Genomic DNA, 56,679 nt, shown 5'->3' with positions numbered 1-56,679 from the left:
ATTCATTGTCTAGGTAAAATTCTACAAATGACTTTCCATGCCTAAGTGCTTCTCGAATAGGGGCTACCTTAAGGAGAGTTAGCGGTATCCAAGGACGTTCGTGATAGAGAGCATTTTCTAAAGCGGTTCCCTGAAAAGCTGGTTCTTCCAGCCAACTTGGTCCATTGGTAAAGCCACAACCAAAAACCTGCGGTTCGTCAATATAATCTTTGAAAAAGCTAACTATAGCGGAATCCTGAATTTCCAGATCCGAATCAACTAATAAAACTTTTTCTGCGGCAATATGATTAAAAAGCCAGTCTAAAGTTTGACCGTGAGGGCGTAAGGGAGCGGTTAAAATATCAAAATCATACCGCTTCATCAAAGCTAGAAAATGTTTTAAGCTACCATCAGTTGACTCGCAGTCGATTAACAGTACGGGCATTTTTGCATGACGAATAACAGATAGTAAAGCTAAGGTTGTAACTAGTTTTGTATTGAAATTAATAATAACTGCTCTTTCTGTTACAGCAGGTAGCTCGGATAAACTTTGAATTAGCACGATGATTGTCCTAAAATAATTCTTTTTGTGTCTTAGCGTGTAGCAAACAACATCAACAGCACGTGAAAAACGGATTTTTTGCTGTAGCTATTTATGGCATTAATTATGAAGCTTAAAATTAAGCAGAGCAATATGGAAAAATTCAGCAAAAAAGTTCAGGGTAAATACAGCAATCCTATTTATTTCATGAATATGAAGCAGGCTTCTAGCCTGCTTTACAAATCATTTAGAACTGCTATAGTTGGTAAAATTACAAGAAAAGCTAAGGACTGTAAACAGCAAAACCATTTTGGTTTTTCTCCTCCAGTTTCCTCAACTTTCTTTGTTTCTGCTCTCGGTTTTTCTCGTTCCTTAACTAGCCACTAGTTGTTTCTCCTGGCGTAGATAAGACTCAATAAAGGTATCGAGTTCGCCGTTCATTACGTCGGTAATTGCTGTTGTTTCTAGGTTTGTCCGCAAATCCTTCACCATCTGATATGGATGGAAAACGTAGTTGCGGATCTGAGTTCCCCAGGCTGCTTCTACCATATCACCGCGAATTTCAGCGATTTCTTGAGCGCGTTGTTCTTGGGCAATAATTAACAGCTTGGCTTTGAGGATCGCTAGGGCTTTCTCTTTATTTTGTAACTGCGATCGCTCTTGGGTACAGCGGACGGCAATTCCCGTAGGAATGTGGAGGATGCGCACGGCTGTTTCTACTTTGTTGACGTTTTGTCCTCCCTTACCACCAGAACGAGTGGTGGTAATTTCCAAATCTTTATCGGGAATTTCCAACTGTACGGAAGTATCGATTTGGGGCATCACTTCCACACCAGCAAAGCTAGTCTGTCGTTTACCGTTAGCGTTAAACGGAGAAATCCGCACCAAACGGTGAGTTCCTTTTTCGCCTTGTAAATAGCCGTAGGCATAGCGACCGGAAATTTCTAAGGTAGCGGATTTAATTCCCGCTTCATCTCCTTCCGAAATCTCATCGAGTTGGACTTTATAGCCGCGATCTTCCGCCCAACGAGTATACATCCGCAGTAGCATTTCCGCCCAGTCTTGAGCATCAGTTCCACCCGCCCCAGCGTTAATTGTCAAAATTGCGCCTTTGTCATCGTAGGGACCAGATAACAACTGTTGCAACTCCCATTGGTCGAGTTCGCGGTTGAGGCTGGTAACGTTTGTCTCAGCCTCTTGCAGCAGAGATTCGTCCGTTTCGAGTTCCAGTAGCTCTAGCACGGCTTTGGTATCTTCTAGGCTACCTTGCCAGCGATCGTATTGCTGGATATGAGTTTTCAGGTCGTTGAGTTCCTGAAGTGTTTGCTGTGCTTTGGTTTGGTCGTTCCAAAATTCCGGTTGGGCAGCAATTTGTTCTAAATCTTGTATTTTTGCCGTCAGTGCGGGGATGTCAAAGATAGTCCTGGGTTTTACCCAGGCGATCGGACAACTTTTCAACTTCGCGCTTGATTTCTAGTGCTTCCATATAGGTTTCGAGTAGCGATCGCTCACTGAGTGATAGGGTACATTAACAACGCACCCTACTTGTATTGATGATTTTAACTAGAGTTGATAGCGGTTTTCAATTGAGTAAAACACACGATCTGTAGGGGCGCACAGCCGTGCGCCCCTACAAATGTCATGCACGCAATCGAGAATTGCGATGAAAACCTTTGGGGCAACAACCAAAAAAACCGTGGCTTGTTTTGAAGCCACGGCAGATCGTTTGTAGAGACTTTACATGTAACGGTCTCTACAATTCATGTAACGTCTCCACTAGTCGCGGCTATTCAGGGCAATTAACAACCGCAAGATGAAAATAAACAGATTGATGTATGTCAGATACATCGATAGCGCCGCAGGGAGATATTGGTCGTTGCGGTAGGTACGAGGCAGAACGTAGAAATCTACGACTGCTGCACCAACGAATAGACACACGCCAATGCCTGAAATTGCAATTTCTAACCAAGTCGGCGTGTAGATGCCAAACAGAGCAAACAGAAATTGTGCCAAACAGACGACCACTAGGGCAATGACTCCCAGGCTGACTGTTTTCGTCAATGCCATGCCGTCCTGTTCTGACAAGTTAGAACCAATTTGACGTGCCGCAATAAAGGTGACACCGCAGCCGAGGGCAGCAAACCCCACACCTGCAATACCTACGCCTTGGGTTCTTAGTGCCATAAAGACGATGCCGCTAAGAGTATAGCCAGTTAGCAAGCTATATGTTGCTAGTAGAGGCAGGGCAACGCGATTATTACCTTTCTCGGCAACGTTCATCGCCACGAAGAACAGAATCAGTTCCAAAATGACCGCACCAATAAACGTAGGGAAGAATAACCCTGGATTGGCACGGATGACACTTAGACCACCGTAGGTTCCCAGTGCTGTTAGTACCAGCCCGCCACCTAGATAAGGCAGGGCGTTAGCAATAACGTTTGGACCTACTATGGCGCTAGTCTTAGCTTGACGAATTGCTTCGCGAAAATTGCTAGTGCTACTCATGGAATTTTTTCTTAATTTTTTAACGGGTTGTGTGAGAGCAACGATATGGTGACATATGCCTATTTTGGCTTAAACCTCTAACAGTTAACCAGGGTGAGACTAGCAGCAGAAATCTAAATCTAATCTTAAAATATTTAGCATTCTCAGCCAGTCAACTCAGCAGATCTACGGAGAAAATTCACCGCAATCTGCTAATCTCCTCATAAATTCAGTAAGAACGACATGGTTTGAGAAGCCTTCTCCACCGACAATAATTTTCAGCTTTGATTAAAGATTTTCCACCACCTGTTAATTCCCATTAGGGAAGCTTAGATCGCTGTTGAGGATTTTTATGTCGATAACTCATACTAGAGGCTGCTCTAATGGGATAGAGCTATTAATTGCTTATTATCAACATCCTTCGATTGCATTACGCAATAAACTTGTAAGTATGCACACTGGTTTGGTGCGAAAGATGGCGCATCAATTTAGCCGCCAATGTACCGAACCATATGAAGATTTAGAACAAATCGGTTACTTTGGTTTGATTCGTGCTATCGAGCGCTTCAACCCTTATCAAGGTTATGCTTTTAGTTCTTTTGCAATTCCTTATATTCGAGGTGAAATTTTACATTTCTTACGCGATCGCACGGGAGTTGTCAAAATTCCCCGCCGTTGGCAAGAACTTCACAATCAAGGACAGAAGGCTCGTAAAGATTTAACATTAACTCTCGGTCGCACTCCTACAGATATAGAAATTGCTGAAGAATTGAATGTTGCAATTCAAGAATGGTTAGAGAGTAAGCTCGCCTTCCAAAATCGAATTGTCTTAAGTTTGGATAGTACAGTTATTCAACATCTCGATTGCCAAATTAAATTAGCTGATGCTTTACCTGACCAGCGCTCTACTAGCTTACAACAACAGGAAGAAGATCGCCAACAATTGCAAGGAGCAATGAATCAGCTGGAAGAAAAAACTCGTAAAGCTGTAGAGTTTGTTTTCTTAAAAGAGTTTTCTCGTAAAGAGGCTGCTAAACGAATTGGTATTAGTCCAATGACTGTAACTCGATATCTTCAAAAGGGCAAAGAACAGTTATTTTCTTTGCTTCAACCTCAAATTGCTCAAACTAGAGCATGATAATTTGTAATTCGTAATTCGCAATTCGTAATTATGAATTGAATAAACATCCGATAAATTCAAACTGTAACACCAAAACCATAAAGCTTATGAACTCCATCGATTCAGCGTTGGTAGATCGTTTTCCTCAGCCGATGGAAACTGAAGGTATTAAGTTGGATGACCGAAAAGGTGTCAAGTTTAGTGGTAAATGGGTACAAGTTGAGAAATTACAGAAAAATGACTCAAAGCAACTCGATCGCGTTGTAAATTTCTCTTTAAAACACGAGGAAAAAGAAATTATTAATGAATTATCTAACGATCCATTATTAAATTTGCTTTGTCTATTAGTTGAAGCCGGTCGAGAAATTCCTGACGATCGCTGTCAGCTCTACCGCGAAGGACTAGAAATTTTATTGAATCAATGGGATGAAGCTTATCATATTCCAGGCGATCGCTTCTACAAAAATTTGTCCGTACAGCACAAACAAGACTTGTTAAGTAAAATTGCTTTGGCTACATTTGAAACTGGAGGTAAGTTTAGCAAACAGGATATTGAAAAATCTATTACCGAATATATATGTAACCTGCCAAAAGCACCTACTAGCCCGGAACTCTTGCAACTTACGACTGAGGCACTACTAAAGTCTATTCAATACCAACACCAGTTATTTGTTGAGTCTACTCCAGAGGTTTATTCTTTCTCCGATAGCAGATTTCACGAGTATTTTATAGCACGAGAAATAGCCGATCCTTCTCATCCTCAAAGAGCAGAACAAGCTTTAAGAAATTTAGCTGCTCGGATTTCAGAACCACGCTGGCACGAAGTTTTTGTCTTCGTTGTTGGCATGTTGCGAAATGCTGACTATTTTCTCAGTTTAATGAAGCAACAAGCTGACGCGATCGCCGGGGTCGATTCAGAATTATCGCGCTTTCTTTTCTGGCTGGAGCGCAAGTCACATCATCTGAGCAAACCTCAGTTTAAACCAGCTGCTTTCCGTGCCTTTTATTTAGAATTTATCCTCGATCTTAAATCAGATTCTCTCCAAGACGATTGCACCGATCGCCATCTTCATCTATCTGATATCGATGCTTCGAGTTACGAGCTGATAAATTTTCCTTTTACTTCCCAGCAAAAAGCTATTCTCAAACAATATTACGATGTCAATCAACTCATACTTGATTGCTTGCGCCAAGCACAATACATGACGCGGAGCTTACGTACAGAAATTGAAGAGACACTTTTAGTTCCTTCATATTTAAGCTGTCCGATCGAAACTGCGATCGCTTAATGTAAATACCCAACATAAATTTCTTGTAGGGGCGCACAGAGAAAGCGCCCCTACAATGTTGTCACGCTCTAGCAGGTTTATGGTAATGTAAAAACTGAAGATCGCACGGCAAAAATCGCTAGATGACTAGTGAAGCAGACTTGCTGCTCAGGCAAGGTATTTCTCAATACCAAACAGGTGAATTTGAGCTTGCGTTGCAGTCTTGGCAACAAGCATTAAATCTTTATCGCAGCAGCCAAAATTTCAAGCGCGAAGGCGCGGCTTTAGGGAATTTAGGTGCAGCTTATCAAGCTTTAGGAAACATACCCCAGGCGATCGTCTGCTTTCAACAACATTTGGAGATCGCCCAGAAAATTCAAGATGCAACTGGCGAAATGAATGCTCTTGCCAATATTGGTAATGCTTATTTGACATCAGCAGAATATGTTCGTGCAATCGAGTACTGGCAAAAACTATTGGCGATCGTACCAGCACAAGGCGATCGCCTACAGGAAGGACAGATCTTAAATAGCCTGCGACAAGCATACACTAGTTTAGGAGAATTGACCCAGGCGAGAAAATATCAACAGCAACAGTTGGCGATCGCGCGGGAATTACTAACCTCGGCGATCGCGACAGACTTTGTTTCTAGTCTAGAAGCGATCGGTTTAGATCCTACACAAGATTTAGTCGGAGCCGATCTCAGTCAATTCGATCTTCGTAATGCTAGCTTGAGTCGCGCTAATTTAGAAGGGGCAAATTTGAGTGGTGCTGACTTGACATTAGCCGATCTGAGTCGCGCTAATTTGAGTGGTGCTTGTCTTGTGCGTGCCAAACTCAGTAATGCCAATCTTCGCGATGCGAATCTCAGTCATGCCGATCTGAGCGATGCAGACTTACGCGCAATTCTACCCCGCGTGAATTTAAGCAGTGCGAATCTCAGCCGGACAAATTTATCGAGTGCCTATCTTCAGAATGCTAACTTACAGGGGGCAAATTTAAACGATACGTTATTGCAACAAGCAGATTTAAATGGCGTGAATTTCAGCCATGCAAATTTGAATGCAGCTAATCTCACCCGTGCAGAATTGAATCAGGTAAAAGTAGAAACAACACGCTTTGTCAATGTTGTTGGAATTTCAGCGCAGATGAAACTTGAGTTTCAGCAACAAGGCGCAATTTTTGAGGACTCTATGGGCGATCGCCAGCCAATCTCAACTTAGATTTAAACAGCGATCGCACCATCATATTTAATCTTAGATTTAAGGTGTAGGGGTTAAATCTTGCTCCGTTGAATTACTACCAGGTGCAGGCGCTAAATCTTGTTCCGTTGTCTGTGCTGCTGCTGGTTGCGGTTCGCGTACTTCCCAACGGCATTGTTTTTGTTCTGGCTGCTGATAGTTAACCGCCATTGTAAACGAGCGTGTAGCGGCGCGGTTCTTGTCGAAATTTATGTCAGCCCGCGTGTAGTTTTTTCCAGCGATCGCCGTCCACTGTAATATCTCGTTGGCATAAGCTCCATCGGGAACGAAGCGCATTTTGTATTTTACTTGGTCTGGAGAGTCTCCCGATCGCACGAATAGCAATCCCTGAGCGATGTCTGCCGAGCGTTCCAAGACATCAGCAGAGATAAAGCTACATCGATCGCCTTCGTCTCCCTCCACCAGCGCTAAGAAAGAACGGTCAGAGCTAGTTTCTACTTGTTGGGCTGGCGTTTCTTGGCTGGAAAAGACGACTAAGGCGATCGCTAAGATTGGTAAGATAGCTGCTTTCATAACTCCTCATCCCTCAAAGCACTCAGACGCAACTGATTTGTTCTATGGTACAGCGAATTTGCTCTGTGAGGCTGGGAATCTTTGAGCGAATCGAGAAAGAAGTTAGAAACTACAAGTCAAAAGCACGCTTCTGCATTTTCCATATTTTCTATCTCTTTTCATTGATTCTTAATAAATTAGCGCCTTTGCTCTTAACTTTATAGAGCTAAAACTATCTACAGCCATCATACATAAGATTGTGAATTACTAGTTAATCATGTGTTAATGCCGCAGTTTCTTCATTGCGCGCAATTTGCAGTGCCGATTACCTAGCATTTAATTAAGAGTGTATTAATAATATATAAATTGATAAAGTTATGTTTTCTAAAATTCCTCTTTGGCTGCTTAGTATCTCAATATTTATTATTTTGACAACTTTGTATTTAGGCTTTTCTTGGCTATCTTTACAAATTAGTTCGCCGCAAAAACCACAAGTTATCCCAATTTTAGCCAGAATTGAAGTTGCCAAGCAAAGAATTTACTTAGAAGTTCCTCAAAACCCAGGACAAGAAGCACAAGGCTTGATGTATCGTACTATAATTCCCAGAAATAGGGGAATTTTGTTTGAATTCGATCCGCCTCAAACGATCGAATTTTCCATGCAAAACATTCTTGTACCAGTCGATACAATTTTGCTGAGAAATACGGAAATTCAGCAAATTCAAATAGCTGTTCCTACCTGTAACGAAGTCAATTGCCCTACGTATAGCTCAAAGGTAAAAGTAGACCAAATGATCCAGTTACAGGCTCGAAGAACTATAGAGCTAGGTTTAAAAATAGGCGATCGCCTACCAATCGAGTTTCTCGACTTAGATACTAAAACTTTTCGCCGCTCTTAGCTTAATAAAACTTAACGCCCATTCTTTTGTTTTAGATAAAAGATTTAAGTAAGAGTTAATTTAAACTATTTACAAGAACGATTTTTGGTTAAGAAATTAGTCGATTTCTGGTTAAAAAGTCGAATAGCTTCGGTTAAGAAATCGTTAAAGCGAGGGCTTTATGTTAACTGCGACCCAGAAGAAGTACTGGAAGATTTCAGCTAATCATGCTTTTTGCATAGTTACATTAGTGAGCGGTCTGCTTTTACTAATAATTCAAGCTCAAATTGAAAAACAACCACAATCTCTACCTGTAAGTGCGAAAGCGCAAATTTCTGGACAAGAAATTGAGTTGGAAGTTGCTCAAACAGCGCAGCAACAATCTATGGGACTGATGTACCGTGGCGAACTTTCACAGACAAGAGGAATGCTGTATACTATCGATCCGCCTCGCCCAGTTAAGGTCTCGATGCAAAATATGCGCTTCCCTGTGGATGTCGTCTATTTACAAAACGGACAGATCGCAGCCATTCAAGTAGAGGCACAGCCTTGCGATGCAATTGCTTGCCCTACATATAGCTCCAAGGCAACGGTAGATCAAATGATTCAGTTACGAAGTGGCGCGACAGCAACATTAGGATTAGAGGTAGGCGATCGCGTCCCAATTCAGTTTCTCTAACGATGAACCCCCTAGAGTTTAGCTGATGCAGCCAACTAACTCGTTACCTGTCAAAATCACTTTGCTAGTTGTCAGTACGCTGACTGTGATGGCGGGTGCAACAATTGCACCTTCGCTACCAGCGATGAAACAGCACTTTAGCACCATACCGAATGCAGATTACTGGGTAAGGTTGATTTTGACAGCTCCAGCCCTATTTATTGCCTTGGCTGCGCCCTTTATTGGTGCGACGATCGATCGATTGGGACGCAAACCCGTGTTGATCGTTGCCTTACTCGTATACGGGCTAGCAGGTAGTTCGGGGCTGTGGTTGAATGCGATCGGCTTTATCCTGTTCGGACGAGCGCTATTAGGTTTGAGCGTGGCTGGGGTGATGGTAACGGCGACGGCGTTGATTGCAGATTACTACACGGGGAAAGAGAGAGGGCAGTTTTTGGGTATCCAAGCTGCTTTTATGGCATTAGGAGGAGTTATTTTCCTGACTTTAGGGGGCTTTCTTGCCGATATCAATTGGCGGATGCCCTTTTTTATCTACTTAATTGCCCTAGTTTTAGTCCCGTGCGTCGTGTTGTTGCTACCGGAACCGAATCGTACAGCTAAGGGTGCTGGGGCTAATGTTGCAGACGAACCAACCAGCTTGGCGACTGGTTTAGTGGTATTGACTTATGCGATCGCCCTAATCTCGCAAATTGTATTTTATCTAATTCCCGTCCAACTCCCCTTTTACTTACAGCAATTACTCCAGGCAAGCAGTTCTCAAAGCGGGTTAGCGATCGCCCTTGCAACTGGGTGTTCTGCGGTTAGCTCGTTATTGTATCAGCGCGTCAAAGCCCGCCTCAGCTTTATTAGCATTTATGGCATTGCTTTTTTAAACATGGCACTAGGATATGAATTGATAAGTTTTGGCGCAGGTTATGCGGTGATTCTACTAGGATTAGCGATCGCGGGTCTGGGTTTGGGTTTACTCATGCCAAATATGAACTTTTGCCTCACTTCAATCGCTCCTGGTGTAGCCCGTGGGAGAGTTTTAGGTGGGTTAACAACTAGCTTTTTTTTAGGACAATTTCTCTCACCCCTTGTCAGCCAGCCTTTGACTAACTTCGTAGGAATAGCTGTAACTTACAGAACTGCTGGAATCGTGATGGGGATAATGGCTATAGCTACCTTAGTATTTTTGATGCGGGCTAAAACAGCGGGAAATGCTAGCTAGGTATTGATTCTCACCACGCTGGATCGAAATAAAGATCGATCGTTAACTGTTCTTGTCCCGGAGGAACGGCAGTAATACAAGCGCATACTGTATTGTCCCCATCAATCTCGACTTCGCAAGCGTGACAGGAACCCATCATACAGCCAGTGGGGATGACAACCCCCGCTCGGTCTGCTACATCTAACAATGGTTCTCCGACTGTGGCTTCTACAGTGACATTATCAGGTAAAAAATTGACTCGCACAGTCATAATTCCTAACTTTAAGGCGACAAAACAGAGGATAAGTCTAGGTGCGTTTCTACCATACCTGCTAGGGAGTCGAGCATTGCTTCTCGCTGTTCGCGATAATTAGAGATACCTGTAGGCAGAGATTTGAGTCCCCTTTGTTGCCGCAGGCGATTTAACCAAGCCCTCCGCCAGGGTCCATTATCGAAAATTCCGTGCAGATATGTTCCCCAGATTGATTGACTACTATCTACCATGCCAAGCCCGGTATCGTCAAACATGGGCTGATAGTCGTTAGCTTGGGCGGGAGGTAATTCCACTAAACGCGATCGCCCTTGGTGAATTTCATACCCCGATACGGGCAATCCTGACTGCGGAAAATTCGATATGACTTGACGCTGGCGAGCAACTTTATGCATCGTGATTGCCGTTCTGATTGGCAGCAATCCTAAACCTGGATACCTACCAGCTTCGCCCTCTAGCCCTTCTGGATCGGCTAGCTGTTGCCCTAGAATTTGGAAGCCACCGCAGATACCTAAAACCGTTCCCCCAGCCGCCGCATAGTTTTGAATTGACTTTGCCATCCCGGTTTTATGCAAAACGAGTAAATCGGCGATTGTGGTTTTCGTCCCTGGGAGAATCACTGCATCTGGATGTCCTAATTCGTGTTTGGGGCTGAGATATCTCAAACCAATACAGGGTTCGGATTCTAACGGATCGAAGTCGGTAAAGTTAGAAATTCGCGGCAGGCGAATTACGACAATGTTGAGTTCGCCTTTAGCCCGAGAGGGCTTGCGTTCAAACAAATCGAGGGAATCTTCGGCGGGGAATGAATGATCCAGCCAGGGAATGACACCAATGACGGGGATTCCCGTCCGTTCTTCCAGCCACTTAATGCCCGGTTCTAAGATCGATCGCTGTCCGCGAAATTTATTGATGATAATCCCGCGCACTAAACTGCGTTCCTCTGGTTCGAGTAATTCTAGCGTGCCTACGACATGGGCAAAAGCACCACCGCGATCGATATCTACGACTAGTAACGTTGGCGCGTTTAAATACTTGGCGATCCGCATATTTGCTAAATCGCGATGCTTGAGATTAATTTCTGCCGGACTGCCTGCCCCCTCGCACACGATCATGTCAAATTCTGCTGACAGATGGCGCAGAGATTCTTCAATTGCCTGCCATCCTGGTTGAAAAAATTGCTCGTAGTAGTCTGCTGCGTTGACTCTGCCCACAGCCTTGCCTTTGAGGATCACCTGAGAAGACATATCTCCTTGGGGTTTGAGCAAGATTGGGTTCATCTCTACCATTGGAGCAACGCCAGCCGCCCACGCTTGCACCGCTTGGGCGTAGCCAATTTCGCCACCATTAACGGTAACGTAAGCATTCAGCGCCATATTTTGTCCTTTAAAGGGGGCTACGCGCCAGCCACGTTTGGCTAAAATGCGACAAATTGCAGCTGCGATTGTTGATTTTCCAGCATGGGATGTCGTTCCCACGATCATGATTGATTTCATATGCGGCTATCGGCTTGAGCAGGTAAAGGCAGAAATTTCAGACCGAGATGGGTTTCTGTGTTTATTTTTCCCCTTTTTTGCTGATTCTTAACTTTTCCGCTGACAAATTTAAGGCATTCACCTAAAAAGGCAGCCGCAGCCAGCGACTCAGGGTATTGTAAAGGCGATCGCGCCACGTTGGAGTATCCCACTTACCATGCTGAGCGTATCGCTCTACTAGCTGTCTGCCCAGAGGCGTGAGCCGAAAACTATCTGTGATTCCCTGTCCGTCTACCTCGCGCCGCAAAATGCCAACTTGGATCAGCCAAAAGAGTTCGTTGTCTACTGCAAGTTCTGTTAAAGGACGCTGAGTATAGCCTTTTTCCATGCCAGAACTGCCCGCGATCGCCATAACTGGTACGCTTTGAGCTATCATTGCCTGAAATAAGTGTAAGTTAAAGCTAGAACAAATCAGCGCCCGACGCGCCCGCTCTAAGGTACGGTTGGGATAGAAAAATGGTTTAGTGTTGCTAGTATTCGCATGAGTCATTTTGGTATTTGTACCTTACAGTCACTCTGCCTGAAAAACGATTTTTGAAACTTCTAAATATCTTAATTATTACAGGTATTGGTCATTTGTCATTGACAATGACCCATAAAATAAGGTGGGCAATGCCCACCCTACATCGAATTCTTAATTCCTCTCTATTGTCCGGCTTTTGCCATATCTCCTCGTTTAAAGCCCGCACCATTTGTAACTTTACCAGTGGCAAATCCCTGACCGACTTCTGTTAATTCAATCGTGCCAATTGGCGAAGTTAAGGCGCGCAGAGTCTTACCAGTTTCAGGATCTTTAATTTCTTTGGCTACTCGCTCGATTGAGATTTCCATCCCGGTTTTTAAACCCGCTTCTTGTCCTTTGTTAATTGTGACTAAATTATTGGTTACATCAGCTACTACAGCATTAACATTTGGTGTAAACGAAGCTGCTGTCGTAACTTTGGCAGCAGAGGCAACAATTTCTCGCGTAATTTCACTAACAGCAAGTTCTGTGGCTGCACTCAATAAAGTTTCAGGATCGGCATTTTTCGACTCGTGATAAACACCACCCACATTTAAAGCTTTGCTTTTTTTATCAACTTCCCCTTTACCTTGAGTTGCAGCGAGAATTTCTGCGGTCGTCGTGCTGACGAGCCTAGCATCAATTTGCACGATCGCCCGACTTTTTTGTTTCGCCGAACAAACTCCAAAAACGCAAAAGCCGTTACCAGAATTATTTTCTTCAATATTAAATTGAGTTACCGCACCAATTATGACAGCATCAACTCCCAAAACCCTACCAATTTGAGCAGCGGTTTCTGGATTTATCCGTCCCGAAGCACCTAAGTCTTGTTCTTGTAAAATAGCGTCAATTTTACTACGCTCGATAACACTATAAGAACCATCTTTAACTAATGCATTTGCGATCAAATTACTCACTCCTTGGGCTGGGCTAGCACCACCAAAGATATTTGCAAAATTAACACTGCCAGTATCGGCAAAATCAAAATCTAGGACAGCAACTCGCTGGCGTTGAGGTGCTTGGGTTTGGCTATTTTCAGTCAGAATAGGAGTTTGAGCATTAACTATAGGTGTCAGCAGAGATAAATTAGCCGTACTCAATAAACTAAAAAGACATAACAAATTCAGCGAACGAGTCGCTAATTTTACATGAGATTGCATATTTTTTCGATTAGCAATAAAACTGTGGCAAAAAATATCCTAGTTAACTGTAGAACCTACTATTTTGCAGATATCTTACAGATGGATAATCGCGATTATATCCAGGCGATCGCTGTTTTTCCCGTAGTATATCTACTTAAAGTTTAAGTATTCAAATCTATGAATAATGTATTAAGAGCAATTAGTATTGAATCTCTACTGTATAAATTTGTATTTCAGATACAGCCATGTGTCAGCAGATAAACGCAGACGAGTGCCATGTGGTTCGGGCTAACTCAGTCAAATTTTTGCAAAGCTAGAGCAAAGATACTGAAGTTTGTTGCTACAGTAAAATTAAATAGTTTGTCAGTAATCTCCGTCCAGGAAGCAGGCAATGAGTAAAGATATCCGCGTTGCTGCAACTTCAAAAATTTGGGCTTTCGCTACGGGAATGCTAGCAATTTGCATTCCACTTTCTAGCGTAACTAGGAGTGGTCCTATTTTACCGCTAGCCGCGATCGCCGGAGCTGCCACAGGTACGTACTTTGTCTGGCGCGATGACAAGAAGTCTCAATCGCTAGCAAATAGCGATCCAAAACAACTTGAGCAACGCATTGCAAATTTAGAAACAATTGTCAGCGATCGCGAGTTTGAATTAGAGCGGAAAATAAAACAATTAGAATCAAAGGATTAAGTCAAAAGTCAAAAGTCAAAAGTCAAAAGTCAAAAGTCAAATTCCATTCTTTGATAACTGATAACTGATAACTGACTATCCCCCTAGAGCAATATCTAAAAACATCATTACCACAAAACCTAACATGACACCGATAGTTCCTTCGGTTTCTAATCCTTTACGGTGCGATTCGGGGATAATATCGTCGCTGATTACGAATAGCATTGCTCCTGCTGCAAACGCCATTGCCCAAGGTAAAATGAACTGAGCTATACTTGCTACGCCAGCACCAACTAACCCGCCCAAAGGCTCTACTAAACCTGTAAGCAGAGAAATTCCTAAAGCATAGCTAGTAGAATATCTTTCTGAGATTAATGATAGAGCTACTACTAAACCTTCGGGCATATTTTGTAAGCCAATACCTAAAGCAACGGGTAGCCCTTGTTCGATATTTCCACTCCCAAAATTGACTCCTACAGCCAATCCTTCAGGAAAGTTATGAATTGTAATCGCGGTAATAAATAACCAAATTTGTTTAAGACTTTTACCTCGACAATTTTCTCGTCCTTTAAAAAAATGTTCGTGCGGTAAAGCATGGTGGGCAACTTGTAAGAACAATCCACCCAACAAAATTCCTACAACCATAATTAAAGCAGCGATCGCTCTGGAATAACCAATTTTTTCTGCTGCTTCTGTACCAGGAACGATCAGAGAAAAAGCTGTAGCTGCTAACATAACTCCACCACCAAACCCCAACATGATTCCCTGGATTCTCTGGGTCAAATTGATTGGTAGTAAGATTGGTAAAGCTCCAACAAAGGTTGCTAATCCAGCGAGTAAACTAGCAAGAAATCCGACAAGAACAACGTTCATAAATTGCGATCGCGGTAGTGATAGTAATGGTGAAATAACAACTTAAATACATGCTGCTTGGGTTTACATCTGTAATAAAGATATTTCCTGAAAATCAAGTATATCATACTCGTTATGAGTACGCATTATTAATGTGCGTACACTTTGAGGGCGCACGATTGTACGCCTTCTCAGAATGGATATGGTATGCTGCCCTGAATCACCAAAGAAAAGGAATCAAGCGGCTACTAGACTCTTGATACGCTGCATACTCGCTATACTTGCCAGACATGGTTTGTTCTCTTTGAGAGATGCGCTGGAGATAGAGGAGGGTAATAGTTCCTGGTACGAGATAAGCCCATAAAGAACCTGCGACAACGCTGAAACTGAGATAGCGTAGCAAGTCACCGAAGTAGTTAATATTGCGAGAGAATCTCCAAACTCCATCCTGCACTAAACCCGCCCCGTATTGCTTAGCAGTTAGTTTTTGTACGTCAGCAGTGGTATTAATTAGAGTCCCGAAGATGTAAAGTGGTATGGCGATCGCGATCGCGAGTGCAGAAATAGGTGCGGGGTTGGTAAATGCCAAATATCCAGGTAAGGTATAGAATACTCCGACAAATATCAAAGTGAAGCTAAAACCTCCTACTCCTATGGGTTCGTTAAATATCTGTCGTCGGTTAGGAAAGAACCACTGTTCTAGCAACCACCACAGACAATAGCTAACGTGCAAACAAAGATAAATAACTTGGCGTAAGTCGGATATTCCAAAAACGATTGCACAAATTGCCAAGCAAAAAACTGTCAGCACCTTAGCTGCATTAATTGCTGTTAGTTGAGTTATGGCACTCGCTCCCGCATCAGATGTATTCTGCATCATAACTGACAAACTTCTCTTAACATTTCTTAATTGTAGCTGGGAATTCTATTCTAAAATTTGTCTCGCGCAAAGACGCAGAGACGCTAAGCACCCTTTGCGCCTTTGCGTCTTTGCGTGACATTTTTCTCAAGATTTACTGCTACTGGCGAATGATGCGGCGCAATTGATTTGCTTCTTCCCAACTTCTTTCAACTCCACCTTGGGCAATATCTTTGACGTAATTAATTTTGACTTCTTCGAGTAAGTCTACAAATAATGACTTGAGTGCTTGCAAGTTGTGTTGTTTTTTGACTTCTGTTTCTAGGGCAATGCTAAAGTTTTGAATTAAGTGACTCGATTTTTCTATAACTACAGGATCTTCTAATAAATTGGTCAAAGTTGTGTAAGTAGATTGGGAAATATCGTTAGCCAATTTGGATGAAACTTGACGAGGTAGAGTGTCCATACCTGGTAAATGCTGTATTTGCTGGTACATTTGAGTTTTCTTAATGGCATTTTCAATACTGTAGTGGAGTAATGATTCAATCTCAGTTTGGACTTTGGGAATAACTTGATAAATTGTCATTCGCAGTAAGCGATTAGCAATTTCTTGCACTTCATTAGTGTTATTAATATTGATATAGGGTTGATAACGTCCCGTTCTTAATAACCACTCAGCTGCATCACCTCGTTCGATAGAGTCTTGCATTTGATCGATTAACCGCACGCCAACAATTTCTGTCATTTCTTCAGCGAAATTAGTGACAAAATCATATTTAATTTGCTTGCGAACAGGTTCGAGATTTAATAATTGTGCTTGATAAAGCTGTATCGTTACTGGAATTACCCTCAGCCAGCGCCAAAATGGTAAGAGGAGAAATAAATCGTACCAACGCCTTAGCAGTGCCTCTAGCCAATTTAAATCTGGTCTTTGACGGCTGATAATGAAAGTACGGATGAGAATTTCTAAGCCAAAAAAAGCGATAAAAGGTAAGTCAATTAACCAAAAGCGATCGATGAATTTACCTTGAGTATTAATTCCACGATAGTAGTTGGTTTCTATGAGTGGCTGAAGATTTGTTGTAAAGAAATCTAATTCTCGCTCCCAGCCTGCGCGATTGAGATAAGCCTGACTCCAAAAAGTATCGAAGGCTTGATGAGCTGAGTTAATATGAACGCGATCGCGGACTTGATTTTTGATATTTTCTAAATGTCCGGTTTTCTGGGCGATCGCAAAAGGATTATCTTCGATTAACTCATTGCTAAGTTGCCGCATTTGAGCTAATAGATTCTCGACTTCTGGTGACTGAATACGCGTCTGCTCAATTTCTTGTTTGATTTGTTGAAATTGAGCCAGATATCGGGTTGTTTCTCGATGGGGTTCGATACCTTTAATCGGATCGTACTGCTGAACAATTTGAGGAAGTTTTTCAAAATAAAAGTCGCGCCAAGGAATATATGATAAATCGAACAAGACAAGGAAGAAATTCAGTAAAACCACAAGAGCAACTAATCTTTCCAGCCAGAGAAAGCGCCGTACTGGACGAAATGCTATTTGAGTTTTTTGCACAGATGACATATTCATTTCAACCAAATTTTGCTCGCACCAAGAATGCGATCGCAGTTAAGGAGCGATAACAGCAAATAGTATCACCAATTGCTGTTAGTCAAAGCCGCGATCGCCTCTTCTTTTGCCTTAGCTTCAATTTCAATCCACGGTGCTTCTCGGTAGATACTGGGCATGACAGTAATAAATTCGCTATGCTGTCTATCACTGAAAGCTGCTTCACCGTTAGAAATGTGGACGAGTTGCCACTCTGGATTTTTCCACGTCGATCTAGCCGCATAAAACATCTCGGCTACGGAGGGATGATCGTAGCTTTCTAGTTTCTCATGACAGATGTGATGGTGAGCGTCAAAAACCATTGGGACTTTTGCCTGCTGACAAACAGCTAAGATTTCCTCAGCACTGTAGGCATATTCGTCATTTTCAAAAGTAAGGCGGCTTTTAATTGCTTCTGGAAGGCGATTGACAACTTGCACCAATTGCGCCGTTCTCTGAGCTTTGCCTCCGTGAATATTCATGCACGCCCAAGCCGAGCGCGGTAAACTGAGCAAGTCCATAATTTGGGCATGTTGTGTCAAAATTTTGATACTGTTTTCCACGACTTGTGGCGAGTCAGAACTCAATACCACAAATTGATCGGGATGGAGTACCATGCGGATGCCCAGTTGTTGCGATCGCCTTCCCACTGCTGCTAAATCAGCAGCCATTTCTGCTAAGATAGCTTGTCCGATGCCGTCTTCCATGTCACTTAGGGGAAATAAACCCGAGGGCATTCGATAGAGGAAGATTTGGTTCGTTTGACAAAAAGATATTGCCGCATCCAAGCGAGTTAAATTGCTCAAATAAAGCTCTCGCAATGCAGTTTCTCGTTCTGCTGCACTTAACTTGAGGTAGCGCGTCCGCGTCATGGTACGATAGCGAACTGCTTTAGAAACGGTGATACAAACTAAACCCAATTTAGAGCGATCGCCCGTGCGAGATAATACTTTTGTACTGCTTGGCTCGATAATCATAGATACATAAACAGTGGCTAATCGAACCGCGATCGCCACCACAGATAAACATGGGTAATCAACATAAATTTAATCTGCCAAATCTAAAATCACATCTATCGAGAGGTGAGAGGTAGTTGGTAGTGGGTAATGGGTAATGGGTAATTGGTAGTTGGTAATTGGGTGGTGCATGGTGCGTGGTGCGTGGTGAGAATTCAGAATTAATTTTGAATTTTGAATTTTGAATTTTGAATTTTGTCCCCGACTTATCTTTTCGTCAACGTCGAACCCGTGCGTCCTGTCAGCACCCACAGCAAGGCTCTACCTCCATCGCGAATGACTTTGTTGTACGGTTCTGGCGATCGCTTGGAGGGAACGGAAATCGGGGTAAAATCAATCCCACGACTACCTAAGACAATTTGACCGATTGTTTTGGCACGAGGCATATGATAATCAGACGTGATCAGGTAGATCTTCTTGATACCTCGGTTTTGAAACTCGCCGACTAAGGTAGTAAAGTTTGTGACCGTATCGACTGCCTGATAGTCTAAATGCAAACGACTGCGATCGACACCAGCTTGGGTAAATAAATTACGGGCGTATTCTTTCGGACTACCACCAGAAACCCAAATTGGTAAATCTGGCTTGTTTTGGGCAAATTCGATTGCGAACTTCTCTCGTTGGACTGAACCACCGAGGACGAGAATTGCTTGATATGGCTCCAACTGGCTTTTCACTTCTTTGTATCCCAGCCACAGCAAGGTAGGCAGTAGTAGCATCAGCCAACACCAACTCCTACGCCCAAATTTTCGCGGTTTGACCCGTCGATAACGTCGCTTGTTCAGAACTTTAGCAGAGCTTCAGCGCAACAACACGAATATCTAGGTTAGCAGGCAACTGAGCGGCATGGCTGAGGTCAAGATAAATTTAATGTTTTTGAAGAAAATTTCTTTCGGCAATCCGATGGGGTTAGATAACGATTTGCGCCATCAGCACCGAACTCGGCTTCAGGGTAGAAATTACAAGTTCTAAAATTACAAGTTCTAGATTACAATTTATAAAAATTCATGCTTTTCTCAAGCTACTTGAGTTGAACTGATAAAAGCTAGGGAAGTTAAGCACAATGAAAGCAGCAAAATTATCGTTGGCGGCTATCTTATCCACGACTGCGATCGCGGGTGGAGTTTTATTTTCTTCTGTCGATCCAGCTCAATCTTATCCTTGCAGCAGATATCGGAACAGCTACACGACGCAATCAATTGATTGGTGGCGTTCTCCTTGGGTAGCAGTTTTGACTATTCCTGGAATTGCTCTAGGAGTAACTCTTTATAGGCGCGGTCGTTCGTATCAGAATTAACGGTGCAATTTTCACGTATTTTAGTAGGGGCGCACACCTGTGCGCCCCTACAGGTATGCATTTCGCCTCTGAAAAGAGTGCCTCTCGCCTCTTTTTACTGTAGAGTTTAACTAATCAAATTTACAGAGAAACACTCGCTTTTGTGGCAATTGATACCACTTAGTATGAGCGTGCATCGTAAAAAAACAAAGAAGAGTAGGACAAATCTATTTATGTTCAAAAGGAGTGTACTGCTAGTGGGTGTTGCGCTGGTAGCAACTCCTTTAGCTGCTTGCAGCCAATTTTATTCTCAGTCACCACAGCCACAGGGAACCGCTCAAACAGGAAGTAGCCCAGCCGCAGGGGGAGGAGGGGGTACATTAGATGCAGCTAAGTCTCGCGGTAGGCTGGCGTGCGGTGTCAGTGGTACTTTACCAGGGTTTAGCTACGTAGACCAAGCAGGTAAGTATTCTGGACTCGATGTGGATATCTGTCGGGCGATCGCAGCGGCTTTATTTGACGATCCGAATGCTGTCGATTTCCGCAATTTGAACGCAAAAGAGAGATTCACTGCCCTGCAAGCGGGAGAAGTTGATATTCTCAGTCGCAATACGACTTGGACGATGAGTCGCGATACTTCGGTAGGGCTGGAGTTTCTTCCCGTGACGTTTTATGACGGTCAGGGCGTAATGGTGAAGAAATCTGCTGGGACAAAAGACTTGAAGGGTTTGCAAGGTAAAGCCGTTTGCATGGAGACGGGAACCACTACTGAGCAAAACTTTGCCGATCGAATGCGCAAAATTGGAGTGAAATACACGCCTCTAGTATTTGAAGATGCTAATGCCGTTTACGCAGCATACGAACAAGGTCGGTGTCAGGCTGTGAGTACCGATCGCTCTGGATTAGTATCCCGTCGAACAACGCTGAAAAATCCGCAAGATAATATTATTCTAGATGCGCTTTTATCCAAAGAACCGCTAACACCAGCCGTGAAAAACGGAGACTCCCGCTGGTTTGATGCGGTTAAGTGGACGATCTTTGGCTTAATTGAAGCCGAAGAACTGGGGATTAATTCTCAAAACATCGACCAATTCGCCAAAAGTCAAGACCCAGTTGTCAAAAGATTGCTAGGCACGGAAGGGAATTTAGGTCAAGGTGCAGGTTTACCGAATGATTTTGTTGCCCGTGCGGTGAGGAAAGTCGGCAACTACGGCGAGATTTACAACCGTAATCTCGGACCTGGCACGCCATTCAATTTACCACGCGGTCAGAACGATATCTGGGAGAAAGGTGGCTTACACTACGCTCCACCGTTCAGGTAACATTTGTCAGGGAGCAGGGAGCAGTCACTTTTGATTTCTGACTTCTGGCTTTTGGTTTTTGACTTGTAACTTTTGACTTTTGACTTACCAATTACCAATTACCACTACATGAAGGTGCAGAAACTATTACGAGACGAGCGCTTTTGGCAAATTGCCGGACAGGCGATCGCGGTTTTGTTGGTGGTAATTTTTGTTGCTCTGATTTGGGATAATCTCACTTATAATCTGCGGCAATTAGGCATTCAGTTAGGATTTGATTTTTTGGGAGTGCAAGCCTCCTTTGATATTGGCGAAAGCATCATTCCCTACGATCCGTCTAATAGCTATAGTCGGGCAATATTTGTTGGGTTGCTTAATTCATTGCGTGTGGTAGCAATCGGTTTGGTATTAGCTACTATTTTCGGATTAGTCTTCGGCATTGCCCAACTTTCAGATAACTGGTTGGTACGACGTATTGCTATTTCTTATGTAGAAATCTTCCGCAATGTACCTCTACTATTGCAACTATTTTTTTGGTACTTTGCCGTTTTTATAAATCTACCAGGTAGTGAAAATCCTATTACTCTTCTTGGTTCTACTTACCTGACAGGACAAGGCTTGTTTTTCCCGTGGCTGGAAATGGGCGCAGGGGGAGGCATTTGGTTGGTGTTACTGCTGGCGGGAATTGTTGGGGCGATCGCCTTGTGGCGCTGGCGGGGGCGCGTCATGGTAGAACGAGGACAGGCAGGACATCAAATTTGGTATGCTTTGGGTTCGATTTTAGGGGCTGTCGTTATCGCTTTTGTCTTGACCCGCAATATTCCCTTTCGGTTGAGTATTCCGCAAGTTACGCAGGGACAGATTGAGGCTGGATTGCGCTTGTCGCCAGAGTTTTGCGCCCTACTCGCTGGACTGGTGATTTATACGAGTAGTTATATTGCTGAAATTGTGCGGGCGGGGATTCTAGCCGTACCAAAAGGGCAGTGGGAAGCAGCTCGTGCTTTGGGACTGAAGCCAAATCGGATCATGCAAATGGTGATTTTACCGCAAGCATTGCGCGTGATTATACCACCCTTGACGAGTCACTACCTCAACTTAGCGAAAAACTCCAGTTTGGCGATCGCAGTCGGTTTTCCCGATGTTTATTTTGTTGCTTCCACCACGTTTAATCAGACGGGACGGGCTGTGGAAGTGATGTTGCTAATTATGATTACCTATCTAACTACAAGCTTAACCATCTCTCTCATCATGAATTTATACAACCGCACTGTGCAAATTAAGGAGAGATAGACCCTTGCAAATCCAATCGTCTGTGCCTCCTACCCCACCCACATCTCCCCTTAACTGGATACAGAAAAATTTGTTCAGTACTTGGTACAACAGTATCCTGACAATTGTTTGCTTAGCAGTCATTATTTGGGGACTGAGTAACTTTATTAGTTGGGCATTAACCGCAGCACAGTGGGGAGTCGTGGGTGCAAACTTGCGGCTCTTTTTTGTCGGTCGATTTCCTCCTGAATTGTATTGGCGGGTGTGGACGGCGCTGGGGCTGATTATCGGTTTAGCAGGGCTTTGTTGGGGTTATATTGTCAGAAACTCTCCCATATTTAGTCGGACAATTTTATTTGTTTTAGGGGTAATTATTGCAGCTATTGTACTGCTACCTTTAGAACTGAGTGCGCGTCTATGGATATTAGCGATCGCCATTATTGCCATAGTTGGCTACGCAGTTGGACGCAAATTACCTACTAGTATTAGCCCTTGGCTAACACCAGCTTGGGGATTAGTATTTATCATCGATATTTGGTTAATTGGAGGTGGTTTGGGTTTAACTTCAGTCCCAACAAATGTCTGGTCGGGGCTGTTACTAACCTTACTCACAGCAATTTGCGGGATCGTATTGTCATTTCCCTTTGGCGTGTTACTCGCCCTCGGTCGCCAAAGTCCATTACCTATAGTCCGGATCTTATCGATCCTCTACATTGAAGTCGTGCGCGGGTTGCCATTAATTGGCATTTTATTCTTAGCCCAGGTAATGTTACCGTTATTTCTCCCGCCTAACTTCCGCAATTTAGATCGCGTACTACGGGCGATCGCCGGACTAGTATTATTTAGTGCAGCGTATTTAGCAGAAAATATCCGTGGTGGATTACAAGCTATACCTAGAGGACAATACGAAGCCGCTAAAGCCTTGGGTTTAAGTTCGCCTTTAGTTGTGTTACTGATCGTATTACCCCAGGCACTTAAAGCCGTAATTCCCGCGATCGTCGGTCAATTTATTGGTTTATTTAAAGATACATCTCTACTCGCTCTATTTGGCTTACTAGAATTAACTGGAATCTCTCGCTCGATTTTGGCACAACCCCAATTCCTCGGACGTTATGCCGAAGTTTATTTATTTATTGGCTTACTCTACTGGCTCTTTTGCTACGGTATGTCTACAGCCAGTCGCTATTTAGAACGGAAATTAAATGTTAGTAACTAACAGGTAATGGGTAATGGGTAAAGTCAAAAGTCAAAAGCTAAAAGTCAAAAATTACCAACTACCAACTACCAATTACCAACTATCAATTACCAACTACCAATGACAAATGACAATTCACAACCAATGATTATTGCTGAGAACGTCCATAAGTGGTATAGCAGCAATAAATTTTACGTCCTGCGTGGGGTTAGCCTTACCGTGAATCGGGGAGAGGTGGTGGTGGTGATGGGTCCCTCTGGTTCGGGTAAATCTACGTTTATCCGCACCTTTAATGCTTTAGAAGATTACCAACAAGGGCGAATTGAAGTCGATGGAATTTCCCTAACTCACGATTTGCGTAACATAGATGCAATTCGTAAAGAAGTGGGAATGGTGTTTCAGCAATTTAACTTGTTTCCTCACCTGACAGTACTCCAAAACGTAACTCTTTCGCCGATTTGGGTACGCCGCTGGAAAAAGCAAAAAGCGGAAGAAGTCGCCATGCAACTGTTGGAAAGGGTAGGAATTTTAGAACAAGCGCAAAAGTACCCAGGACAACTTTCTGGCGGACAACAACAACGGGTAGCGATCGCCCGGGCGTTGGCAATGCAGCCTAAAATTATGTTATTTGACGAACCTACATCAGCCCTCGATCCAGAAATGGTACGGGAAGTGTTAGATGTGATGAGGAGTCTAGCGCGATCGGGGATGACAATGGTAGTCGTGACGCACGAAGTTGGGTTTGCCCGCGAAGTTGCCGATCGCATCGTTTTAATGGATAGTGGAATGTTAGTCGAACAAGCCCCACCCCAAGAATTTTTTCAAAACCCCAAAGAAGAACGGACGCGCAAGTTTTTATCGCAAATTTTGTAAGCGTAAATTTTGTAAAAGAGGGAATCGTAGGGGCGGGTTTATCAAGGGGTTGATACTGACAGATATTTCGGATAAACTTGCCCGTACAGGAGTAGGGAGTCGTTATCGGATTCGATTAAACTCGTTGTTTCAATTCAAGATCGGCTGTTTGAAATAAGTTTTTTGTTTCTACTTTGGTAGTCATTGCTGACAACAGAGTGGAGTTATTTAACTGTTGTAAATCCAAAGCGATCTCTAAATTGTTATAGCCTGCTTCAATTAGATTATCTATGGCTTTTTGAAGCAGTTCTACACTTCCTTCTGCTAAAACAGCTTTGAAGTAGGCACTAGCCTCAGATGGTTCTTTTAAAGACTCAATTAGGTAGCTGTGGTAGCTAATATTTTTCGGCATTTTATCTGTTTCCATAGTCCGTCCAATATTGAATAGCTTGGGGGATGTCTTTTTCTTGAGTACTCTTATCTCCTCCACATAAAAGTAGAATCAACGTCGTTCCTACTTGTCCAAAATAAACTCTATAACCAGAACCATAATCTATCTTCAACTCACACACGCCTTTCCCAACTGCTTTATAGTCCCCAAGATTACCAGTTTCAACGCGATCGAGCCTTGCTTTAATTTTAGCTCTAGCGTTACTGTCTCGTAGAGACTCTAACCATTCTATGAAAGGATATTTCCCATCTGGAGTTGCATAAACTTGAATTTCTCTAGGAGAGGCTTCTGGCATTATTATCTGTAAAAAAGCTATTTTCTTCGATTGAGACGTAATATGAACTCTATTATCGTATTCGGTAGTATCAATATCGATCTAGTTAGTAAAACACCCAGATTACCTTTACCTGGAGAAACTCTGACGGGACATAGTTTTGTCACCGCGCCAGGGGGAAAAGGCGCAAATCAAGCAGTTGCGATCGCTAAATTGGGCGTTCCCTCTTACATGGTAGGGCGCGTTGGCGGAGATAATTTCGGTCGGGAATTATTAGCAAGTCTGCAAGCGGCGGGAGTACGAACTGAAAATGTATTAATCGATGAAAGTATCAGTTCTGGAGTCGCTGCGATCGCGGTTGATGACAATGGTGAAAACCAAATTATCATAACTCCTGGGGCAAATGGACGAGTCGATGAGACAGATGTAGAACGTCTCCAGAGTGTTTTAAAGATCCTTTCTCGCCCCCCTTCCCAAAGGGAGGGAACAAATAGCCCCCCTTCCCAAAGGGAGGGAACAAGTAGCCCCCCTTCCCAAGGAAGGTTGGGGGGATCGATCCTACTCCTCCAACTAGAAATTCCCCTCAGCGCCGTTATTGCAGCCGCCCAAGTTGCAAAAGCAGCCGGAATTCAAGTCATTCTCGATCCTGCACCAGCCCAAAATTTACCAGATGAACTTTATCCCTTGGTCGATATCATCACCCCAAACGAAACAGAAGCAGGGCGATTAGTTGGCTTTACTGTAGATGGACGAGAAGCTGCAACCGAAGCAGCACGGGCTTTGTTACAAAAAGGTGTGGGTAATGCGATCGTCAAACTTGGTGCTAAGGGTGTCATCTGTGCGACTCAAGCAGAAACATTTTTTACTCCCGCCTTCTCCGTCACGGCTGTAGATACGGTAGCCGCAGGAGATGCCTTCAATGGTGGTTTAGCTGCGGCACTAGTAGAAGGACTACCCTTGAGACAAGCAGTAGTATGGGGTGCAGCGGCGGGCGCTTTAGCTGCAACCAAGCCAGGGGCGCAGTCTGCAATGTGCGATCGCCCTACTTTGGAAGCATTAATGGCAACTGGATCGTAAACGGTGCCCCTTGTCCCACGCCAAGACTGGCAGCGTGAATTGTACCACCATGCAATTCTACGATGTGACGGGCGATCGCCAATCCCAGTCCCAATCCTCCTTGCTTATTAGGACTCTGGGCTTGACGGAAGCGATCGAAGACGTGGGGCAAAAACTCAGGACTAATACCATTGCCCGTGTCGATCACTTGAATTTGAGCATAGGAGTGGTGAGTAGTGAATTCTCCTCTGCTCCCTGCTCCCTGCTCTCTGCCCCCTGCTAATGACAGCCAGACTTCGATTTTGCCACCTTCTGGGGTAAATTTAATTGCGTTTGAGAGTAAATTATCCAAGACTTGTTGCAAGCGATCGCGATCGCCAGAGATTGGAATTCGGAATTTAGAATTCGGAATTCGGAATTCTAAATGAATCTGCTTGGCGCTAGCAGCAAGAAAAGTAGTTTCAACCGACTCTTCTACAAGGGAAACTAAATCGAACTGACTCTCTTGGAGTTCTAGTTTGCCGCGAATCATGCGCGACACGTCTAACAGATCTTCGAGCAATTTTGCTTGAGATTGGGCGTTACGCTCGATCGCGTCTAAGGCGCGGGCAGTGGTTTCAGCATTCACCTGACGAGTCCTCAGCAGTTTTGCCCAACCCAGAATCGCATTCAGGGGAGAGCGCAAATCGTGAGATACCATTGCCACAAACTCATCTTTAGCACGGTTAGCAGCTTCAGCTTCTCTCTGTGCTTGCTGAGCTAGTTCCAGCATACGAGCGTTTTCTACTTCGCTGTGTTTGCAATCGGTAATATCTAAATCAACTCCTGTCATACGGACGGCTTTACCCGTTCGATCGTAGAAAACCTGTCCTTTGCTCTGCGCCCAACGAACTGTACCATTAGGAAAAACAACTCGAAATTCGATGTTGTAGTCTGCTCCCGTATTGACGGCGCTGTCAATTGCCTCTAGCACGCGATCGCGATCTTCTGGGTGCAGTCGCGATTCAAACATTTCGTAAGAACCGTCAAACTCCCCTGGAGTTAAGCCAAACATGGCTTCCATGTTGTCAGACCAAGTGATGCTACCAGTTGAAATGTCCCAATCCCAACTTCCCATCTGAGTTGTGGCAAAAGCCAGCCGCAATCGTTCTTCACTGTTGCGCAGGGCAATCTCGGCTCGTTTGCGATCGCTGAGATCTACGATAAAGGCAATATGTTCTTCTACCTCACCTTGCAAGCGCGTAGCACTAATTAAAATTGGTAGGCGCGTCCCATCTTTGCGAATAACTTCTTTCTCTATTGCTTTGATGCTGCCAGTCAATTCTAGCTGCTCCATTGCCTGCCGATCTATCTCGGCATACTCTGGCGGACTCATATCCCGCCAACTCAGTTTAGAATTGCGAAACTCGTCGCGGGTATAACCCAGGATCGACAACAGCGTATCGTTCATCTCTAAAACATCACCATTAGATGAACCAAAGCCAATGCCAATTTGAGATGTTTCTAGCGTGCGTTGGATACGTTCTTGACTGCGACGTAGTTCTATCTCTACCTGCTTGCGTGCGGTAATGTCTTGAGCCGTACCGAGAATTTGCTGAACCGAACCATCGCTGTTTCTGGTAAACACGCTTTCTCGGCTGCACAGCCACCGCCATTCACCGTTAGCGTGCTGCATTCGGTACTCGAATTCCAGAACTTCACGATCTCCAACTCCATCGAATCTTTGTAAGTGTGCGGGCAATAAAGCAAGATCTTCAGGGTGCATCAGGCTTTGCAATCCCACCGTTCCGAGTTGGCAAATTACTTCTGGCGTATACCCAAGCACTTCAGTAACTTGTCGATTTATATAGACATTTCGCCGCTCTTTTAAATCGTGAATATATAAGATGTCAGGGATAGTCACGGCAATTTGCTCGATCAAATGCCGAGTCTCTCGCAATATCATTTCTGCTTGCTTGCGATCGCTTATGTTGCGTTGAATGGCGACAAAATGAGTGTACTGCCCTGCGGCATCCGCTATGGGTGTAATGCTAATCTCTACCCAAAATTCCGAGCCATCCTTACAATAATTAATCAGTTCTTCTTGTACTGGCTTTTTGGCTTGTAAGGCATCCCGAATACGTTTGAGTGCTGCTTTATCGGTTTTAGCACCTTGGAGAAAACGCGGCGATCTGCCTACAACTTCTTCACAGGTATAGCCAGTTAAGTCAGTGAATGCTTGATTCACATATACGATTCGCGGTCCTGGCTCCTCTAAAGGAGCGATCGCGGTTATGATGACGGCATCGTTAGCATTGACAACGACAGATTCTAGTAATCGCAAACGTTCTTCAGAGCGTTTGCGATCGGTGATATCTCGCCAGGAAGCCACAAAACCATCGCCCAATTTGTTTGCTCGGATATCAAAGGCTCTGGTTAAATATTCTTGGTTAAATCTATCTGAGTAAATTAAGTCTTCTTTTGTCAGAGGTGCGCCTGTCTCTACCACCCGACAATATTCATTAAATAATCCAGTCTCTCGATGAAAAGGCAAAATTTCACAGAGTTTTTTACCAATTTGTTCTGCTGCTGTCATGCGGTTATTAGTACAAGCTGCCGCATTCACGTACTCGACAATAAAATCTACAATTTTACCCGATTCATCACGCAAGCATTTGTAGATGCCAAAGCAATCGAGCATGTTTTCAATTGAAGTGCGGAATCTGTCTTCTCTTTGTTCTAATTGCTGTTGTAGGCGATCGCGTTCTAAAATATTATGAATTGCTAAACGAAGATTTTCTGACGTGGTTTTTCCTTTTACCAAATAGTCAGCCGCACCACTTTTCATTGCTTGCACGGCAACATCTTCATTTCCTCGTCCCGTCAGCATAATTACAGGTAATTGCATTTTACCAAATTGAGTTTTTAACTCGCATAAAAACTCAATACCGTCAATATCCGGGAGGTGAAAGTCTAACAAAATAGCATCTGGCTGTACTAGTTTGCATACTTCTAGTCCATTCTCACCATAATCTGTTTCTAAAAATATGTAATGGTAGCGATCGTCAGTAAGTAAGAAGCGACGGTATGTTTCTCGATCTTCAGGAGAATCATCAACGATGAGAACTGTTCTCTCAAAACTCATCAATACCTCCTCCTATGAGGTAGAATCACGACTTCAAACCAATATTGAATGAGAATTTGAATCGTATGCATTAATTTTTTCACATCCATTGGTTTAATGATGTAGCCATTCACGCCATAGCGATAACAGACCTCCACGTCTTTTGGATTAGAAGATGTTGTAAATACTACAATAGGAATTATTTTTAACTCCTCGTCTTGCTTGATCTGTTCCAGTACTTCCCGTCCATCTGTACCTGGTAGATTTAAATCAAGGACAATAATTGCTGGACGAACTACTCGCTCTAGATCGGCGTACTCGCCATCATGATATAAATAGTCTAATGCATCGTCACCATCAATACAGCGATGAATAGGATTGAGAACGGATAACTGCCGCATTATCCGCCCGAAAGCTTCAAAATCTTCATCGCTATCTTCAATTAACAGCAATGGTTGGGTCGATCTACTAGTCATACGTTCAACTTGAGTTGCTAATTTGAAAGAAGTGACCATTATTTCGTACCATTTTTGTCATTTGTCACTGGAAGCTGATAACTGATAACTGAAATACGTAGTATTAACCGTGCAATGTAAAATAAAACGTACTACCTTCTCCATAAGTTGATTCCACCCAAATTTTCCCGCCATGACGCTCTACAATTTTCTTCGCAATGGTTAAACCAGCGCCTGTTCCACCTCCATATCGATTCGGTGCATGTAATCGCTTAAATATGCGAAAAATAGTCTCTAAATGCTTTTCTCTAATTCCAATACCGTTATCTCTAACATAGAAAACAAAGGAATTATTTTGGCTATCGTTAGAGCTATTTTCAAACTCTAAATAGCCGATTTCTACAGATTTATCTTCTTTGTTGTTGTATTTAATTGCATTGCTAATTAAATTGCTAAAAACTTCACTAACTTGGACGCGATCGCATTCAACAATTGGTAAAGTCTGAGAAATGCGAATATTAGTTCTCTCTTCTTTCAAACTAATATTTAGTACATCAACGACGTTACTAACCAATTCATTCAAATTCGTTTTCTGGAACGAAAGTTCTATCCTTCCTAACCGCGAGAAGTGAAGTAGAGATTCAATCAAATCCTCCATTCGCTGCGTCAAACGTACCAAAGTTTGCAGTTTAAGCGCTCCGTCTTCATTCAGAATATCTGCATAATCTTCAAGCAGAAAGCTAGAGTAGTTATGAATTCCTCGTAACGGCTCTTTCAAATCGTGGGAAGCAATATACGCAAAGGCATCAAGCTCGCTATTAGTCCGTTCTAACTCACTATTAATTCGTGCTAATTCCGCTGCTTTACGCAGCACAATACCTACAATTGCACTTCTCAGTTCTACTGCTACATCAATTTCGCATTGTTGCCAAGGTAGAGATTTTAATTTTACTGTTTCTTGCCACAATTCAAAAGATTTACGCGGGGATAAGCGTAAACTTCCATCTTGTTGTATCTCAACTGGTTTATGAGGATTACCACCCCAATTCACAGTTTGAATCACTTCAGGACGAAACCAAAGAATGTAATCATTTTGACTTTTGGAGATAGCCGTTGCTAACAAACCACTCGCACTATCTTTAAATTTTGTCGCTGGTTGATAAACTTTTGGCAGCGAGTCCGTGCAGTATACGTCATTATGAATTTGAGGTTCAAGCCATTGAATTAATTCTTGAATTTCTGTTTCACTGGGTGTTTTACCAACTAGCCATACCTGACTGTCTGCACAAATAGCAGCTCCCTCGCTAGCAGTCAACTCTAATAAATTGATTCGATTTTGGAGTAAACTCTCAACAAAATTTTCGTCTTGAGGAATAATTTCAACAAATTTTGATAAGATTGAATTGAGTTTAATCTTGTAGTCCATGCCTTCATTATCTTCTTTGGTAGCCAGTTCCAAAGACATGACTTGACCCAAAAACTCGCAAGCAGTACGGACTTCACAAGTGAGATAATTAGCTGCGGAATGATGGCAGGCAATCAATCCCCATAATTTTTTATTTTTCACCAAAGAAATAGACATAGAAGCGCCGACCCCCATATTTTTTAAATACTCAATATGGATCGGAGAAACGCTACGTAAAATACTAAGACTCAAATCCAAAGTCTTATTGTTATCTGAATCGGTAGAAATAATTTCTACAGGTTCGTAATTGACATCGGGAACGAGTCGGAGGAGATTTAAGGTATAAAGATGCTTGGCTTGCTTAGGAATATCGGAAGCAGGATAGTTTAAGCCAAGATAAGAAGTCAAATCTTCGCGTTTATCTTCCGCTATAACCGTGCCAGCACCTTCAGAATTAAAACGATAAACCATGACGCGATCGAAGTTCGTCAGTTTTCTGACTTCTTTCACAGCAATTTGGCACATCTCTGCTAAAGTATGTACCTTTTGCATCCGATCGATCGGGTTTTTGACTAAATGATAAAAATCAAAAAAGTCTCTACTTTTATTCGTTCTTCTTGGTTCTATTTCTAGAACCAGTAAATTATCTATATTGCGATGAATAATTCCATCAAAAACTAAAGTTTTGTTTTGAGCTTTTATGGCTATTTTTAAGGGGTTTACACTATCAAATTCCTGCGATAAACATTGTTTTATCGAATTAATATGCTTTAAATTGAGTAGATTACTTAATGGTTTATCTAGTAATTCTTGAGCTGAAACTTGAATGATATCGGAAACATTCTTGCTAACTTGTAAAACGATTAAGTCAGGTTCTTGTAGGACAAAAAGTATACCGTGAGGCTGGATAGAACCAGGAATCTGAATCGGTTCGCGATCGCAATTCGTCAAATCAACCGTTTCGGCGATCGTCAACTCCTCCAATTGTGACGCACTGGCGTTGTCTCGATCTAGCGATTCTAATGACCAGTCCATACAATTCAACCTGATAGTTAGGCTGCTACAATCCCATGCTATAGGATTATTTCTATAAGCATAGAGTAATAGCTCAGCTTATTGTATCATCCTCTATACAATGGTCATTTAAGATACAAAATTAAGATATTCTTAATTCTTTTAACTATAGATAAATCGTTATTGTTCTTGAAGATTGAACGCAATACATAGTCTGTTAGGGTGTGCGATCGATCCACCCTAACAAGAGTGCAATTTTAGTTCGGCAAAGCTACTAATTGAGATTCAATTGTAGTAGGATTGAGACTGCGACCGATAAAAACCAATCGAGTTTGCGGCATTTCTTCAGGTTGCCACAAGCGATCGTAAAATTGGTCAAATCGCGTCCCCACGCCTTGTAAAACCAGACGCATTGGTTTATTTGCAACAGCGACAAAACCTTTAATCCGATAAATATCTTGTTCTTTTGCTAATACTTGCAACTGGTTTTGTAAAGCATTAGGTTCAAATGTGCGATTTAACACAACATGGGTTGAAGTAATTTCTTCTTCGTGTTCGTGGTCTTCTTCCGTGTCGTGATGGCTAGGACGATTGGACAAATCATCTTCAGCCGCAGCTTGAAAACCCAACAAAATTGTAGGATCGATTTGACCGCGATCGCTTGTTACCATTTTTACCTGTCGCGGTAGTTCTTGTTGCACCAACTTTAAAACTTCGGCTTGCGTTGTTGCATCAATCAAGTCAGTTTTATTCAATACAACTAAATCTGCACAAGCCAACTGGTCTTCAAATAATTCCTGTAATGGGGTTTCGTGTTCTAAACTCTCATCTGCCTGTCTTTGCAACTCAATCGCCTGCGGATTGCTAGCAAACGTTCCGGCGGCAACAGCAGCACAATCTACCACCGTCACCACTGCATCCACCGTAGCAGCATTGCGGATCTCGTGCCAGCGAAAAGCTTTCACCAATGGTTTTGGTAAAGCTAACCCAGAAGTTTCGATCGCAATACAATCTATACTATCTCGGCGTTTTAATAACTCCAGCATCGTCGGCAAGAATTCCTCTTGTACCGTACAGCACAGACAACCATTTGTTAATTCCACAATCTGAGGCAAATCTTCCGTTCCGACTCCCGAATTGTCGCTTGTCTCTTCTGGACAAACCTGGCAAGATTTCAATAATTCCCCATCTATCCCCAACTCGCCAAACTCATTGACTAAAACAGCAATGCGCCGTCCCTGATTATTTTGCAACAAATGACGGATGAGAGTTGTTTTGCCGCTGCCTAAGAAACCAGTAACGACTGTAACGGGAATTTTTGTAGCCATTGGATTCTAATTGAAATTAGCCTGCGATCGACAAACAGCATTGTCTCACAAGTATTGAGGGAGTGGGGAGCTATCAGTGACCAGTGACCAGTGACCAGTGAGCATTCTCAATTAGTATTCAGACCCGCCTCGAACTTAAGTCTGAGGCTAACAGCAAAAGTCTACTTCAGTAGACTAGAAATCAATCGTAGTCGGCTTTATCCGACTTGAGCTATAAGCCAGTGAATTAATTCACTGGCGGCGATTGCCACTACTTAACTTTTAACCCATCACCGAGGAAGTCAAGAATACCACGCCGATCGCACAGATTGCTAAACCAGATAATCTTAACCAAGCAGGACTAGAATTAGCAGATTTCTGCAATGCTAAATTTCCTACTAAAAAGGCAACTAAAGCAACACCATATTGGATTAGAGTAAAACCCAACAAGTAGGCAAATAGAGGAAACATTTGCGCCCCGATAATAGCTTCTCCGTAAGCGTAACCGTGAAACAATCCCGCGATCGCACCCAACCCCAACGTTATCAACCAATGAGGACGATCTCGCCACACCAGCATTGCCCCAAAGATAATAACAGAAACAGCGATCGCGACCTCAGCCGCAGGTAAATCGATTTGGAAGACGTGAATAACTGTCCCCAACATCGCCGCCACAACAAACCCAGCCGGAATTAAAGCACCGCGCCGTTGTCCGACTGCAAGTAATCCAATTGCCACGACAAAAGCTAAATGATCTAAACCGATAACAGGGTGAGCCAGTCCTGACAAGAAACCTTCAAATAAATTTACCGGAGTCTTGCCACCAATCGCGTGATGGGCATACGCTGGTTGGGGTATGGCAAAAAATGCGATCGTTAAAGCGGTTGCAATTAACCCTAAGTAGCGCCAAAATAGTTGCAAAATTTGAGACATCAAAACTTTAGACATCATCCGTACCTCGCGAAGGATGTGAGTTAAACAATTTCTATCGGTGGGTATTCTGACTCATGCGGGAGTCGGGAATCGGGAATCGAGAGTCGGGAAATTCTGAGCAAAAATTACCAACTACCAATTACCAACTACCAACTACCAATTACAGTTGCGGGACAGCGCCGGACTTACACCGAACTTTCCCCATTACCTCTAGCAGCTGCTCCCTGCTAGAACCGACTTGATTGAGGAGATTATCATACCACCAGATCGCATCCTTAGAGAGAGGTGAAACTGTTCTTAATTTTGCTCAACTAAAAAAATTGGGTAGAAAGGCAAAATTATCTAGCTATGACCGAGCGTTGGAAAAAGCTACCAAAAATGGAGATACTATACTGTTGCTATCAGCATAAAACTTACATTAAACAGCAATTAAATTGAAAGAAATGGAAGACTCTCAATTCGTTATTTTCATCGTCTTTGGTTGTATCTGGGTTGTGATGGGAACTGCGGGTGTAATCGCATTGCTAAAATCTGACGGTCAAGAAATTCGTTTTGGTAAATGGGGATTGATAGTCGCTCTACCAATTATTATCCCCATCATCATTGCACTTGCTTTTGGCGCGTTCTACTACAACTAGTTCCGGTTTACTGCAAAATCTCTTGTAATTGGTGCTGGTTCCACAAATTTTGATATAACCCTGGTTGTTGAACTAGTTCTTCATGCGTGCCAGATTGGACGATCGCACCCCGATCCATTACCAAAATCCTGTCAGCAGTAGCCGCAGCTGATAGCTGATGAGAGATAAATATCACAGTTTTGCGATCGGTTCCCGTGGAAAGATTATCTAAAATCGCTGTTGCAGTCTGATTGTCAACGCTAGATAAGGCATCGTCTAAAATTAGTACCGGAGCATCGACAAGCAAAGCTCTAGCAAGCGCTGTACGCTGTCTTTGTCCACCGGAAAGGGTAATCCCTCGTTCGCCCACAATTGTTTCGTATTGCTGCGGAAAATTGAGAATCTCAGGATGAATTTGAGCTTGCTTGGCGCAGTATTCTACATCAGATTGTTCTGCGAGCGGATCGCCATAGCGAATATTATTTTTAATTGTGGTACTGAAGAGAAAACTATCTTGTGGTACGTAGGCGATCGCGCGACGTAAATCTTTCAATGTAATTTGGGTAATATCTTGTCCATCTAAAAATAGTTGTTCTGAGGCAATTTCTAATAGATGAGGTAAAGCATTGGCTAAAGTTGATTTTCCCGCACCAATTGGTCCTACAATTGCGACTGTCTCCCCTGGTTGAATCGAAAAACTGACATTTTTTAGGGATGGCGTACTAGAACCAGCATATGTATAGCTCAAATTGCGTGCTGTTAACTTTCCTTTTATTTCTTCTTTTGGTATTGAAATTGCGTCGGGTGTATCGTAAATCTGAGGTTTGACTGCCAGAACAGATTCAACGCGATCGATACTGACTTCTCCTCTTTGATAAGCTGTAATGGTAAACCCAAGTAAAGCGGTGGGAAAAACGAGTCTTTCGACATAAAGTATGAGTGCTATAAAATCACCAACACTTAAACTGTTATTTGCAATTTTTCCCGCTCCAAACCACAATAATAAGAGCAGACTAACGTAAGAAAAACCTCCAACTAGGGGAAACAAAGTATTACGAGTTTTGGCGAGTTTTAAATTTGCCCCTAATAACCTGGAATTATTTTGCCGAAAAGCTAGGCGTTCGTTTGTTTCTTGAGCGTAGATTTTAATTAATGCCATCCCGCTCATATCTTCTTGAATTAATTCGCTAATGTCAGATAGTTCTTCTTGGACTTCTGCTTGTTCGTTACGGAGGCGATCGCTAAATAACTGTACCACGATCAACATCACTGGATAAATTGCTACAGCAGCAAGAGTCAGTTCGACATTAATTTGTAACATGAAAGGTAGCGTCAACGCATAAGCAAAGATCGTGTTGACAATACTCAGCACTGCAAAACCTACCAACCGCCGAATATTTTCGACATCACTCGTAGCGCGGTTGATCAAATCTCCCGCTGTATTTGTGTTGAAATAGGTAGGTTCCAGCTTCAAAAGATGTTGAAATAGCTTTTGTTTCAAGTCAAATTCGACTTGTCGTCCTGCACCAAACAGGGCAATCCGCGATACCATGCGGATTACCCACATGACAGAACTCAAAACAATTATCAATCCGACAAACTGTAAGACTTGGTCGAACCTAAATTCTCCCTGAAGGCGCTCGATAATGTCGCGAATTAATAGTGGAATGTATACTCCGACGGCGTTTACTACAAATAAAGCCACAACCCCTAAGAGAACTTGTTTCCAGTGGGGACGCAGGTAATTGAGGAGTTTAGAAAAGCGAGAACGTTGAGCCATGACCGCCGCGTGAAGGACTTTGCTGATTCTAGAATTATTGCAGTTATAGTTGTCGTCTGGCTGTTGGGGGAATTCGTAGGGGTTAGCTCGCGCTGTTCCACGCAGAAGATGACATACTGGCATAGGCTGTTACTACTACAGGATCTAGCCTATGGCAAATTTACCTGACGAAACTATAGACACAATTTTCAGCTTAAAGCGACAACTGTGGCAGCTAATTAACCAAACAACAGCAGTAGGCTGGGCAATTTTAGAGGAGTATGGCGAGACAGAACAAACAATACCTACGCTTGAACAACTTGACAATCTCAGAGAACGGCTAACAGATCCTTACTCTCGTCTGCACGGAATTCTGTTAAGGGTTGGGGAATCTCAACCACTAGCGTCCACTACTATCCTAGATTTATTAGAAATAACAATTGAGCAAGCTCAAGCAACTCTTGCAGCAGCAGATGCTAGCATTCAAGAAGTTAGAAGAGATTTGAATCTACCATGACACAGAGAATTCAACAGCCAAATAAAGATGCGTTTGCTCGGTCAGTCAATCGTTTACGTGAAACTTGCCGACAGCTTGAAGCACTGACGCTATTAATGGATGACACAATCGCTCAAATAGAAACTGAAAATCAAAAAAGTTCTCTGTATCTTTATCGCATCCAAAGGGCAAAGCAATTGTTGAATTCTCCTCTCAAGAACATAGAAGATAGGAATCAAGGATAAATAGCAAAGGTAGCTAGTTAATCTCTATATAGCTTGCTAATTAGAAGTTCGATCGCAACCGATACGGGACTTCCTGCCAGAATAGCTTAATTGCGATCGCGCCGCTAATCAACTGAATGCCACCAAAAACGGCAAGTGAGGCGCCAAATCCAAACAGCAACAGTTCCCCGAATATCAGGCTGCCAATGCCAAATCCAGCAAACAGGACAAACACTTTGAGTCCCATTGTTTGACCTAAACTATTACTATCTCCCAAGTCAGTCACGATACCCACAAATAAAGGTTGCGTCAGGTCGTACCCTAAAGATAAAACGAGAACTGCGATCGTCGTTCCAATCGGGGGAATCTCAAAAATCATCGCAATTCCCGCTAAGGCTGCCATAATTAATCCTGCTGGAACCAACCAACGCCGTCCCCAACGATCCACGGCTCGTCCAATTAGAGAACTGAGCAGCAACCCAGGAATACCATAGCCGAGAATGGTCAGACCAATGCTCAATGCATCCATGTTGTAGCGTTGCGACAAGTACAACCCCAGCCATGTATACACGCCAGAGTGGTAGATGCCGTTCCATAAAACATAGGCATAAGTCCGTTTACCGCGAAAACTGCTTAAGATCTGGCTATAGCCTCTAAATATCTGGCGAATCGTCGGTAATTTTTCTACTTTGGCTGTATCGAATAAAGCGCCGTAAAGATGCAGCCGCCAAAGGACGAAAGCAGCGAAAACAGCCGTCCCGATAAATAGCGATCGCCACCCAATAAATGGTTCGAGGATCGCGCCACCCGCAGAACCCGCTGCCATTCCCCCTTCCATAGCTGCGAAAACCAGCCCTAATTTACTACCTCGCTGGTCGAATGGAAACAAATCGCCAATTAAGGCAAACGTGAGTGGAATCACTCCACTAGCACCCAGTCCTGTCAGCAGCCGCCAAATTACCATTTGCGAAGCTGTTTGAGCTGTTGCAGTCAAAGCCGTGCAGATGACAAAAATGATGAGCGAGATGCGAATCACCGACCATCTGCCAAATCGATCTGACAGCACGCCGTAGAACAGTGCCATCAGCGCGTAAGCCAGCATATAGGCTGGAACGATAATGCCAATTTCTTGAACTGGAACGTTAAATACTTCTGCCAAACGCGGAATCAGGGGAGCGATCGTATATCCTTGCAGAAAAATTAGACCCGCCGCCAGCGAAAGTAAGGCAAATAGGCGGTTATGCTGCTTTAAGCGAATTGCGCGATCGGCTGCTTCAGCGTGAGGTAAATGCTCAAGATGTTCTTTGCGGTTTGACATTGGTTTTGAGTATTTCAACTCACTGCCCACTCTAAATGTCTAGATGCTCAAAACTTAGCAACTAGGCTGAGAGAGTCAGAGCCAAAAATTGGCAGAGCAATGATCGTCATAAAAGTTAAAATTTCATGACAATTATATTATCATCACCTGCTTTTCTACCTTGAGAATTTCAGTCTTTAGGTATACCCTCAACGGTTCCACCACCAGCAATGACTTCTCCAATGACAAACCCCTCGACATCCTGAGAGTCAAACCACCGCAGCGTCTCTTCTACAGCTTGAGGAGGAACGATCGCCACGTAGCCAATCCCCATATTAAAAGTATTGAACATCTCTTTTTGACTGACTCCACCAACTTTCGCCAGCCACTGAAATACTGGGGGAGTTGTCCAACTATTCACATCCACGCGAATCGATTGCCCTGCACCCAGACAACGGGGTAAATTTTCCGGTATTCCTCCACCCGTAATATGTGCCATTGCATGAATTTCTATCCCAGAGGCGATCGCACCCAGTACGGGCTTGACATAAATCCGCGTTGGTGTTAGAAAAACTTCCCCCAAACTTTGACCGGAAAACTCTTCTGGGCGATCGCTCCAAGCATATTCCCCCACCTCAACAATTTTCCGCACCAAACTGTAGCCGTTACTGTGGACACCCTGACTGGCAAGCGCGATCGCCACATCCCCTATTTGTACCCTAGAACCATCGAGCAACTTGCTCTTTTCGACAATTCCCACACAAAAACCCGCTAGATCGTACTCTCCTGCCTGGTAAAAACCAGGCATTTCAGCGGTTTCACCCCCCAACAGCGCACACCCCGCCTTTTGACATCCCAAACTGATGCCACTCACTACTTGTGTCAGTTGCTCCGAGTTGAGCTTTCCCGTTGCTAAATAATCCAAGAAAAACAGCGGTTCTGCTCCAGAAGTCAGTACATCATTCACGCACATCGCGACTAAATCGATTCCTATCGTGTCGTGACGATTGAGCGCGTGAGAAAGTTTCAATTTTGTCCCAACTCCATCTGTCCCAGAGACTAAAACTGGCTCCGTGTAACCACTAGGGAGTTGAAAATAACCTCCGAAACCTCCCAATCCTCCAATCACTTCTGGGCGATGGGTACGATGCACTAGCTGGCGGATGCCTTCAACAAACGCCCTACCAGCTTCAACATCAACTCCTGCTGCTCGATAATCCATGCTGCCAGTTTCCTCAATGCGGCAGATAGCTCTGCTTCACGCATCAGCATTTTATCTTAATTTTGCTGCGCGACAGCATTCGCATTCTACGTGTTGCTTGAGGGCGATCGCCAATCTAAATATCACTTTATAGCTAAAAAGTTAAGTTTTAAACCAATATTTATTTACTTTTACTCTTTTTTAAGTATTTTAAGTAATATTAATTTTATTAAAAAAATAAGTTGTCTGGTTAGAGAGACAGAAAAGCTGAATTTGCCTCTCTGCAAAGATGTTATGCATCGCTTTACAAAAACTTTTTATTAAAATTAACAATTTCCCCTTGACATTACCGATCCTCAATGCAAAAACTTCGTGGTAGTCTGTTGCAGTTGAAACTTCAACATAAAAGCGTAATGAGTACGAGTTAGTGGGTTAATTTGAGACCATTCAAGTGGTGTCCCCACGTAACTTTTGCCGAAGTCGAGGAGTGCAATTCACAACGGAAGCATGAAAAAGCAAATTTTATTAACAACCGTTGCTCTGCTTACTACTGCCGTAGGCGTACCCCTGTCATGTTATGCAGAATCGCTGAATGCAGATTCTTCAAGAGATAACAGACAGGAGATCTCCTCAGCAGTGCAGGCTCAACCGCAGAATGTTGAGAAAGTAGGCGAAACCCAGTCCAGAGGCGAATCTAAAGCTAAAGAAGCCACGATCGCCAGAATCCAACCCCACGAAAGGGGCGATCGCCAAGCAGTGACGCTGTACGTGCGTAACATACCCGTACTGACATTTTTAGGCGACAAACAAGCAGCAAACGCTACCAAAGTCGGACAAACCCAAAGTGCCGAACATGCTGCTGACAAAACAACCCAAGTAGCAACCACAGGCAAGTTACCCAGCGTCGAGCCAACTTCAGCGAATAACGCCCCCATTTGGCAGGCAGCAGCAGTAGCAGCTAGACTCAACCAAATAAGTGCAGATGGTGTCGATGCCAGCAAAATTACAGTCAAATGGAACGACACTGGCAAATCTAATGCCAAAAAAGCATCAGAACGCTATGAAATTGCAATTGACGGCAAAAAACTGGTAGCAGTTGATGCAGATACCAGGCTACCAGAGCAGAACAAGAAAAAACTATCAGACGAGGCATTACAAGCCACTAACCGCTTGCGACGACTTTTAGGAAATGCTCCGCCCCTCAAAGAAGTGGCAGGAATGCCAGAACCCAAGCGATCGCAGCCACAAAATATTGCTTTCGCACCAGTGCGTGCCGTCCTGAATGGAGTTGCCTCTTGGTACGGTCCTGGTTTCCACGGCAATCGCACGGCTAACGGCGAAACTTACAACCAAAATGCCCTTACTGCTGCCCACAAAAGCTTACCCTTCGGAACGCGGGTACGAGTCACCCACGCGGGAACGGGTCGCTCAATTGTAGTCCGCATCAACGATCGCGGTCCCTACATTGGCGGTCGCATTATCGACCTCTCCGCCGCCGCCGCCCGCGTCCTCGGTATGGCTGGTTCGGGTGTTGCCCCTGTGCGAGTTGAAATCTTGGGAAGGTAGGGGAACAGTGACCAGTGACCAGTGACCAGTGACCAGTGGTTTATAGCTAGTTCTTAAGAGTCGTGAGTAAAAACACTTGCGACTTAAGACTTATGACTTCTCCTGCGTCCCTCCCCCTCTTCCGATCTGCTCTACAATAGAGTCGGGTTGAGACTAAAACAGAGGGGGTATTGGTGCGCCTGTTTGCAACGGTTGCAGCGTTACGCTGTTACTTAAGCGTGTTGAAAGCAGAAGCTAAGCGAAATCTAGCCGCTTCAGCTGAGATTACCGTCGGTTTAGTTCCGACGATGGGTGCTTTACACGCCGGACATTTAAGCTTGATGCAACGGGCGCGGCAGGAAAATGACATTGTGGTAGTCAGCATTTTTGTCAACCCACTACAATTCGCACCTACAGAAGATTATCAACAATACCCGCGTCAACTAGAAAGCGATCGCCAACTCTGCGAGCAAGCAGGCGTTGACATTATCTTTGCTCCCACTGCCGAGGATCTGGGGATTGGGGAGAGAGTAAAGGGAGACAAGGGAGACAAGGGAGACAAGGGAGTAATTACCAATTACCAACTACCAACTACCAACTACCAACTCACCCAAATTATTCCACCCCCAGAAATGACCTCAGTATTGTGCGGTGAATCGCGTCCAGGGCATTTTCAGGGTGTGGCGACGATTGTGACAAAACTATTCAATATAGTCCAGCCGAGTCGAGCGTATTTTGGTCAGAAAGACGGACAGCAGTTAGCCATTATTCGGCGGTTGGTGCGAGATTTAAGTTTGCCAGTCGAGATCGTTGGCTGTCCTACAGTGCGGGAAGCATCGGGGTTGGCAATGAGTTCTCGCAATCAGTATTTAACCCCAGAACAAAGAGAACGAGCATCATATATATATCGCGGTTTGCAGCACGCTCAAGCAGCTTTTATTGCTGGAAAGCGCGATCGCCAAACTTTATTAACAACTGTAGAGCAAGTACTTGCGCTGGCTGAGGGAGTGGCAGTAGAGTATCTGGAGTTAGTACATCCTGATACGTTACGACCAGTGAATAGAGTAGAGGAAGCAGGCACGATCGCGGTTGCCGCACGAGTAGGAACGACGCGGTTGATCGATAATATAATTTTGCGCGATCGCCAGCCGATTGTCGCCATTGATGGTCCGGCAGGAGTCGGCAAATCAACTGTATCGCGGTCGGTAGCGCGGGAGTTGGGGTTAGTCTACCTCGATACGGGAGCTATGTACCGCGCCTTAACGTGGTTGGTTCTAGAGTCGGGAATTTCAGTTACGGATCGGTGTGCGATCGCGGAATTAGCAAATCGGTGCGAAATTCAACTGGCTGCTAGCCTAGATGCAGCGCAACCCGTAAGAGTTTGGATTAACGATCGCGAAGTGACTTCAGCGATTCGTAGTTTGGCAGTAACGGCAAATGTATCTGCGATCGCGGCAATTCCAGAAGTGCGGCAAGTCTTAGTCAAGCAACAGCAGCAGTGGGGACAGAAAGGCGGCTTGGTGGCGGAAGGACGAGACATCGGCACGCAGGTTTTTCCCGATGCCGACCTGAAAATTTTCTTAACGGCTTCCGTGCAAGAAAGAGCTAAACGGCGGCAGCAAGACTTTTTAGCTCAAGGACAACCACAGGTGAGCTTGGAACAATTAGAACGGGATATCGCCGCGCGAGATTGGCAGGATAGCAATCGCGAGGTTGCGCCATTAAAAAAAGCTGCTGGGGCAGTTGAGATTATTACTGATGGTAAGAGTATTACTCAAGTCATTGCAGAAATTGTCTTGCAGTACGACCGAGTTTTTGCGAGAACCGATTAACGTGGCTGAAATTCCACCACATCTCGCCTAATCGTTACGTCATAATCTTCAAAGAAGTTCTGTCCCAATAGTGGATCTCCTTCAGTAATCGAAACTTTTGGTTCGCGAACTATAGCCTTGCCGACACTCATCGAAGCTACCTGTCCAATGGGGAATTCTACAATATCGCCATTGGCAATTTGTGCTTTGTGCGTACCAATTGGAACGACTCCTAACGCTTGCGCCATCTCAGTCGTGATGGTGGTTTGAGAAGCCCCAGTATCTAAAAGCATCTCAAATTTTTGTTGACCGTTAAAAGTTACGTCAATAACTGGTATTCCACTTTCGCGGCGCTTGATTTTTGCTTGAAATTCGCTAGCGTGAGCCGAATTTTTTTTTGGTAGACCGCAAACAGTAGATAAGTCAATTGTCTGTCCGGCAGAGTCAAGCATAAAACACCCATCTGCTTCTTGAGCGATCGCGGTTGTCTGAAATAGAGCTATTCCAGCAAGGGGAAGAAACAGCCTCAGTAATTGTTTCATATATGGTCAAATAGAAATTTTAGATAAAGCTGACAATAAATTTGTCATTGGTCATTTGGTAAAGATGAAGCACAAATGACTGGGTAGCAGCTATTGAACATCACCAAATTTATCCGGTGCGGCTGAATTGTAATTAGCAGTAGCTACTTATAGTTCTAGGAGCGCATCTCTATTTATTAAAATAAGCTTAAAATTTTGGGAATTCTTCCGTGATCCTGCTGGTCGGATTATGAAGATATTACAGATTGATTAAAAGCTGTGGCTTCGGGTTTCACCTATTGAGGCTAAAAGCAGAGGCGATCGCCTCATAGCAAACTAGTTATGGGCTACTTCCGACTGCTGCCTGCTGCTTTTAAGCCTATGTCGTGAGAGTGAGAATAAATTAGCCAGAAAGAGAATGAAGAATTAACATCCATAGTTGATAAAATTAAGTATGACAAATTGTCAAACCTGTTTGGAGAAGGTCATGAAACTATTTGCTGCAACTTTGCGGCGCTTGGGTTTAGCTGTTTTAACCATCGTTTTGGTTGCTAGTAGCTTTGCATTCTTTTCTGCCCCTGCCGCTGCTGAAACTTTTCAAGTTAAGTTAGGTACAGATAAAGGGATGCTGGCGTTTGAGCCATCCAAGCTGACTGTAAAGCCAGGGGACACCATTGAGTTTGTAAACAACAAAGTGCCTCCCCACAACGTTGTTTTCGATACAGCTGGCACTCCTAACAAGAGTGCAGATTTGGCAAAATCCTTGTCCCACAAGCAACTACTGATGACCCCAGGTCAATCAGTTTCAACCACTATTCCCGCTGATGCTCCTGCTGGAGACTACACCTTCTACTGCGAACCTCATCGTGGTGCTGGAATGATTGGTAAAGTTACGGTTGCTAGCTAGAAAGATAGCTACATCCTACTGGGAATAACCGAGCCATCTATATATCGTATAACAAGCCAAATGCCTCAGAGAGTCACCACCAATGACTTTCGAGGCATTTAAACTATGAACCGTTCGCAAAATTGTTTAAAGTCGCTCAAAATGAAAAAAACTTAGCATAGGAACTACAAAAATGACACTGCCACCAGGTTCAAATAGTTCTGGGTTGTTAAGATATTGGCGTACGTATAAGGCGATATTATTTTGACTTTTGACTTTTAACTTTTGACTTTTTCAAAACTGTCTCGACCAATTTTGTCGCCAGCGCTCTACAACAACTTTAGTCTGGGTAAAAAATTCAACTGCATGGTGTCCCTGTCCGTGCAAGTCCCCAAAGAAGCTTTCCTTCCAACCGCTAAAGGGAAAAAATGCCATCGGTGCGGCAACACCAATATTAATCCCGATATTACCAACTTCGGCTTCGTAGCGAAATTTTCGTGCGGCTGCGCCAGAGGACGTAAACAAGCAAGCCATGTTACCATACTGACCGCTGTTGATAAACTGAATCGCCGCTTCTATGCTGTCGAGGTGAATCAGTCCTAAAACGGGACCAAAAATTTCAGTACGGGCGATCGCACCTGCTGGATCGAGATCTTGTAAAATTGTCGGTTTAATAAAATAACCATCAGGATAATCGGAAATTAGCGACTCTCGACCGTCTACTAATGGTTTTGCCCCTGCGGTGATGCCTTGCTCTACTAAGTGCTTAATTCTCGACTGACTTTCAGCTGTAATTACAGGTCCCATCTGCACGCCTGAATCTAAACCATAACCGACAACGCGAGAAGTCGCCGCTTGAGCAATCGCCTCTGTAAATGTTTTTCCTGCTTCTCCTACCGTCACCGCTAACGAAGCCGCCAAGCAACGCTGTCCCGCACAACCGAAAGCACTATCGGCAACAATTCGAGTAGTCATGTCTATGTCTGCATCTGGCAATACGATGACTGGGTTTTTTGCTCCTCCTTGACATTGGGCGCGTTTGCCATTGGCAGTGGCGCGACTGTATACGTATCGAGCCACAGGTGTAGAACCGACAAAACTAATCGCCCGAATCACGGGAGAATCTAAAATCGCATCGACAACTTCTTTTGCACCGTTAACCAAATTGACAACACCCTTTGGTAGTCCCGTTTGTTCTATCAGGTGCATGACTTTTTGCATTGTCAGCGGGACTTTCTCTGAAGGTTTGATAATATATGTATTACCACAGGCGATCGCATAAGGTAAAAACCAAAACGGGATCATTCCCGGGAAATTAAACGGTGCAATAACTGCGGCAACTCCTACAGGTTGGCGGATGACAAATTCGTCAATTCCTTTAGCAATATCTTCCGAGTACTGTCCCTGCATCAAAATTGGGATGCCGCAGGCAACCTCCACATTCTCAATTGCTCGGCGCATTTCACCTTTTGACTCTTCCAAAGTCTTGCCACATTCTTGAGTAATTGTCCGAGCTATGTCTTCAAAATTTTCGTCTAATAGAGATTTGAGTTTAAATAAGTATTGAATTCGCTCCGTGGCTGGAGTGCGTCGCCAACTGCTAAAAGCGTTAGCGGCAGCGGTAGCAGCTCGATCTACGTCGGCGGATGTCCCCAAGGGAACTTGAGCGAGTAACTCGGTTGTGGCAGGATTGATGACTTTTAGATATTCAGTTGCACTAGAGTCGCACCATTCACCGTTAATGTAGTTTTGGAGAATTGCGGCGGAACTCATAATAATTACCTGCGATCGCTAAATCATATTTTACATAAGTAGGGGCGCACAGCTGTGCGCCCCTACCCGTGCGCCCCTACCCGTGCGCCCCAATGCTTATTTACGATTTAACGTGTTGTCTTAATTATTCTGAAAATGACGATCGCTTATTTAGCACCCATCTCGACAACAGCGCTACGCATAAAATTCAGTCGCTGCTCAAATTCAAGCTGCTTGATTTGCTCTACAAACTCATTTGTTTCTGCGGGTGGTTCGTAATCAGATGGCACGCCGATAATTCTACCGTCTTCCATTCCTTGTGCTAAGCGCAACCAAAGATCTAATTTGCCACTAGAAGCCAAAGCACTGTAGGCACGGCTAAGATCTGTGTCAGCACGATTAACAATATCGCGCTGTGCTTGCAGCTGTTCTTCTTGTGACAGTGCAACAAATTGATCGAATACTGCTGCTGCGGTATCCTGTGTGGAAGTTTCGTTTGCAGGTGTTAGCTTATCTTTAAGATCTAGATACCCAAACCACAACAATCCAAGTTGAGTATCGGCATCATAACGGCTAAACTGCTCTAGCGATCGCTTTGTACTTTCATCAGTCGCGTAAGTCATAAAACTCTCCGATTGCAATAATTGCTGCTTGCTAGCTGGCGAGGTAAACTTTTGTAACCTCTTTCATAGTTTTAGTGCAGCGATCGCCTCACTTAACCTTGCTAGAGACAGATATGGAGATTTCAACTTACGACAGATGAATTTGTTATTTATCATTTGTGAGTAGCTAGCCACCAGCGTTCATCGCCACTCTTCACTACTTACTTAACTTACTTATTATTTAAGGCAGCGATCGCCAATGCACCCCACCCAGCAATAAAAGCTGCTCCTCCTAGTGGAGTAATTGCACCGACGACCTTAATTCCTGTTAAGCTTAAGGCGTACAAACTGCCGGAAAAAATTAGAATTCCAATAATAAAATTCCAGCCAGCGGCTATTAATGCAGGCTGAGCAAATTGTTCGCCACTGGTTCTAATTAATAAAGCCACGAATAGAAGTGCTAGAGCATGATACATTTGATATCTAGCACCAGTTTCAAAAATTTCTAGCGATCGCTCAGTTAATTTTTCTTTTAGAGCATGAGCGCCAAAGGCTCCTACACCAACAGATAAACCACCAAATATAGCAGCGATCGCCAGAAAGAATTGACCCATCAGCCAATAACCTATATTCCAGACTTTCTTATTATTTCATCTCTTAATTCAAGGACTTGCTGGCTTTATAATTAATTCCGATTTGGAAATCATTTTCGAGTTGCTTCTATTAAACGAGAAAAATAGAAGCGAGTCTTTGTCATTGCCTGACGCTGCACGGAAAAACCGTTTTTTTCTAAAATTTTGATGACTGTTGATGCTGGGTGTAAATAAGCACGGGTAGCTTTACTTGCACCAGGAAAGAAACTACCAACTTTTTTCAGCAAACTAAGCGCAAAAGTTTTTGGGGCAAAACTCAAAATTATGCGCGTCTGTGCTAAAGAACAAAGATGAGAAATCATTTGCTCTACTTGTTCTTGAGGATAATGGATTAAAACATCAAGACAAATCACAGTATGATAGCGATCGCTTAGTGTTTCTAAATCTTGCACGGTCAGAGTCAGATTATTAACCAAATCTCCCAATTCTGCTCTAGCTTTGTCTTTGGCTTCTGATACCATCATTTCTGACAGATCGCTAGCGTACACCCTAGCACCTGCCTGCGCCAGAGGAATGCTGAGGCTACCCACTCCACATCCTGCATCGCAAATAGATATTTCCGATAAATTGCCATCTGCTTGCAACCACCCAATAACAGTATCTACAGTTTGTTGGTGTCCGTTGCGAATATCGAGTTGGACTTTGTTAACGTCATTGGTAATACCATAAATCCGTCGCCAGCGGTCAAATCCCGTTGTATTGAAATATTCTTTAACAATTGTTTTATCGTCTGTTGCAGTCATATAGATAGGTTATTATTTTGGTTCACAAACCTTAAATTTATCACTATATGTCACTGCAATCTCTTCCACGTCAGTTCTTGGCTGTCTGGTTTTATCTGCCAGCGTAGGAGTTGATGAAAGGGAGTACCGAGTTGAATTGTGGGAAGATCGATCGCCTGTCGCGGTACGGTGGTGGCAAGTGCGATCGCTGTATCTACGTCACAAAGATCCCAGCGAACTAGGTTCTGGACTCCTACGAGTAGTGGTAGAGTCGTACCAGCCAAAGTACCATCGAACAGTCTAGCCGTACCGTTTTTCACGTCTATTTGCCGCGTATCCCAAGGATAAACACCGTCTGAAAGCCCCAGAGGTGCTAAGGCATCGCTGACAAGAAAGATTCCTCGTTCGTAACAGCCAGCGCGGAGTAATACTTGAATTATTGTGGGGCAAATATGTTGTCCGTCAGCAATTAACCCACATTTCACATGAGGATGTACCAAGGCAGCACCTAACAATCCAGGTTCTCTGTGGTGGAGTCCCGGCATAGCATTAAAGGCATGAGTCACCATTGTTGCCCCTAGTTTAAAGGCTTGTTCCGCTTGAGTTGCCGTGGCAAGGGAATGACCGAGGCTGACTGTTATACCGAGAGAACGCAAATAGGTTATGGCTTCGCCCGTGGGATCTAATTCTGGGGCAAGGGTGATAACTTTAACTATGCGAGCGTATTCGCCTAAAAGTTGCTGAATGTATGGAATTGTCAGCGGTAATAAATATTCTGCTGGATGAGCGCCGCGCTTTTGCGGATTTAAAAATGGTCCTTCAAGGTGGACTCCTAAAACTTGAGCGGTTGGTAGAGATGTGGTTTGCTGCTGCATATAGTCAGCAATAACGCCTAGCGATCGCTGTATATTTTCTACAGAAGTCGTAACTAATGTGGGTAAATAAGCATCTATGCCTCGTTGCCACAAGTATTCAGATATATTTTGCAATTTATCGATATCAGTCGGTTGCAATTCTGTAAATGCTAATCCTAGCGCCCCGTTAATCTGCAAATCGACTCCACCCAAAGATATTCGATCGGCTGCTAGATTGATAATTTGTAAATTAGCAGGCGGAATTTTTTTAATAAATCGATCCATTGGTTCAATTGCGGAAATTTGACCGTGTAGGTCGATCCGAATTCCCTGCAATTGCGCGTAACCAGGCACGCGAGCATTAATAATATCTACTGCATGAGTCATCGATCGGTCACCCTTATCCAAAAAATCTATCTCAATTCCAGTGCCAATTTAGTTTATAACTAACCCTATCTCTCTATTTCTCGCCAGGTCGAACCAATGCATTCCTCACTCCTCATCCCTCACTCCTCACTCCTCTTATGACTCAACCCCAAATTGGCATTATTATGGGTAGCGACTCCGATCTACCGACAATGCAAGATGCGATCGCAGTTTGCGAAGAATTTGCTTTAGCCGTAGAAGTGGCGATCGTTTCTGCCCACCGTACCCCAGAACGAATGGTAGAGTATGCCCAATCCGCTCACCAACGCGGACTTAAAGTCATTATTGCTGGTGCTGGTGGTGCTGCCCATCTACCAGGTATGGTTGCTGCTCTCACACCCCTACCCGTGATTGGCGTTCCCGTGGCTAGCCGTCACTTACAAGGGCTAGATTCGCTTTATTCAATCGTGCAAATGCCTGCGGGAATTCCTGTGGCTACAGTAGCGATCGGTAATGCGAAAAATGCTGGCTTGTTAGCCATACAAATTTTGGCAGCTCATCAACCAGAGTTATTGACAAAGGTACAAAAATATCGCCAAAGCTTGGCAAATACTGTGATGGAAAAGCAAGCAAAGTTAGAACAGATAGGTTATCAAAAATACATAGCTAATTTGTAGTTCATCATCTATGAGTTTGTGCTGAAAGCATGAAGAACGGTTATCTCACTCTGTCTGCAAACAACAGGTATCAAACAACAGAGATCGAACACCAGGTAATCTTCTGTTCAAAGGGCGATCGCTTTCTTTGTTCGCTGCTTTACGTTAAGCCAGATAAGCGATAAATTGAATCCGATTGGCATGTAGCTCGATTCGATACTTGTGGCGATCGACAAGGGCTAACTATCAATTGAAACCACGGACATTCTAGTTAAGCACGAGTGCTGTCTATGATGCAAAGGTAAGTGCAATCAAAATGCTTGCTTACCTAAATATACTTAGTACTATGTAATAAAATATACTAGGATTTAAGGGGTTGGACGGAGATGGAGCGATCTGAAGTCAAGTCACTGAGAGCGCATCAGTTCAAGCACTCAGTTTGACTCAATCCCATTACTGGCAATAATTTTGCCCTAGTTGCATTGTTTGAATTTTCTGGGCTGCATTTTGCTGTATTTAGATTTGTCAGGAAATCTTGATTTAATGTAACTAATGATACAGAATCAAAAATAGAAAAAATACAAAATCTTAATTCTAATACACAACAAGCTAATGGTTTTCACGGGTAAAAGTGTTGACTTCAATCTGCCCATACTGGTGTATGCATACTTTTTTGTAGATTTAAACCTACAGCTATGAGTAGCGCCAAGTTTTGTGGTAGCTAGCTTACAACTGAAAAAACACCACGAGATCGACAGCATCTGGTTATTGAGTTTAAATATAGCCGCTTCTGAATCGATAATTGGTAGCTAATCAGCCACTTTATCGAGTTTTTGCCCGCTTGAGGATAGTTACAAGTGATGACGTTAAAACTAAGACCCAAAAATAAACGCAGAATAAATAGAAAGCGGCTGCCTGCTGCTGGAATGAAGCGTTTATCTCAGCATACATCTCTATTCGCGCAGCTAAAGTTGGCGGTGAAGCGATTGTCTCCTTCTTGGCAGGCTTGCATTCCCCTAACAGTAGTTATTGTGCTGGCATGGGGTTATGCCGCAGTTGCCCAAGATGCCGCACCTGCAAGTCAAGATAAAGTAGCAGAGGAATTACAAAATCTCAAGGTAGGAATAGATACTCTTTGGGTGTGTATTGCTGCCTTTTTAGTGTTTTTTATGAATGCTGGTTTCGGGATGTTGGAAACTGGCTTTTGCCGTCAGAAAAACGCTGTTAACGTCTTGTCAAAAAACCTGATCGTATTTGCCCTTTCTACCGTGGCGTTTTGGGCGATTGGATTTGGTTTAATGTTCGGCGATGGCAATCCCTTCGTTGGTACGACTGGCTGGTTCTTAGCGGGAGCAGATAACAGTCCGGCAACAGCAGAGGCATACAAAGGCGTATTTGGTGCGCTCAACTGGGCAGGAGTACCCTTGCTTGCCAAGTTCTTGTTCCAACTTGTATTTGCTGGTACTGCTGCTACGATTGTTTCGGGTGCTGTAGCGGAACGGATCAAGTTTGTTGACTTCTTAATCTTTAGCGTATTGTTAGTCGGGATTGCGTACCCAATTACAGGTCACTGGATTTGGGGTGGCGGTTGGTTAGCAAAAGCTGGATTCTGGGACTTTGCTGGTTCCACTGTAGTCCACTCTGTAGGTGGTTGGGCGGCTTTGATGGGTGCGGCATTCTTAGGACCAAGAATCGGCAAATACCAAAATGGTACTTCAGTCGCCATGCCCGGGCATAACATGAGTATTGCCACTCTAGGCTGTTTAATTCTGTGGTTGGGCTGGTTTGGTTTCAACCCTGGTTCTACGATGGCAGTCAGCCCCAGTATTGCTCATATTGCAGTCACGACTAACCTAGCTGGTTCTATGGGCGGGATTGCTGCTACTATCGTTGCTTGGCTTTACTTGGGTAAACCTGACTTGTCCATGATTATCAACGGTATTCTGGCGGGTTTGGTAGCAATTACTGCTCCTTGTGCTTTCGTAAGCGTGCCTTGGTCGGCGGTAATTGGTCTGATTGCTGGTATCATTGTTGTCTTCTCCGTTACCTTCTTCGACAAAATCAAAATTGATGACCCTGTAGGTGCAACCTCCGTTCACCTTGTCTGTGGCATATTCGGGACTCTGTGCGTAGGTTTATTTGCTGAAGGTCCAGGTGGAGCGCTGAACTTGTATGAAGACGGATTGGGACCTACCAGAGGATTGCTGCTCGGTGGTGGTTTCTCACAACTATGGGCGCAGTTCATTGGTGTCATCACCGTTGGTGGTATGACTGTCCTGTTATCTACTATCTTCTGGTTAGCGCTGAAGGCAACTTTGGGAATTCGCGTGACTGCCGAAGAGGAATTTGAAGGCTTGGATATTGGCGAACATGGTATGGAGGCATACAGTGGCTTCCTCAAAGAAACCGATGTGACTGGGTTTGCTGATACTAGTGCTACTAATATGGGTAAGCGGGCTGGCGATGTATCTAGCAATCCTTACTAGGCTTTTTAACTAAACTTTTTCTAGTTTGTAGCTAGTTAAGTAAAAATAACCTGCTGTCAGTTTCAATCCAATTTAAACTGACAGCAGGTTTTTTATTGCTCTATCGCAAGGGGGATGACAGCAGGTAAAATGTATCTCCAAACACAGAATCATGGCTTAGATATTGATGGAATGGTATCCACGCGGCATAGATGAAATTGTTTTACAACTGTTGGAAGTCTAAGGAAAAATCAGTGTTGCAAAAAGTTTCGTCGCGATCGCCATTGTCTTTGGGCTAATATTCTCACTTGCGGGACAAGCAGTTGCTGCACCGAGCGACGTAAATGCAGCGATCGCCAATGCTCAAACCGCAGCAGATACGGCATTTATGCTGATGTCGGCTGCTTTAGTCTGCTTCTATGCCGTCACTTTTAAAGCAAAGTTGCAATTTGACGATTCCCTCGATACTTTTCCCGTGCATGGTGTGGGCGGAACAGTGGGCGCAATTCTCACGGGTATCTTCGCTACTACGGAAGTTAATTCAGCTGGTAAAGATGGTTTGTTACGGGGAAATTTCAACCAATTTATCGTTCAAATTGTTGCAGTTTTAATTGCTTACGCGATCGCCGCGATCGGGACTTTTATCTTAATGAAAATTTTGGATATTACTGTAGGACTGCGACTCAAACCAGAAGCAGAAGTTCAAGGTATGGATATTAGCGAACACGGTGAAGAAGGCTACAATGAAGAGTTTGGCGAACGACTGTCATTTACCGAGCCAAAGTGACAAATTATAAAGTGATAAATTATTCAGAGCGCAGATTGAATCTTTCTCGTGTTTCGATTGAGTTAGCATCACAGTTCAGTCTAGCTTTGCCTGAGCTACTAATAGGGATTTAGTCATGCCATATCCCTGTTTTTTGCTGTACAAAATCTGCACGAACTCAATGAATTGTGCGTTGAAGGGCTGGGAAAATCTTGACAAATCAGATAGCTACCATATTTATACTGATTTTATTAGTAACTACTCTATCGGTTTTAGGGAAATTTACTGTTATCGATCTAAATTAGCGTGAAGTAGTCTGAAGAAGTGGACCAGGTTATAAGTTGCCTGAGCCAAAAAGCTCAGGCGATTTCTTCTCGGTTTCTCGCGTAGAAAGATATGTATAATCAAGTTTTCCTGAGAGCCATTCTTGCTATTTCATCGCGCAAACAGTAAGCTGTTCTCTCTGTGAAAACTTTTACTCATTTTAGCCGATCCATATACTGCTTGATATATAAAATTTCAAACTTTACAGAAACATTGAAATTCTATAGCGTTTTCCATGCAGGTGTAATACATGCGTAGGGGCGCACAGCTGTACGCCCCTACAGATCTATGTACCTCATCCCCTGTCTGACCCAAAAGCGAAATTTCAGCAGGTAGACAGGTATGTTACAATGCTTTGAGGTTGAGTCATCTAATGACTCAAAACGATCGCGGGATGTAGCGCAGCTTGGTAGCGCACTTCGTTCGGGACGAAGGGGCCGCTGGTTCGAATCCAGTCATCCCGATTTTATCAATGCAATCTGGTGCGATCGCTAGAAGTATTCTGGGATGGTTCAGTTCAACTATTGAATTAACTGCGGATAAATCTGTCGCCAAGCTAAGACGGTAAAAACGCTCAACCACAATAGTAACCACACAACCTGTAAATACCAGAATTGAGGTAAGCCCAGCGACCAACGCAGCAGGTCAACTAGTGCCGATAAGGGTAAGATATTAGCAACATAACCCAAAATTGGTGGCAGGGTATTGCGTGGGAAATAAGTGCCACACAGAGTAAACATGGGAACGACAAATAAAAAGATTGGCACGTTAATTTGATCTACAGTCCGTACCGTACCCGCAGTAAACAGCCCTAACGCACCAAAGAGCATACTACCCAAGATAATTAAAGGTAGAGATCCTAGCAAATGCCAACCCGAGTATAGCCCTAAACTCATTGCAACTAGACCAGTCAATATCCCTGCCATTGAGCCTTTCGTCGTTGCCCACAACCAATCGCCCAAGAAGACTTCAGTAAAACTCAGGGGTGCGGTGAGTAGCGCTTGCCATGTCTTTTGGTAACTCAGACGGATAAAACTACCGAAAGCACCTTCAAAAAAAGATTGGAAAAGTATCCCTACTGCAATCATGCCGGGGGCAATAAATTGTAAGTAGCTAACGGTTTGCCCTTGATAAGTTACATCGCCAATCAGAGGGGTTAAACCGTAGCCGAATGCAATTAAATAGATCAAAGGCTCGGATAATGGTGGTAAACTGTTAACTAACCAAGTTTTTTGATACACCTTGGCATGACGATGCCAGACAGAATATATACCCCAAGCTGTAACTGAAATCCGTTTCATGCCAGTGCTGTTCCTGTCAGTCGTAAGAAAACATCTTCGAGATTAGTAGGACGACGAATGGGCGGAGTTGGAGTTATAGTATTGAGCTGCTGCCAAAATTGGGGATCTGCTGGTAGCCCAAGCAAAAAGCTATTACCAAATGGGTGATACCAAGTACCTGCTTGTTTGGCAAGCTGTTGAATCGTGGATTCAGGCACTCCGATAATTTCCGCCACTTCTAAACCTACTGTACGTTCGATTAACTCTACGGGCGTGCCGCGATCGAGAATTTTGCCCTGCTGGAGTAACAACAAGCGATCGCACAGCCGTTGCGCTTCATCCATATAATGAGTTGTCAACAGCACTCCGCAACCGTTTTGTTTTAATTGCAGTACCAAACGCCAAAAATCTTGTCGTGCATTTGGGTCGAGTCCTGTTGTCGGCTCGTCGAGAAATACGACTTGAGGGTGGTTAATCAAAGCGCGTGCTAGCACCAACCGCCGCTTCATCCCACCTGAGAGTTCGTCAACCAGGGAACTGCCACGGTCTTCTAATCCTACCAGAGCCAACAATTCCCCGGCACGTTGACGTGCTGCCGCTCCAGTAATTCGATAGTGGTGGGCGAAATAAGTTAAATTTTCCCAAACTGTAAAGTCAGGGTCGAGATTGTCTTCTTGGGTGACAATTCCCATTTTTGCTCTAGCTGCTCGTCCCTGCAACTGAATTCTATTTTGCCCTAACTGGACGAAGCCGCGATCGGGTCTGACAGAACCATAAAGCATTCTCACAATTGTCGTTTTTCCCGCACCGTTGGGACCGAGCAAGCCTAAAATCTCTCCTGGATTGAGGGTGAAGTTGACTCCCTGTACGACTGGGCGATCGCGATAGGATTTCCACAGGTCGTAGGCTGCGAGCGCTACCGCTTCAGTTTGTGACGATCTAGCAATGCTAGTCATAGATTGTGGTGCTGACTTAGGGCTGTTGTTGGCAGATAGCTCGAACAAATCGTGCTAACTCCTTTGTAATACATTGTAGTATAGCAGGGGATTATTGTATGTCTAGCAGGGAAGATGATTCTAACTAATGGTAGAATTTTCTGTCAGTTGTCAGCAAACAGGAGTCAGGAGTCAGGAGTCAGGAGTCAGGAGTCAGAAGTCGGAATTAGGAATTAAATTCTCCCTCTGCTCGTGCGCTCGTGCGCTCGTGCGCTCCCTGGTAAAATTAGATGGCAAAAAAAAAGAACGTTAAAATCAAAATTCTCGCTACAGGACTTGCGATCGGTTCGTGTATTGTCCCCCTACAAGCACAAGCAAAAACTCCTTTCAGTCAGATCGTCGTGTTTGGCGATAGTCTTTCCGATACGGGGAATACATTTCAAGCTACAGCTACAGGCATTCCTCCCAGTCCGCCGTACTCTGAAGGACGTTTCTCTAACGGTTCGATCTGGATAGATTATCTGGTAGACAATTTAGGGTTAAGTCGCGATCGCCTTACGAATTACGCTTTTGGCGGAGCCACGACTGGCAAGAATAATACTACTGCCCCACTACCTCCCAACACGCCTCCTTTACCAGGATTGCAGCAGCAGCTAGAGAATTTTAAAGCTCGGCATCCCAAAGCCGATCGCAGAGCGCTTTATGTTATATGGG

55 protein-coding genes, 1 tRNA gene, 1 pseudogene and 1 riboswitch (1 of these 58 only partly in view) are annotated in these 56,679 nt (G+C 43.8%); of the genes and pseudogenes, 25 read left to right on the top strand and 32 right to left on the bottom strand.

Annotated elements, in window-relative coordinates; translation table 11 throughout:
* Positions 1-541: the 5' portion of a hypothetical protein gene (locus C7Y66_RS02065; RefSeq protein ID WP_106544299.1), read on the bottom strand. Its footprint begins 389 nt before the window's first position; the window shows 541 of its 930 coding nt (coding positions 1-541); its start codon is at positions 539-541; the stop codon falls past the left edge of the window.
* A 93-nt stretch (positions 542-634) separates the two neighbouring features.
* Here C7Y66_RS02065 and C7Y66_RS02060 point away from each other — a divergent pair, with 93 nt between their 5' ends.
* Positions 635-907 carry a hypothetical protein gene (locus tag C7Y66_RS02060; protein WP_106544298.1) on the top strand — a complete coding sequence of 91 codons (273 nt, stop codon included), beginning with the start codon at positions 635-637 and terminating at the stop codon, positions 905-907.
* Here C7Y66_RS02060 and prfB read toward each other — a convergent pair.
* Together prfB and C7Y66_RS02050 are read right to left on the bottom strand one after the other, a co-directional pair.
* Positions 893-2,006 (bottom strand): peptide chain release factor 2 gene (gene prfB, locus C7Y66_RS02055; RefSeq protein ID WP_127023111.1). Its coding sequence is split into 2 segments (ribosomal slippage): positions 893-1,933 and positions 1,935-2,006, totalling 1,113 coding nucleotides; the frame shifts between segments, so codons are not numbered across the junction. The genes C7Y66_RS02060 and prfB overlap by 15 nt on opposite strands.
* Before the next feature lie 290 nt (positions 2,007-2,296).
* Positions 2,297-3,025 (bottom strand): Bax inhibitor-1 family protein, encoded by a 729-nt coding sequence (locus tag C7Y66_RS02050; protein ID WP_015157456.1) that lies wholly within the window; start codon positions 3,023-3,025, stop codon positions 2,297-2,299.
* Between the two features lie 331 nt (positions 3,026-3,356).
* On the opposite strand from C7Y66_RS02050, the gene C7Y66_RS02045 reads away from it, so the two are divergent.
* The 3 genes from C7Y66_RS02045 (at position 3,357) to C7Y66_RS02035 (ending at position 6,615) form a co-directional block, all read left to right on the top strand.
* On the top strand, positions 3,357-4,142 hold the full coding sequence (locus C7Y66_RS02045; RefSeq protein WP_015157455.1) for an RNA polymerase sigma factor SigF: 786 nt from the start codon (positions 3,357-3,359) through the stop codon (positions 4,140-4,142).
* An 89-nt stretch (positions 4,143-4,231) separates the two neighbouring features.
* Positions 4,232-5,413, top strand: coding sequence for an NACHT domain-containing NTPase (locus tag C7Y66_RS02040; protein ID WP_106544297.1), 1,182 nt, complete (start codon positions 4,232-4,234; stop codon positions 5,411-5,413).
* Positions 5,414-5,535: 122 nt separating this feature from the next.
* Positions 5,536-6,615, top strand: a complete 1,080-nt coding sequence (locus C7Y66_RS02035; RefSeq protein WP_106544296.1) for a pentapeptide repeat-containing protein — start codon at positions 5,536-5,538, stop codon at positions 6,613-6,615.
* Between the two features lie 39 nt (positions 6,616-6,654).
* On the opposite strand, the gene C7Y66_RS02030 is transcribed toward C7Y66_RS02035, so the two are convergent.
* Positions 6,655-7,167, bottom strand: a complete 513-nt coding sequence (locus C7Y66_RS02030) for a hypothetical protein (RefSeq protein WP_106544295.1) — start codon at positions 7,165-7,167, stop codon at positions 6,655-6,657.
* Positions 7,168-7,523: 356 nt separating this feature from the next.
* Here C7Y66_RS02030 and C7Y66_RS02025 point away from each other — a divergent pair, with 356 nt between their 5' ends.
* From C7Y66_RS02025 to C7Y66_RS02015, 3 genes are all read left to right on the top strand, one after another.
* Complete coding sequence (locus tag C7Y66_RS02025) at positions 7,524-8,045, top strand: DUF192 domain-containing protein (protein WP_106544294.1); 522 nt, start codon at positions 7,524-7,526, stop codon at positions 8,043-8,045.
* A 160-nt stretch (positions 8,046-8,205) separates the two neighbouring features.
* Positions 8,206-8,703, top strand: a complete 498-nt coding sequence (locus tag C7Y66_RS02020) for a DUF192 domain-containing protein (protein ID WP_106544293.1) — start codon at positions 8,206-8,208, stop codon at positions 8,701-8,703.
* Positions 8,704-8,728: 25 nt separating this feature from the next.
* Positions 8,729-9,913 (top strand): MFS transporter, encoded by a 1,185-nt coding sequence (locus tag C7Y66_RS02015; RefSeq protein WP_106544292.1) that lies wholly within the window; start codon positions 8,729-8,731, stop codon positions 9,911-9,913.
* 10 nt (positions 9,914-9,923) lie between these two features.
* Here C7Y66_RS02015 and C7Y66_RS02010 read toward each other — a convergent pair whose 3' ends face one another.
* The 4 genes from C7Y66_RS02010 to C7Y66_RS01995 form a co-directional block, all read right to left on the bottom strand.
* Complete coding sequence (locus C7Y66_RS02010) at positions 9,924-10,163, bottom strand: 2Fe-2S iron-sulfur cluster-binding protein (protein ID WP_106544291.1); 240 nt, start codon at positions 10,161-10,163, stop codon at positions 9,924-9,926.
* A gap of 11 nt (positions 10,164-10,174) precedes the next feature.
* The gene (cobQ, locus tag C7Y66_RS02005; RefSeq protein WP_106544290.1) at positions 10,175-11,659 is read right to left on the bottom strand and encodes a cobyric acid synthase CobQ; all 1,485 of its coding nucleotides are present in this window, start codon (positions 11,657-11,659) and stop codon (positions 10,175-10,177) included.
* A gap of 121 nt (positions 11,660-11,780) precedes the next feature.
* Positions 11,781-12,188, bottom strand: coding sequence for an Npun_F0494 family protein (locus C7Y66_RS02000; RefSeq protein ID WP_106544289.1), 408 nt, complete (start codon positions 12,186-12,188; stop codon positions 11,781-11,783).
* Positions 12,189-12,343: 155 nt separating this feature from the next.
* Positions 12,344-13,360, bottom strand: coding sequence for a CsgG/HfaB family protein (locus C7Y66_RS01995; RefSeq protein ID WP_106544288.1), 1,017 nt, complete (start codon positions 13,358-13,360; stop codon positions 12,344-12,346).
* A 373-nt stretch (positions 13,361-13,733) separates the two neighbouring features.
* Between C7Y66_RS01995 and C7Y66_RS01990 the strand changes: the two genes are divergently transcribed.
* Complete coding sequence (locus C7Y66_RS01990; RefSeq protein ID WP_106544287.1) at positions 13,734-14,033, top strand: hypothetical protein; 300 nt, start codon at positions 13,734-13,736, stop codon at positions 14,031-14,033.
* A 75-nt stretch (positions 14,034-14,108) separates the two neighbouring features.
* Here C7Y66_RS01990 and C7Y66_RS01985 read toward each other — a convergent pair whose 3' ends face one another.
* The 5 genes from C7Y66_RS01985 to C7Y66_RS01960 all read right to left on the bottom strand — a co-directional run bounded on the left by C7Y66_RS01985 (position 14,109) and on the right by C7Y66_RS01960 (position 19,061).
* Positions 14,109-14,885 (bottom strand): ZIP family metal transporter, encoded by a 777-nt coding sequence (locus C7Y66_RS01985; RefSeq protein WP_015157443.1) that lies wholly within the window; start codon positions 14,883-14,885, stop codon positions 14,109-14,111.
* Between the two features lie 199 nt (positions 14,886-15,084).
* Positions 15,085-15,741 carry a DUF1295 domain-containing protein gene (locus tag C7Y66_RS01980; protein ID WP_041463587.1) on the bottom strand — a complete coding sequence of 219 codons (657 nt, stop codon included), beginning with the start codon at positions 15,739-15,741 and terminating at the stop codon, positions 15,085-15,087.
* 142 nt (positions 15,742-15,883) lie between these two features.
* Positions 15,884-17,308 (bottom strand): hypothetical protein, encoded by a 1,425-nt coding sequence (locus tag C7Y66_RS01975; protein WP_233222489.1) that lies wholly within the window; start codon positions 17,306-17,308, stop codon positions 15,884-15,886.
* A gap of 65 nt (positions 17,309-17,373) precedes the next feature.
* A complete protein-coding gene (gene uvsE, locus C7Y66_RS01970; protein ID WP_106544324.1) occupies positions 17,374-18,303 on the bottom strand; it encodes a UV DNA damage repair endonuclease UvsE in 930 nt (309 codons plus the stop codon).
* 245 nt (positions 18,304-18,548) lie between these two features.
* Complete coding sequence (locus tag C7Y66_RS01960) at positions 18,549-19,061, bottom strand: YdcF family protein (RefSeq protein ID WP_106544285.1); 513 nt, start codon at positions 19,059-19,061, stop codon at positions 18,549-18,551.
* A gap of 344 nt (positions 19,062-19,405) precedes the next feature.
* Between C7Y66_RS01960 and C7Y66_RS01955 the strand changes: the two genes are divergently transcribed.
* The 5 genes from C7Y66_RS01955 (at position 19,406) to C7Y66_RS01935 (ending at position 24,256) form a co-directional block, all read left to right on the top strand.
* Complete coding sequence (locus C7Y66_RS01955) at positions 19,406-19,639, top strand: hypothetical protein (RefSeq protein WP_106544284.1); 234 nt, start codon at positions 19,406-19,408, stop codon at positions 19,637-19,639.
* Positions 19,640-19,851: 212 nt separating this feature from the next.
* Positions 19,852-20,940 carry an amino acid ABC transporter substrate-binding protein gene (locus tag C7Y66_RS01950; RefSeq protein ID WP_106544283.1) on the top strand — a complete coding sequence of 363 codons (1,089 nt, stop codon included), beginning with the start codon at positions 19,852-19,854 and terminating at the stop codon, positions 20,938-20,940.
* 108 nt (positions 20,941-21,048) lie between these two features.
* A complete protein-coding gene (locus C7Y66_RS01945; RefSeq protein WP_106544282.1) occupies positions 21,049-22,209 on the top strand; it encodes an amino acid ABC transporter permease in 1,161 nt (386 codons plus the stop codon).
* A gap of 4 nt (positions 22,210-22,213) precedes the next feature.
* Positions 22,214-23,404: an amino acid ABC transporter permease gene (locus C7Y66_RS01940; RefSeq protein ID WP_106544281.1), complete on the top strand. Its 1,191-nt coding sequence runs from the start codon at positions 22,214-22,216 to the stop codon at positions 23,402-23,404.
* Between the two features lie 99 nt (positions 23,405-23,503).
* Positions 23,504-24,256, top strand: coding sequence for an amino acid ABC transporter ATP-binding protein (locus C7Y66_RS01935; RefSeq protein WP_106544280.1), 753 nt, complete (start codon positions 23,504-23,506; stop codon positions 24,254-24,256).
* Between the two features lie 115 nt (positions 24,257-24,371).
* Here the strand turns inward: C7Y66_RS01935 and C7Y66_RS01930 are convergent, their stop codons facing one another.
* Complete coding sequence (locus C7Y66_RS01930) at positions 24,372-24,662, bottom strand: transcriptional regulator (protein ID WP_106544279.1); 291 nt, start codon at positions 24,660-24,662, stop codon at positions 24,372-24,374.
* Positions 24,649-24,981, bottom strand: coding sequence for a type II toxin-antitoxin system RelE/ParE family toxin (locus tag C7Y66_RS01925; RefSeq protein WP_106544278.1), 333 nt, complete (start codon positions 24,979-24,981; stop codon positions 24,649-24,651). Before C7Y66_RS01925 ends, C7Y66_RS01930 begins: the two co-directional genes overlap by 14 nt.
* A gap of 42 nt (positions 24,982-25,023) precedes the next feature.
* Between C7Y66_RS01925 and C7Y66_RS01920 the strand changes: the two genes are divergently transcribed.
* Positions 25,024-26,037: a ribokinase gene (locus C7Y66_RS01920; protein WP_106544277.1), complete on the top strand. Its 1,014-nt coding sequence runs from the start codon at positions 25,024-25,026 to the stop codon at positions 26,035-26,037.
* On the opposite strand, the gene C7Y66_RS01915 is transcribed toward C7Y66_RS01920, so the two are convergent.
* From C7Y66_RS01915 to C7Y66_RS01895, 5 genes are all read right to left on the bottom strand, one after another.
* Positions 26,003-29,140 (bottom strand): PAS domain S-box protein, encoded by a 3,138-nt coding sequence (locus C7Y66_RS01915; protein WP_106544276.1) that lies wholly within the window; start codon positions 29,138-29,140, stop codon positions 26,003-26,005. The two genes, C7Y66_RS01920 and C7Y66_RS01915, sit on opposite strands and share 35 nt — an antisense overlap.
* Positions 29,140-29,595, bottom strand: coding sequence for a response regulator (locus C7Y66_RS01910; protein ID WP_106544322.1), 456 nt, complete (start codon positions 29,593-29,595; stop codon positions 29,140-29,142). Before C7Y66_RS01910 ends, C7Y66_RS01915 begins: the two co-directional genes overlap by 1 nt.
* Positions 29,596-29,698: 103 nt before the next feature.
* A complete protein-coding gene (locus tag C7Y66_RS01905) occupies positions 29,699-32,014 on the bottom strand; it encodes an ATP-binding protein (RefSeq protein ID WP_106544275.1) in 2,316 nt (771 codons plus the stop codon).
* A 236-nt stretch (positions 32,015-32,250) separates the two neighbouring features.
* Positions 32,251-33,321 (bottom strand): cobalamin biosynthesis protein CobW, encoded by a 1,071-nt coding sequence (gene cobW, locus C7Y66_RS01900; protein ID WP_106544274.1) that lies wholly within the window; start codon positions 33,319-33,321, stop codon positions 32,251-32,253.
* A gap of 261 nt (positions 33,322-33,582) precedes the next feature.
* Positions 33,583-34,251, bottom strand: a complete 669-nt coding sequence (locus C7Y66_RS01895) for a HupE/UreJ family protein (RefSeq protein ID WP_233222487.1) — start codon at positions 34,249-34,251, stop codon at positions 33,583-33,585.
* 21 nt (positions 34,252-34,272) lie between these two features.
* Positions 34,273-34,486, bottom strand: a riboswitch (cobalamin riboswitch).
* A gap of 190 nt (positions 34,487-34,676) precedes the next feature.
* Between C7Y66_RS01895 and C7Y66_RS01890 the strand changes: the two genes are divergently transcribed.
* Positions 34,677-34,871 (top strand): hypothetical protein, encoded by a 195-nt coding sequence (locus C7Y66_RS01890; protein WP_106544272.1) that lies wholly within the window; start codon positions 34,677-34,679, stop codon positions 34,869-34,871.
* A gap of 7 nt (positions 34,872-34,878) precedes the next feature.
* Here the strand turns inward: C7Y66_RS01890 and C7Y66_RS01885 are convergent, their stop codons facing one another.
* Complete coding sequence (locus tag C7Y66_RS01885) at positions 34,879-36,630, bottom strand: ABC transporter ATP-binding protein (protein ID WP_106544321.1); 1,752 nt, start codon at positions 36,628-36,630, stop codon at positions 34,879-34,881.
* A 151-nt stretch (positions 36,631-36,781) separates the two neighbouring features.
* Between C7Y66_RS01885 and C7Y66_RS01880 the strand changes: the two genes are divergently transcribed.
* Positions 36,782-37,126, top strand: coding sequence for a hypothetical protein (locus C7Y66_RS01880; RefSeq protein WP_106544271.1), 345 nt, complete (start codon positions 36,782-36,784; stop codon positions 37,124-37,126).
* Positions 37,123-37,350: a hypothetical protein gene (locus C7Y66_RS01875; protein WP_106544270.1), complete on the top strand. Its 228-nt coding sequence runs from the start codon at positions 37,123-37,125 to the stop codon at positions 37,348-37,350. The genes C7Y66_RS01880 and C7Y66_RS01875 overlap by 4 nt, the downstream gene beginning before the upstream one ends.
* 40 nt (positions 37,351-37,390) lie before the next feature.
* On the opposite strand, the gene C7Y66_RS01870 is transcribed toward C7Y66_RS01875, so the two are convergent.
* Entirely contained in the window at positions 37,391-38,647 is a 1,257-nt protein-coding gene (locus C7Y66_RS01870; RefSeq protein WP_106544269.1) for an MFS transporter, read from the bottom strand.
* 169 nt (positions 38,648-38,816) lie between these two features.
* Positions 38,817-39,848 carry a phosphoribosylformylglycinamidine cyclo-ligase gene (gene purM / locus C7Y66_RS01865; protein WP_106544268.1) on the bottom strand — a complete coding sequence of 344 codons (1,032 nt, stop codon included), beginning with the start codon at positions 39,846-39,848 and terminating at the stop codon, positions 38,817-38,819.
* Between the two features lie 486 nt (positions 39,849-40,334).
* On the opposite strand from purM, the gene C7Y66_RS01860 reads away from it, so the two are divergent.
* Positions 40,335-41,393, top strand: coding sequence for a septal ring lytic transglycosylase RlpA family protein (locus C7Y66_RS01860; protein ID WP_106544267.1), 1,059 nt, complete (start codon positions 40,335-40,337; stop codon positions 41,391-41,393).
* Positions 41,394-41,566: 173 nt separating this feature from the next.
* Positions 41,567-43,204 carry a bifunctional pantoate--beta-alanine ligase/(d)CMP kinase gene (locus C7Y66_RS01855; RefSeq protein WP_106544266.1) on the top strand — a complete coding sequence of 546 codons (1,638 nt, stop codon included), beginning with the start codon at positions 41,567-41,569 and terminating at the stop codon, positions 43,202-43,204.
* Here C7Y66_RS01855 and C7Y66_RS01850 read toward each other — a convergent pair.
* Complete coding sequence (locus C7Y66_RS01850) at positions 43,201-43,725, bottom strand: TIGR02281 family clan AA aspartic protease (protein WP_106218046.1); 525 nt, start codon at positions 43,723-43,725, stop codon at positions 43,201-43,203. The genes C7Y66_RS01855 and C7Y66_RS01850 overlap by 4 nt on opposite strands.
* Before the next feature lie 466 nt (positions 43,726-44,191).
* Between C7Y66_RS01850 and petE the strand changes: the two genes are divergently transcribed.
* A complete protein-coding gene (petE, locus tag C7Y66_RS01845) occupies positions 44,192-44,611 on the top strand; it encodes a plastocyanin (protein WP_015157412.1) in 420 nt (139 codons plus the stop codon).
* 273 nt (positions 44,612-44,884) lie between these two features.
* Here the strand turns inward: petE and C7Y66_RS01840 are convergent, their stop codons facing one another.
* The 5 genes from C7Y66_RS01840 to nagA form a co-directional block, all read right to left on the bottom strand.
* Positions 44,885-46,363, bottom strand: coding sequence for a CoA-acylating methylmalonate-semialdehyde dehydrogenase (locus tag C7Y66_RS01840; protein ID WP_106544265.1), 1,479 nt, complete (start codon positions 46,361-46,363; stop codon positions 44,885-44,887).
* A gap of 146 nt (positions 46,364-46,509) precedes the next feature.
* The gene (locus C7Y66_RS01835; RefSeq protein WP_106544264.1) at positions 46,510-46,965 is read right to left on the bottom strand and encodes an orange carotenoid protein N-terminal domain-containing protein; all 456 of its coding nucleotides are present in this window, start codon (positions 46,963-46,965) and stop codon (positions 46,510-46,512) included.
* Positions 46,966-47,174: 209 nt separating this feature from the next.
* Complete coding sequence (locus C7Y66_RS01830) at positions 47,175-47,558, bottom strand: DUF423 domain-containing protein (RefSeq protein WP_106544263.1); 384 nt, start codon at positions 47,556-47,558, stop codon at positions 47,175-47,177.
* Positions 47,559-47,647: 89 nt separating this feature from the next.
* Positions 47,648-48,340: a magnesium protoporphyrin IX methyltransferase gene (gene bchM, locus C7Y66_RS01825; RefSeq protein ID WP_106544262.1), complete on the bottom strand. Its 693-nt coding sequence runs from the start codon at positions 48,338-48,340 to the stop codon at positions 47,648-47,650.
* A gap of 50 nt (positions 48,341-48,390) precedes the next feature.
* A complete protein-coding gene (nagA, locus tag C7Y66_RS01820) occupies positions 48,391-49,560 on the bottom strand; it encodes an N-acetylglucosamine-6-phosphate deacetylase (protein ID WP_106544261.1) in 1,170 nt (389 codons plus the stop codon).
* Positions 49,561-49,697: 137 nt separating this feature from the next.
* Here nagA and purE point away from each other — a divergent pair, with 137 nt between their 5' ends.
* Positions 49,698-50,216 (top strand): 5-(carboxyamino)imidazole ribonucleotide mutase, encoded by a 519-nt coding sequence (gene purE / locus C7Y66_RS01815; protein WP_106544260.1) that lies wholly within the window; start codon positions 49,698-49,700, stop codon positions 50,214-50,216.
* A gap of 839 nt (positions 50,217-51,055) precedes the next feature.
* The gene (locus tag C7Y66_RS01810) at positions 51,056-52,681 is read left to right on the top strand and encodes an ammonium transporter (protein WP_106544259.1); all 1,626 of its coding nucleotides are present in this window, start codon (positions 51,056-51,058) and stop codon (positions 52,679-52,681) included.
* Between the two features lie 230 nt (positions 52,682-52,911).
* Here the strand turns inward: C7Y66_RS01810 and C7Y66_RS32790 are convergent, their stop codons facing one another.
* Positions 52,912-53,046 (bottom strand): hypothetical protein, encoded by a 135-nt coding sequence (locus tag C7Y66_RS32790; RefSeq protein ID WP_255409920.1) that lies wholly within the window; start codon positions 53,044-53,046, stop codon positions 52,912-52,914.
* 17 nt (positions 53,047-53,063) lie between these two features.
* Here C7Y66_RS32790 and C7Y66_RS01805 point away from each other — a divergent pair.
* A pseudogene (locus tag C7Y66_RS01805) lies at positions 53,064-53,447 on the top strand (ammonia channel protein); the annotation flags it as partial.
* Positions 53,448-54,140: 693 nt separating this feature from the next.
* Positions 54,141-54,214: transfer RNA gene (locus C7Y66_RS01800), tRNA-Pro, on the top strand.
* A 57-nt stretch (positions 54,215-54,271) separates the two neighbouring features.
* On the opposite strand, the gene C7Y66_RS01795 is transcribed toward C7Y66_RS01800, so the two are convergent.
* Positions 54,272-55,051 (bottom strand): ABC transporter permease, encoded by a 780-nt coding sequence (locus C7Y66_RS01795; protein WP_106544257.1) that lies wholly within the window; start codon positions 55,049-55,051, stop codon positions 54,272-54,274.
* On the bottom strand, positions 55,048-55,986 hold the full coding sequence (locus tag C7Y66_RS01790) for an ABC transporter ATP-binding protein (protein WP_106544256.1): 939 nt from the start codon (positions 55,984-55,986) through the stop codon (positions 55,048-55,050). The genes C7Y66_RS01795 and C7Y66_RS01790 overlap by 4 nt, the downstream gene beginning before the upstream one ends.
* A gap of 269 nt (positions 55,987-56,255) precedes the next feature.
* Here C7Y66_RS01790 and C7Y66_RS01785 point away from each other — a divergent pair.
* Positions 56,256-56,679 (top strand): SGNH/GDSL hydrolase family protein (locus C7Y66_RS01785; protein ID WP_255409919.1); only part of this gene is annotated, 424 nt, incomplete at its 3' end.

Source organism: Chroococcidiopsis sp. CCALA 051, from assembly GCF_003015105.1.
Classification (GTDB): Bacteria; Cyanobacteriota; Cyanobacteriia; order Cyanobacteriales; family Chroococcidiopsidaceae; genus Chroococcidiopsis; species Chroococcidiopsis thermalis.
The sequence above is the reverse complement of the archived record's forward strand: the minus strand, read 5'-3'. Positions and strand labels throughout refer to the sequence as shown.

What these genes read in the sequence shown, in the direction of transcription:
- C7Y66_RS02060 (WP_106544298.1), top strand. Translation starts at nt 635, where the DNA reads ATGGCATTAATTATGAAGCTTAAAATTAAGCAGAGCAATATGGAAAAA.
- C7Y66_RS02050 (WP_015157456.1), bottom strand. Translation starts at nt 3,025, where the DNA reads ATGAGTAGCACTAGCAATTTTCGCGAAGCAATTCGTCAAGCTAAGACT.
- C7Y66_RS02045 (WP_015157455.1), top strand. Translation starts at nt 3,357, where the DNA reads ATGTCGATAACTCATACTAGAGGCTGCTCTAATGGGATAGAGCTATTA.
- C7Y66_RS02040 (WP_106544297.1), top strand. Translation starts at nt 4,232, where the DNA reads ATGAACTCCATCGATTCAGCGTTGGTAGATCGTTTTCCTCAGCCGATG.
- C7Y66_RS02035 (WP_106544296.1), top strand. Translation starts at nt 5,536, where the DNA reads ATGACTAGTGAAGCAGACTTGCTGCTCAGGCAAGGTATTTCTCAATAC.
- C7Y66_RS02030 (WP_106544295.1), bottom strand. Translation starts at nt 7,167, where the DNA reads ATGAAAGCAGCTATCTTACCAATCTTAGCGATCGCCTTAGTCGTCTTT.
- C7Y66_RS02025 (WP_106544294.1), top strand. Translation starts at nt 7,524, where the DNA reads ATGTTTTCTAAAATTCCTCTTTGGCTGCTTAGTATCTCAATATTTATT.
- C7Y66_RS02020 (WP_106544293.1), top strand. Translation starts at nt 8,206, where the DNA reads ATGTTAACTGCGACCCAGAAGAAGTACTGGAAGATTTCAGCTAATCAT.
- C7Y66_RS02015 (WP_106544292.1), top strand. Translation starts at nt 8,729, where the DNA reads ATGCAGCCAACTAACTCGTTACCTGTCAAAATCACTTTGCTAGTTGTC.
- C7Y66_RS02010 (WP_106544291.1), bottom strand. Translation starts at nt 10,163, where the DNA reads ATGACTGTGCGAGTCAATTTTTTACCTGATAATGTCACTGTAGAAGCC.
- cobQ (WP_106544290.1), bottom strand. Translation starts at nt 11,659, where the DNA reads ATGAAATCAATCATGATCGTGGGAACGACATCCCATGCTGGAAAATCA.
- C7Y66_RS02000 (WP_106544289.1), bottom strand. Translation starts at nt 12,188, where the DNA reads ATGACTCATGCGAATACTAGCAACACTAAACCATTTTTCTATCCCAAC.
- C7Y66_RS01995 (WP_106544288.1), bottom strand. Translation starts at nt 13,360, where the DNA reads ATGCAATCTCATGTAAAATTAGCGACTCGTTCGCTGAATTTGTTATGT.
- C7Y66_RS01990 (WP_106544287.1), top strand. Translation starts at nt 13,734, where the DNA reads ATGAGTAAAGATATCCGCGTTGCTGCAACTTCAAAAATTTGGGCTTTC.
- C7Y66_RS01985 (WP_015157443.1), bottom strand. Translation starts at nt 14,885, where the DNA reads ATGAACGTTGTTCTTGTCGGATTTCTTGCTAGTTTACTCGCTGGATTA.
- C7Y66_RS01980 (WP_041463587.1), bottom strand. Translation starts at nt 15,741, where the DNA reads ATGCAGAATACATCTGATGCGGGAGCGAGTGCCATAACTCAACTAACA.
- C7Y66_RS01975 (WP_233222489.1), bottom strand. Translation starts at nt 17,308, where the DNA reads ATGAATATGTCATCTGTGCAAAAAACTCAAATAGCATTTCGTCCAGTA.
- uvsE (WP_106544324.1), bottom strand. Translation starts at nt 18,303, where the DNA reads ATGATTATCGAGCCAAGCAGTACAAAAGTATTATCTCGCACGGGCGAT.
- C7Y66_RS01960 (WP_106544285.1), bottom strand. Translation starts at nt 19,061, where the DNA reads ATGCTACTACTGCCTACCTTGCTGTGGCTGGGATACAAAGAAGTGAAA.
- C7Y66_RS01955 (WP_106544284.1), top strand. Translation starts at nt 19,406, where the DNA reads ATGAAAGCAGCAAAATTATCGTTGGCGGCTATCTTATCCACGACTGCG.
- C7Y66_RS01950 (WP_106544283.1), top strand. Translation starts at nt 19,852, where the DNA reads ATGTTCAAAAGGAGTGTACTGCTAGTGGGTGTTGCGCTGGTAGCAACT.
- C7Y66_RS01945 (WP_106544282.1), top strand. Translation starts at nt 21,049, where the DNA reads ATGAAGGTGCAGAAACTATTACGAGACGAGCGCTTTTGGCAAATTGCC.
- C7Y66_RS01935 (WP_106544280.1), top strand. Translation starts at nt 23,504, where the DNA reads ATGACAAATGACAATTCACAACCAATGATTATTGCTGAGAACGTCCAT.
- C7Y66_RS01930 (WP_106544279.1), bottom strand. Translation starts at nt 24,662, where the DNA reads ATGGAAACAGATAAAATGCCGAAAAATATTAGCTACCACAGCTACCTA.
- C7Y66_RS01925 (WP_106544278.1), bottom strand. Translation starts at nt 24,981, where the DNA reads ATGCCAGAAGCCTCTCCTAGAGAAATTCAAGTTTATGCAACTCCAGAT.
- C7Y66_RS01920 (WP_106544277.1), top strand. Translation starts at nt 25,024, where the DNA reads ATGAACTCTATTATCGTATTCGGTAGTATCAATATCGATCTAGTTAGT.
- C7Y66_RS01915 (WP_106544276.1), bottom strand. Translation starts at nt 29,140, where the DNA reads ATGAGTTTTGAGAGAACAGTTCTCATCGTTGATGATTCTCCTGAAGAT.
- C7Y66_RS01910 (WP_106544322.1), bottom strand. Translation starts at nt 29,595, where the DNA reads ATGACTAGTAGATCGACCCAACCATTGCTGTTAATTGAAGATAGCGAT.
- C7Y66_RS01905 (WP_106544275.1), bottom strand. Translation starts at nt 32,014, where the DNA reads ATGGACTGGTCATTAGAATCGCTAGATCGAGACAACGCCAGTGCGTCA.
- cobW (WP_106544274.1), bottom strand. Translation starts at nt 33,321, where the DNA reads ATGGCTACAAAAATTCCCGTTACAGTCGTTACTGGTTTCTTAGGCAGC.
- C7Y66_RS01895 (WP_233222487.1), bottom strand. Translation starts at nt 34,251, where the DNA reads ATGATGTCTAAAGTTTTGATGTCTCAAATTTTGCAACTATTTTGGCGC.
- C7Y66_RS01890 (WP_106544272.1), top strand. Translation starts at nt 34,677, where the DNA reads ATGGAAGACTCTCAATTCGTTATTTTCATCGTCTTTGGTTGTATCTGG.
- C7Y66_RS01885 (WP_106544321.1), bottom strand. Translation starts at nt 36,630, where the DNA reads ATGGCTCAACGTTCTCGCTTTTCTAAACTCCTCAATTACCTGCGTCCC.
- C7Y66_RS01880 (WP_106544271.1), top strand. Translation starts at nt 36,782, where the DNA reads ATGGCAAATTTACCTGACGAAACTATAGACACAATTTTCAGCTTAAAG.
- C7Y66_RS01875 (WP_106544270.1), top strand. Translation starts at nt 37,123, where the DNA reads ATGACACAGAGAATTCAACAGCCAAATAAAGATGCGTTTGCTCGGTCA.
- C7Y66_RS01870 (WP_106544269.1), bottom strand. Translation starts at nt 38,647, where the DNA reads ATGTCAAACCGCAAAGAACATCTTGAGCATTTACCTCACGCTGAAGCA.
- purM (WP_106544268.1), bottom strand. Translation starts at nt 39,848, where the DNA reads ATGGATTATCGAGCAGCAGGAGTTGATGTTGAAGCTGGTAGGGCGTTT.
- C7Y66_RS01860 (WP_106544267.1), top strand. Translation starts at nt 40,335, where the DNA reads ATGAAAAAGCAAATTTTATTAACAACCGTTGCTCTGCTTACTACTGCC.
- C7Y66_RS01850 (WP_106218046.1), bottom strand. Translation starts at nt 43,725, where the DNA reads ATGAAACAATTACTGAGGCTGTTTCTTCCCCTTGCTGGAATAGCTCTA.
- petE (WP_015157412.1), top strand. Translation starts at nt 44,192, where the DNA reads ATGAAACTATTTGCTGCAACTTTGCGGCGCTTGGGTTTAGCTGTTTTA.
- C7Y66_RS01840 (WP_106544265.1), bottom strand. Translation starts at nt 46,363, where the DNA reads ATGAGTTCCGCCGCAATTCTCCAAAACTACATTAACGGTGAATGGTGC.
- C7Y66_RS01835 (WP_106544264.1), bottom strand. Translation starts at nt 46,965, where the DNA reads ATGACTTACGCGACTGATGAAAGTACAAAGCGATCGCTAGAGCAGTTT.
- C7Y66_RS01830 (WP_106544263.1), bottom strand. Translation starts at nt 47,558, where the DNA reads ATGGGTCAATTCTTTCTGGCGATCGCTGCTATATTTGGTGGTTTATCT.
- bchM (WP_106544262.1), bottom strand. Translation starts at nt 48,340, where the DNA reads ATGACTGCAACAGACGATAAAACAATTGTTAAAGAATATTTCAATACA.
- nagA (WP_106544261.1), bottom strand. Translation starts at nt 49,560, where the DNA reads ATGACTCATGCAGTAGATATTATTAATGCTCGCGTGCCTGGTTACGCG.
- purE (WP_106544260.1), top strand. Translation starts at nt 49,698, where the DNA reads ATGACTCAACCCCAAATTGGCATTATTATGGGTAGCGACTCCGATCTA.
- C7Y66_RS01810 (WP_106544259.1), top strand. Translation starts at nt 51,056, where the DNA reads ATGACGTTAAAACTAAGACCCAAAAATAAACGCAGAATAAATAGAAAG.
- C7Y66_RS32790 (WP_255409920.1), bottom strand. Translation starts at nt 53,046, where the DNA reads ATGCCGTATCTGCTGCGGTTTGAGCATTGGCGATCGCTGCATTTACGT.
- C7Y66_RS01795 (WP_106544257.1), bottom strand. Translation starts at nt 55,051, where the DNA reads ATGAAACGGATTTCAGTTACAGCTTGGGGTATATATTCTGTCTGGCAT.
- C7Y66_RS01790 (WP_106544256.1), bottom strand. Translation starts at nt 55,986, where the DNA reads ATGACTAGCATTGCTAGATCGTCACAAACTGAAGCGGTAGCGCTCGCA.